The sequence below is a fragment of the Kitasatospora sp. NPDC058046 genome (assembly GCF_042885595.1).
Lineage (GTDB): Bacteria > Actinomycetota > Actinomycetes > Streptomycetales > Streptomycetaceae > Kitasatospora.
In genome coordinates, this window is sequence record NZ_JBHVRS010000002.1 from 529,813 (window position 1) to 581,315 (window position 51,503).

General features: G+C 72.2%; 78 protein-coding genes (2 of these 78 only partly in view). 59 read left to right on the forward strand and 19 right to left on the reverse strand.

Annotated features, from left to right (window positions below; all coding sequences use genetic code 11):
• The 3 genes from ACFVU7_RS06580 to ACFVU7_RS06590 all read right to left on the reverse strand — a co-directional run.
• Positions 1 to 128, reverse strand: partial view of a tyrosine-type recombinase/integrase gene (locus ACFVU7_RS06580; protein ID WP_388044515.1) — the 5' end (the start) only. 1,141 nt of this gene lie to the left of the window's left edge; only the first 128 of its 1,269 coding nucleotides appear in the window; its start codon is at positions 126 to 128; the stop codon falls past the left edge of the window.
• 84 nt (positions 129 to 212) lie between these two features.
• Positions 213 to 398, reverse strand: coding sequence for a hypothetical protein (locus tag ACFVU7_RS06585; protein ID WP_388044516.1), 186 nt, complete (start codon positions 396 to 398; stop codon positions 213 to 215).
• 128 nt (positions 399 to 526) lie between these two features.
• The gene (locus ACFVU7_RS06590) at positions 527 to 1,087 is read right to left on the reverse strand and encodes a helix-turn-helix domain-containing protein (protein WP_388044517.1); all 561 of its coding nucleotides are present in this window, start codon (positions 1,085 to 1,087) and stop codon (positions 527 to 529) included.
• Positions 1,088 to 1,264: 177 nt separating this feature from the next.
• Here ACFVU7_RS06590 and ACFVU7_RS06595 point away from each other — a divergent pair, with 177 nt between their 5' ends.
• The 44 genes from ACFVU7_RS06595 to ACFVU7_RS06810 all read left to right on the forward strand — a co-directional run bounded on the left by ACFVU7_RS06595 (position 1,265) and on the right by ACFVU7_RS06810 (position 28,684).
• On the forward strand, positions 1,265 to 1,510 hold the full coding sequence (locus tag ACFVU7_RS06595) for a helix-turn-helix domain-containing protein (protein WP_388044635.1): 246 nt from the start codon (positions 1,265 to 1,267) through the stop codon (positions 1,508 to 1,510).
• Positions 1,507 to 1,869, forward strand: coding sequence for a hypothetical protein (locus ACFVU7_RS06600; protein WP_388044518.1), 363 nt, complete (start codon positions 1,507 to 1,509; stop codon positions 1,867 to 1,869). Before ACFVU7_RS06595 ends, ACFVU7_RS06600 begins: the two co-directional genes overlap by 4 nt.
• Positions 1,870 to 1,980: 111 nt before the next feature.
• A complete protein-coding gene (locus tag ACFVU7_RS06605) occupies positions 1,981 to 2,298 on the forward strand; it encodes a hypothetical protein (protein WP_388044519.1) in 318 nt (105 codons plus the stop codon).
• Complete coding sequence (locus tag ACFVU7_RS06610) at positions 2,295 to 2,759, forward strand: hypothetical protein (protein WP_388044520.1); 465 nt, start codon at positions 2,295 to 2,297, stop codon at positions 2,757 to 2,759. The genes ACFVU7_RS06605 and ACFVU7_RS06610 overlap by 4 nt, the downstream gene beginning before the upstream one ends.
• Positions 2,756 to 3,127 (forward strand): hypothetical protein, encoded by a 372-nt coding sequence (locus ACFVU7_RS06615; protein ID WP_388044521.1) that lies wholly within the window; start codon positions 2,756 to 2,758, stop codon positions 3,125 to 3,127. Before ACFVU7_RS06610 ends, ACFVU7_RS06615 begins: the two co-directional genes overlap by 4 nt.
• A gap of 12 nt (positions 3,128 to 3,139) precedes the next feature.
• A complete protein-coding gene (locus ACFVU7_RS06620) occupies positions 3,140 to 3,343 on the forward strand; it encodes a hypothetical protein (RefSeq protein WP_388044522.1) in 204 nt (67 codons plus the stop codon).
• Entirely contained in the window at positions 3,340 to 3,582 is a 243-nt protein-coding gene (locus ACFVU7_RS06625) for a hypothetical protein (RefSeq protein WP_388044523.1), read from the forward strand. Before ACFVU7_RS06620 ends, ACFVU7_RS06625 begins: the two co-directional genes overlap by 4 nt.
• A complete protein-coding gene (locus tag ACFVU7_RS06630; protein WP_388044524.1) occupies positions 3,579 to 4,184 on the forward strand; it encodes a hypothetical protein in 606 nt (201 codons plus the stop codon). The genes ACFVU7_RS06625 and ACFVU7_RS06630 overlap by 4 nt, the downstream gene beginning before the upstream one ends.
• An 88-nt stretch (positions 4,185 to 4,272) precedes the next feature.
• The gene (locus ACFVU7_RS06635; RefSeq protein ID WP_388044525.1) at positions 4,273 to 5,223 is read left to right on the forward strand and encodes a mucin-2; all 951 of its coding nucleotides are present in this window, start codon (positions 4,273 to 4,275) and stop codon (positions 5,221 to 5,223) included.
• Entirely contained in the window at positions 5,220 to 5,771 is a 552-nt protein-coding gene (locus tag ACFVU7_RS06640; RefSeq protein WP_388044526.1) for a hypothetical protein, read from the forward strand. Before ACFVU7_RS06635 ends, ACFVU7_RS06640 begins: the two co-directional genes overlap by 4 nt.
• Complete coding sequence (locus tag ACFVU7_RS06645) at positions 5,771 to 6,295, forward strand: hypothetical protein (protein WP_388044527.1); 525 nt, start codon at positions 5,771 to 5,773, stop codon at positions 6,293 to 6,295. The genes ACFVU7_RS06640 and ACFVU7_RS06645 overlap by 1 nt, the downstream gene beginning before the upstream one ends.
• Before the next feature lie 17 nt (positions 6,296 to 6,312).
• Positions 6,313 to 6,507, forward strand: coding sequence for a hypothetical protein (locus ACFVU7_RS06650; protein WP_388044528.1), 195 nt, complete (start codon positions 6,313 to 6,315; stop codon positions 6,505 to 6,507).
• Complete coding sequence (locus ACFVU7_RS06655) at positions 6,504 to 6,722, forward strand: hypothetical protein (protein WP_388044529.1); 219 nt, start codon at positions 6,504 to 6,506, stop codon at positions 6,720 to 6,722. The genes ACFVU7_RS06650 and ACFVU7_RS06655 overlap by 4 nt, the downstream gene beginning before the upstream one ends.
• The gene (locus ACFVU7_RS06660) at positions 6,662 to 6,931 is read left to right on the forward strand and encodes a helix-turn-helix transcriptional regulator (RefSeq protein ID WP_388044530.1); all 270 of its coding nucleotides are present in this window, start codon (positions 6,662 to 6,664) and stop codon (positions 6,929 to 6,931) included. The genes ACFVU7_RS06655 and ACFVU7_RS06660 overlap by 61 nt, the downstream gene beginning before the upstream one ends.
• Positions 6,928 to 7,431 (forward strand): hypothetical protein, encoded by a 504-nt coding sequence (locus tag ACFVU7_RS06665; protein ID WP_388044531.1) that lies wholly within the window; start codon positions 6,928 to 6,930, stop codon positions 7,429 to 7,431. The genes ACFVU7_RS06660 and ACFVU7_RS06665 overlap by 4 nt, the downstream gene beginning before the upstream one ends.
• Before the next feature lie 19 nt (positions 7,432 to 7,450).
• On the forward strand, positions 7,451 to 8,104 hold the full coding sequence (locus tag ACFVU7_RS06670) for a hypothetical protein (RefSeq protein WP_388044532.1): 654 nt from the start codon (positions 7,451 to 7,453) through the stop codon (positions 8,102 to 8,104).
• Between the two features lie 13 nt (positions 8,105 to 8,117).
• Entirely contained in the window at positions 8,118 to 8,579 is a 462-nt protein-coding gene (locus tag ACFVU7_RS06675; protein WP_388044533.1) for a hypothetical protein, read from the forward strand.
• Entirely contained in the window at positions 8,576 to 8,884 is a 309-nt protein-coding gene (locus tag ACFVU7_RS06680) for a hypothetical protein (RefSeq protein WP_388044534.1), read from the forward strand. Before ACFVU7_RS06675 ends, ACFVU7_RS06680 begins: the two co-directional genes overlap by 4 nt.
• Positions 8,885 to 8,945: 61 nt before the next feature.
• A complete protein-coding gene (locus ACFVU7_RS06685; protein WP_388044535.1) occupies positions 8,946 to 9,278 on the forward strand; it encodes a hypothetical protein in 333 nt (110 codons plus the stop codon).
• A 59-nt stretch (positions 9,279 to 9,337) separates the two neighbouring features.
• Positions 9,338 to 9,946, forward strand: a complete 609-nt coding sequence (locus ACFVU7_RS06690) for a hypothetical protein (protein WP_388044536.1) — start codon at positions 9,338 to 9,340, stop codon at positions 9,944 to 9,946.
• Positions 9,947 to 10,057: 111 nt separating this feature from the next.
• Positions 10,058 to 10,675 carry a hypothetical protein gene (locus tag ACFVU7_RS06695; protein ID WP_388044537.1) on the forward strand — a complete coding sequence of 206 codons (618 nt, stop codon included), beginning with the start codon at positions 10,058 to 10,060 and terminating at the stop codon, positions 10,673 to 10,675.
• A 90-nt stretch (positions 10,676 to 10,765) separates the two neighbouring features.
• Positions 10,766 to 10,975 carry a hypothetical protein gene (locus ACFVU7_RS06700; RefSeq protein WP_388044538.1) on the forward strand — a complete coding sequence of 70 codons (210 nt, stop codon included), beginning with the start codon at positions 10,766 to 10,768 and terminating at the stop codon, positions 10,973 to 10,975.
• A 131-nt stretch (positions 10,976 to 11,106) separates the two neighbouring features.
• Entirely contained in the window at positions 11,107 to 11,292 is a 186-nt protein-coding gene (locus ACFVU7_RS06705) for a hypothetical protein (RefSeq protein ID WP_388044539.1), read from the forward strand.
• Entirely contained in the window at positions 11,289 to 11,489 is a 201-nt protein-coding gene (locus ACFVU7_RS06710; RefSeq protein ID WP_388044540.1) for a hypothetical protein, read from the forward strand. The genes ACFVU7_RS06705 and ACFVU7_RS06710 overlap by 4 nt, the downstream gene beginning before the upstream one ends.
• A 4-nt stretch (positions 11,490 to 11,493) precedes the next feature.
• Positions 11,494 to 11,880, forward strand: a complete 387-nt coding sequence (locus tag ACFVU7_RS06715) for an HNH endonuclease (RefSeq protein ID WP_388044541.1) — start codon at positions 11,494 to 11,496, stop codon at positions 11,878 to 11,880.
• 129 nt (positions 11,881 to 12,009) lie between these two features.
• On the forward strand, positions 12,010 to 12,465 hold the full coding sequence (locus tag ACFVU7_RS06720) for a phage terminase small subunit P27 family (protein WP_388044542.1): 456 nt from the start codon (positions 12,010 to 12,012) through the stop codon (positions 12,463 to 12,465).
• On the forward strand, positions 12,434 to 14,185 hold the full coding sequence (locus tag ACFVU7_RS06725) for a terminase large subunit (protein WP_388044543.1): 1,752 nt from the start codon (positions 12,434 to 12,436) through the stop codon (positions 14,183 to 14,185). The genes ACFVU7_RS06720 and ACFVU7_RS06725 overlap by 32 nt, the downstream gene beginning before the upstream one ends.
• A gap of 23 nt (positions 14,186 to 14,208) precedes the next feature.
• Positions 14,209 to 16,248 carry a phage portal protein gene (locus ACFVU7_RS06730; RefSeq protein WP_388044544.1) on the forward strand — a complete coding sequence of 680 codons (2,040 nt, stop codon included), beginning with the start codon at positions 14,209 to 14,211 and terminating at the stop codon, positions 16,246 to 16,248.
• 4 nt (positions 16,249 to 16,252) lie between these two features.
• Positions 16,253 to 17,041: an HK97 family phage prohead protease gene (locus tag ACFVU7_RS06735; RefSeq protein ID WP_388044545.1), complete on the forward strand. Its 789-nt coding sequence runs from the start codon at positions 16,253 to 16,255 to the stop codon at positions 17,039 to 17,041.
• The gene (locus ACFVU7_RS06740; RefSeq protein ID WP_388044546.1) at positions 17,038 to 18,300 is read left to right on the forward strand and encodes a phage major capsid protein; all 1,263 of its coding nucleotides are present in this window, start codon (positions 17,038 to 17,040) and stop codon (positions 18,298 to 18,300) included. Before ACFVU7_RS06735 ends, ACFVU7_RS06740 begins: the two co-directional genes overlap by 4 nt.
• Before the next feature lie 9 nt (positions 18,301 to 18,309).
• Positions 18,310 to 18,570, forward strand: a complete 261-nt coding sequence (locus tag ACFVU7_RS06745) for a hypothetical protein (RefSeq protein ID WP_388044547.1) — start codon at positions 18,310 to 18,312, stop codon at positions 18,568 to 18,570.
• A complete protein-coding gene (locus tag ACFVU7_RS06750; protein WP_388044548.1) occupies positions 18,554 to 19,102 on the forward strand; it encodes a mobile element protein in 549 nt (182 codons plus the stop codon). Before ACFVU7_RS06745 ends, ACFVU7_RS06750 begins: the two co-directional genes overlap by 17 nt.
• A 20-nt stretch (positions 19,103 to 19,122) precedes the next feature.
• Positions 19,123 to 19,317 (forward strand): hypothetical protein, encoded by a 195-nt coding sequence (locus ACFVU7_RS06755; protein WP_388044549.1) that lies wholly within the window; start codon positions 19,123 to 19,125, stop codon positions 19,315 to 19,317.
• 2 nt (positions 19,318 to 19,319) lie between these two features.
• On the forward strand, positions 19,320 to 19,676 hold the full coding sequence (locus ACFVU7_RS06760) for a hypothetical protein (RefSeq protein WP_388044550.1): 357 nt from the start codon (positions 19,320 to 19,322) through the stop codon (positions 19,674 to 19,676).
• A gap of 15 nt (positions 19,677 to 19,691) precedes the next feature.
• On the forward strand, positions 19,692 to 19,982 hold the full coding sequence (locus tag ACFVU7_RS06765) for a hypothetical protein (RefSeq protein ID WP_388044551.1): 291 nt from the start codon (positions 19,692 to 19,694) through the stop codon (positions 19,980 to 19,982).
• Positions 19,979 to 20,401 carry a hypothetical protein gene (locus ACFVU7_RS06770; protein WP_388044552.1) on the forward strand — a complete coding sequence of 141 codons (423 nt, stop codon included), beginning with the start codon at positions 19,979 to 19,981 and terminating at the stop codon, positions 20,399 to 20,401. Before ACFVU7_RS06765 ends, ACFVU7_RS06770 begins: the two co-directional genes overlap by 4 nt.
• Before the next feature lie 21 nt (positions 20,402 to 20,422).
• Positions 20,423 to 21,202: an Ig-like domain-containing protein gene (locus ACFVU7_RS06775; RefSeq protein ID WP_388044553.1), complete on the forward strand. Its 780-nt coding sequence runs from the start codon at positions 20,423 to 20,425 to the stop codon at positions 21,200 to 21,202.
• Between the two features lie 90 nt (positions 21,203 to 21,292).
• Positions 21,293 to 21,652 carry a hypothetical protein gene (locus tag ACFVU7_RS06780; protein WP_388044554.1) on the forward strand — a complete coding sequence of 120 codons (360 nt, stop codon included), beginning with the start codon at positions 21,293 to 21,295 and terminating at the stop codon, positions 21,650 to 21,652.
• A gap of 47 nt (positions 21,653 to 21,699) precedes the next feature.
• Positions 21,700 to 22,041, forward strand: coding sequence for a hypothetical protein (locus tag ACFVU7_RS06785; RefSeq protein ID WP_388044555.1), 342 nt, complete (start codon positions 21,700 to 21,702; stop codon positions 22,039 to 22,041).
• A 29-nt stretch (positions 22,042 to 22,070) separates the two neighbouring features.
• Positions 22,071 to 24,770, forward strand: coding sequence for a phage tail tape measure protein (locus ACFVU7_RS06790; RefSeq protein WP_388044556.1), 2,700 nt, complete (start codon positions 22,071 to 22,073; stop codon positions 24,768 to 24,770).
• Positions 24,771 to 24,774: 4 nt separating this feature from the next.
• On the forward strand, positions 24,775 to 25,674 hold the full coding sequence (locus tag ACFVU7_RS06795; RefSeq protein ID WP_388044557.1) for a hypothetical protein: 900 nt from the start codon (positions 24,775 to 24,777) through the stop codon (positions 25,672 to 25,674).
• A 14-nt stretch (positions 25,675 to 25,688) separates the two neighbouring features.
• Positions 25,689 to 26,852, forward strand: coding sequence for a hypothetical protein (locus ACFVU7_RS06800; protein WP_388044558.1), 1,164 nt, complete (start codon positions 25,689 to 25,691; stop codon positions 26,850 to 26,852).
• A complete protein-coding gene (locus tag ACFVU7_RS06805; protein ID WP_388044559.1) occupies positions 26,852 to 27,946 on the forward strand; it encodes a hypothetical protein in 1,095 nt (364 codons plus the stop codon). The genes ACFVU7_RS06800 and ACFVU7_RS06805 overlap by 1 nt, the downstream gene beginning before the upstream one ends.
• Positions 27,947 to 28,684, forward strand: a complete 738-nt coding sequence (locus ACFVU7_RS06810; protein ID WP_388044560.1) for a hypothetical protein — start codon at positions 27,947 to 27,949, stop codon at positions 28,682 to 28,684.
• On the opposite strand, the gene ACFVU7_RS06815 is transcribed toward ACFVU7_RS06810, so the two are convergent.
• The gene (locus ACFVU7_RS06815; protein ID WP_388044561.1) at positions 28,681 to 29,145 is read right to left on the reverse strand and encodes a hypothetical protein; all 465 of its coding nucleotides are present in this window, start codon (positions 29,143 to 29,145) and stop codon (positions 28,681 to 28,683) included. The two genes, ACFVU7_RS06810 and ACFVU7_RS06815, sit on opposite strands and share 4 nt — an antisense overlap.
• A 178-nt stretch (positions 29,146 to 29,323) precedes the next feature.
• Here ACFVU7_RS06815 and ACFVU7_RS06820 point away from each other — a divergent pair, with 178 nt between their 5' ends.
• From ACFVU7_RS06820 to ACFVU7_RS06830, 3 genes are read left to right on the forward strand one after another with little or no spacing between them, the layout of a single operon-like run.
• On the forward strand, positions 29,324 to 30,391 hold the full coding sequence (locus tag ACFVU7_RS06820; protein ID WP_388044562.1) for a peptidoglycan-binding protein: 1,068 nt from the start codon (positions 29,324 to 29,326) through the stop codon (positions 30,389 to 30,391).
• Between the two features lie 24 nt (positions 30,392 to 30,415).
• A complete protein-coding gene (locus ACFVU7_RS06825; protein ID WP_388044563.1) occupies positions 30,416 to 30,655 on the forward strand; it encodes a hypothetical protein in 240 nt (79 codons plus the stop codon).
• Entirely contained in the window at positions 30,652 to 30,954 is a 303-nt protein-coding gene (locus ACFVU7_RS06830; RefSeq protein WP_388044564.1) for a hypothetical protein, read from the forward strand. Before ACFVU7_RS06825 ends, ACFVU7_RS06830 begins: the two co-directional genes overlap by 4 nt.
• Positions 30,955 to 31,385: 431 nt before the next feature.
• Here the strand turns inward: ACFVU7_RS06830 and ACFVU7_RS06835 are convergent, their stop codons facing one another.
• Complete coding sequence (locus tag ACFVU7_RS06835; protein WP_388044565.1) at positions 31,386 to 31,604, reverse strand: hypothetical protein; 219 nt, start codon at positions 31,602 to 31,604, stop codon at positions 31,386 to 31,388.
• Positions 31,601 to 31,903, reverse strand: a complete 303-nt coding sequence (locus ACFVU7_RS06840) for a hypothetical protein (protein WP_388044566.1) — start codon at positions 31,901 to 31,903, stop codon at positions 31,601 to 31,603. Before ACFVU7_RS06840 ends, ACFVU7_RS06835 begins: the two co-directional genes overlap by 4 nt.
• A gap of 322 nt (positions 31,904 to 32,225) precedes the next feature.
• Between ACFVU7_RS06840 and ACFVU7_RS06845 the strand changes: the two genes are divergently transcribed.
• Both ACFVU7_RS06845 and ACFVU7_RS06850 read left to right on the forward strand, forming a co-directional pair.
• A complete protein-coding gene (locus ACFVU7_RS06845; protein WP_388044567.1) occupies positions 32,226 to 33,110 on the forward strand; it encodes a PP2C family protein-serine/threonine phosphatase in 885 nt (294 codons plus the stop codon).
• Positions 33,111 to 33,142: 32 nt separating this feature from the next.
• Positions 33,143 to 33,397, forward strand: a complete 255-nt coding sequence (locus ACFVU7_RS06850; RefSeq protein WP_388044568.1) for a hypothetical protein — start codon at positions 33,143 to 33,145, stop codon at positions 33,395 to 33,397.
• Here the strand turns inward: ACFVU7_RS06850 and ACFVU7_RS06855 are convergent.
• Positions 33,394 to 34,425, reverse strand: a complete 1,032-nt coding sequence (locus tag ACFVU7_RS06855) for a helix-turn-helix domain-containing protein (RefSeq protein WP_388044569.1) — start codon at positions 34,423 to 34,425, stop codon at positions 33,394 to 33,396. The two genes, ACFVU7_RS06850 and ACFVU7_RS06855, sit on opposite strands and share 4 nt — an antisense overlap.
• A 71-nt stretch (positions 34,426 to 34,496) precedes the next feature.
• On the opposite strand from ACFVU7_RS06855, the gene ACFVU7_RS06860 reads away from it, so the two are divergent.
• From ACFVU7_RS06860 to ACFVU7_RS06880, 5 genes are read left to right on the forward strand one after another with little or no spacing between them, the layout of a single operon-like run.
• Positions 34,497 to 34,742 (forward strand): hypothetical protein, encoded by a 246-nt coding sequence (locus tag ACFVU7_RS06860; RefSeq protein ID WP_388044570.1) that lies wholly within the window; start codon positions 34,497 to 34,499, stop codon positions 34,740 to 34,742.
• Positions 34,739 to 34,882, forward strand: a complete 144-nt coding sequence (locus tag ACFVU7_RS06865; protein WP_388044571.1) for a hypothetical protein — start codon at positions 34,739 to 34,741, stop codon at positions 34,880 to 34,882. Before ACFVU7_RS06860 ends, ACFVU7_RS06865 begins: the two co-directional genes overlap by 4 nt.
• The gene (locus ACFVU7_RS06870) at positions 34,879 to 35,322 is read left to right on the forward strand and encodes a hypothetical protein (protein WP_388044572.1); all 444 of its coding nucleotides are present in this window, start codon (positions 34,879 to 34,881) and stop codon (positions 35,320 to 35,322) included. Before ACFVU7_RS06865 ends, ACFVU7_RS06870 begins: the two co-directional genes overlap by 4 nt.
• Positions 35,322 to 35,555 (forward strand): hypothetical protein, encoded by a 234-nt coding sequence (locus ACFVU7_RS06875; protein WP_388044573.1) that lies wholly within the window; start codon positions 35,322 to 35,324, stop codon positions 35,553 to 35,555. Before ACFVU7_RS06870 ends, ACFVU7_RS06875 begins: the two co-directional genes overlap by 1 nt.
• Positions 35,552 to 35,839: a hypothetical protein gene (locus ACFVU7_RS06880; RefSeq protein WP_388044574.1), complete on the forward strand. Its 288-nt coding sequence runs from the start codon at positions 35,552 to 35,554 to the stop codon at positions 35,837 to 35,839. Before ACFVU7_RS06875 ends, ACFVU7_RS06880 begins: the two co-directional genes overlap by 4 nt.
• Positions 35,840 to 35,875: 36 nt before the next feature.
• Here the strand turns inward: ACFVU7_RS06880 and ACFVU7_RS06885 are convergent, their stop codons facing one another.
• The gene (locus tag ACFVU7_RS06885) at positions 35,876 to 36,118 is read right to left on the reverse strand and encodes a helix-turn-helix domain-containing protein (RefSeq protein ID WP_388044575.1); all 243 of its coding nucleotides are present in this window, start codon (positions 36,116 to 36,118) and stop codon (positions 35,876 to 35,878) included.
• A 120-nt stretch (positions 36,119 to 36,238) separates the two neighbouring features.
• Here ACFVU7_RS06885 and ACFVU7_RS06890 point away from each other — a divergent pair, with 120 nt between their 5' ends.
• Positions 36,239 to 36,439, forward strand: a complete 201-nt coding sequence (locus tag ACFVU7_RS06890; protein WP_388044576.1) for a hypothetical protein — start codon at positions 36,239 to 36,241, stop codon at positions 36,437 to 36,439.
• Here the strand turns inward: ACFVU7_RS06890 and ACFVU7_RS06895 are convergent.
• Entirely contained in the window at positions 36,407 to 37,345 is a 939-nt protein-coding gene (locus tag ACFVU7_RS06895; protein WP_388044577.1) for a hypothetical protein, read from the reverse strand. The two genes, ACFVU7_RS06890 and ACFVU7_RS06895, sit on opposite strands and share 33 nt — an antisense overlap.
• A gap of 266 nt (positions 37,346 to 37,611) precedes the next feature.
• Here ACFVU7_RS06895 and ACFVU7_RS06900 point away from each other — a divergent pair, with 266 nt between their 5' ends.
• Positions 37,612 to 37,803 (forward strand): hypothetical protein, encoded by a 192-nt coding sequence (locus tag ACFVU7_RS06900; protein WP_388044578.1) that lies wholly within the window; start codon positions 37,612 to 37,614, stop codon positions 37,801 to 37,803.
• 256 nt (positions 37,804 to 38,059) lie between these two features.
• On the opposite strand, the gene sodN is transcribed toward ACFVU7_RS06900, so the two are convergent.
• Entirely contained in the window at positions 38,060 to 38,455 is a 396-nt protein-coding gene (gene sodN, locus ACFVU7_RS06905; RefSeq protein ID WP_049649434.1) for a superoxide dismutase, Ni, read from the reverse strand.
• A 276-nt stretch (positions 38,456 to 38,731) separates the two neighbouring features.
• Here sodN and sodX point away from each other — a divergent pair, with 276 nt between their 5' ends.
• Positions 38,732 to 39,094, forward strand: a complete 363-nt coding sequence (gene sodX / locus ACFVU7_RS06910; protein ID WP_079271923.1) for a nickel-type superoxide dismutase maturation protease — start codon at positions 38,732 to 38,734, stop codon at positions 39,092 to 39,094.
• A 7-nt stretch (positions 39,095 to 39,101) separates the two neighbouring features.
• On the opposite strand, the gene ACFVU7_RS06915 is transcribed toward sodX, so the two are convergent.
• From ACFVU7_RS06915 to ACFVU7_RS06935, 5 genes are all read right to left on the reverse strand, one after another.
• Entirely contained in the window at positions 39,102 to 39,683 is a 582-nt protein-coding gene (locus ACFVU7_RS06915) for a CGNR zinc finger domain-containing protein (RefSeq protein ID WP_049649436.1), read from the reverse strand.
• Between the two features lie 113 nt (positions 39,684 to 39,796).
• Positions 39,797 to 40,597: an amino acid ABC transporter ATP-binding protein gene (locus tag ACFVU7_RS06920; protein WP_388044579.1), complete on the reverse strand. Its 801-nt coding sequence runs from the start codon at positions 40,595 to 40,597 to the stop codon at positions 39,797 to 39,799.
• Positions 40,594 to 41,568, reverse strand: a complete 975-nt coding sequence (locus ACFVU7_RS06925) for an amino acid ABC transporter permease (protein ID WP_049649438.1) — start codon at positions 41,566 to 41,568, stop codon at positions 40,594 to 40,596. Before ACFVU7_RS06925 ends, ACFVU7_RS06920 begins: the two co-directional genes overlap by 4 nt.
• Before the next feature lie 37 nt (positions 41,569 to 41,605).
• The gene (locus tag ACFVU7_RS06930) at positions 41,606 to 42,532 is read right to left on the reverse strand and encodes an ABC transporter substrate-binding protein (RefSeq protein ID WP_388044580.1); all 927 of its coding nucleotides are present in this window, start codon (positions 42,530 to 42,532) and stop codon (positions 41,606 to 41,608) included.
• 419 nt (positions 42,533 to 42,951) lie between these two features.
• Positions 42,952 to 43,875, reverse strand: a complete 924-nt coding sequence (locus ACFVU7_RS06935; RefSeq protein ID WP_380744766.1) for an ABC transporter substrate-binding protein — start codon at positions 43,873 to 43,875, stop codon at positions 42,952 to 42,954.
• A gap of 583 nt (positions 43,876 to 44,458) precedes the next feature.
• Here ACFVU7_RS06935 and ACFVU7_RS06940 point away from each other — a divergent pair.
• A complete protein-coding gene (locus ACFVU7_RS06940; protein WP_049649441.1) occupies positions 44,459 to 45,655 on the forward strand; it encodes an NADP-dependent malic enzyme in 1,197 nt (398 codons plus the stop codon).
• Positions 45,656 to 45,804: 149 nt separating this feature from the next.
• Entirely contained in the window at positions 45,805 to 46,767 is a 963-nt protein-coding gene (locus tag ACFVU7_RS06945) for a zinc-binding dehydrogenase (RefSeq protein ID WP_074001424.1), read from the forward strand.
• 109 nt (positions 46,768 to 46,876) lie between these two features.
• On the opposite strand, the gene ACFVU7_RS06950 is transcribed toward ACFVU7_RS06945, so the two are convergent.
• The 4 genes from ACFVU7_RS06950 to ACFVU7_RS06965 form a co-directional block, all read right to left on the reverse strand.
• The gene (locus tag ACFVU7_RS06950; RefSeq protein WP_049649443.1) at positions 46,877 to 47,911 is read right to left on the reverse strand and encodes a PadR family transcriptional regulator; all 1,035 of its coding nucleotides are present in this window, start codon (positions 47,909 to 47,911) and stop codon (positions 46,877 to 46,879) included.
• Position 47,912: 1 nt separating this feature from the next.
• Positions 47,913 to 48,821, reverse strand: coding sequence for a DUF4097 family beta strand repeat-containing protein (locus tag ACFVU7_RS06955; RefSeq protein WP_074001425.1), 909 nt, complete (start codon positions 48,819 to 48,821; stop codon positions 47,913 to 47,915).
• Positions 48,822 to 49,084: 263 nt separating this feature from the next.
• Entirely contained in the window at positions 49,085 to 49,264 is a 180-nt protein-coding gene (locus tag ACFVU7_RS06960; RefSeq protein ID WP_049649445.1) for a DUF6104 family protein, read from the reverse strand.
• Between the two features lie 152 nt (positions 49,265 to 49,416).
• On the reverse strand, positions 49,417 to 51,503 hold the 3' portion of the coding sequence (locus ACFVU7_RS06965) for a multifunctional oxoglutarate decarboxylase/oxoglutarate dehydrogenase thiamine pyrophosphate-binding subunit/dihydrolipoyllysine-residue succinyltransferase subunit (protein WP_074001426.1). The gene runs 1,687 nt beyond the window's last position; only the last 2,087 of its 3,774 coding nucleotides appear in the window; the start codon falls outside the window, past its right edge; it ends in the stop codon at positions 49,417 to 49,419.

Sequence of the window (51,503 nt, forward strand, 5' to 3'; positions counted from 1 at the left end):
TACTGCTCGGCCAGGCGCTCGGTCGCAAATCGGTTCCCGAAGTCGTCGCGGCTGGCTGAGCCGTAGGTGCCGTCCGGCCGCTTGTAGCGGACGCGCCAGTACTTCCCGCGCTTCTCGGCATGGGCCATGGCTGGTCACCCCCAGGGTGAATGGGCTGGAAGAGGGAAGGGGCGAGCCCGGCGGCGCTCAGCCGCACGGGATCATCCCGAGGATCAGCGCTGCCCGTCGGGCGGCTGCGGCGGACCACCGAGGGCCTCGTCCACTGCGCGCTGCATTTCGATCTCCAGGGCGCGTGCGTCATCCGCGCTCACCTGGGACTCCAGGACCCAGACCATGATCGGCTCGGTCTCGTCCCGGACGTTGGAGCTGTCGAGGAGCATGCGGCCCCCGTGGGGCATGGCCGCGACCCTCACTACCTGAACACGCGGCATGCGCGCGTCCCCCCTCACCTGCTGAGCTGAGCGGTGCCACCCTCCTCGCACACAGGTGAGACTGAGTGTAGTTGAGCCTTCGACAATCCGTACAGCTATTCGGAGGAGTCGGCTCCGCTGTCCTGCTGGTCCTGTACGGATCGGCGGAGGCCACGCTGGACGGTGCTCCACCGGCGCAGGTCGTCTCGCACCTGGTCGGCCGGCGGAAGTTCTCCGCCGCGCTCCACGACCAGGGTCATCAGGGCAACGGAGCCATCCGGCCTGAGGTCGAGCACGTCGGTGTCGACGATGTGTCCGTCGGCCAGCTCCTGGAGGACGCGCTGGGGGAGCCGGGCCAGCAGCACATCGGCGATCGCCCGGGCCGCCCGGTCGGAGGCGGCCTCAGCTGAGTCCTTCGGGCGGTCCGTCGGCGTGTTGGTGTCGACGCGGTCGGGATCTCCGCCGGCCAAGACCTGCTCCACCGAGCCGTCCGCCCAGCCGACGGCGCGCGCGTAGCTGCGGATCGTGCTCGTGACGCGTTTGGCGTTGCCGGCCTCGATGGAGCCGAGAGCGTTACGGGTTACCCCGAGCTCCGCCCCCATCTCATCCTGCGTGCGCCCCCCTGCCTGGCGGTCCGCCCTCAGCAGGGCGCCCAGCCGGGCCCAGTTTCTGCTCATGGCACCCATCATGCCGTACGCCCATGCAACGAGACAGCACAGATCCGGCCTCTTGACCTGCCCTTAAGGCAAGGTTTCCGCACATCCGTGTTGCATCAAATCGGGCTGATCGGGCACGGCGGACCGCGTTCGAACTGGCATCCGAGGATCATCCAATGCCAAGTTTCTTGGCATTGGATGTTGTGCGATGCACTGCGCTGCGCTACGTTTCATCACGTGACACCGAACGGCACGGCAATCCGAGCCCTCCGAGAGGCACGGAAACTGAGCATCCGCGAACTGGCGCGGCTTGCAGCGCGGGACCCATCCCATCTCTCTCGAATCGAGCGGGGGTTGGCCGGCGCGAGCCAGTCCGCACTGCGCCAGATCGCCGTAGCTCTTGAGGTGCCGGTCGCAGCCATCAACAGAGAGGAAGCGCCATGACCGCCACGGCCACCCGCACCAGGCCCAGGCGCATCGCCCTTCAGCAGGCCCCCGGGCCGACGGCCCCGGCCGTCGGCGAGCGGCCCCGCTCCACCCACGACATCGCCGAGGCGCTCGGCATTCCCCGGCAGCAGCTGCTCGACCTGGTCGCGGCCGAGGCCGAGCTCCGGCACTACTCCATCCAGGAGACCGCCGACCTGCTAGGCGTCTCCAAGCGGTGGCTGGCCGGGCTCGTCGCCGCCCGCCAGGTCGGCTGCACCTTCATCGCCAACCAGGCGAAGTTCACCGCAGCGCACATCCGGCAGCTGTCGACGGCCAACGAGGTCGACCCGGCCGCCATCGGCCGCCGCACCGCCTGACCAACCCCTGACATGGGTCGGGCCTCCGCCCGGCAGCCCGGATTCCGCCCGGATGCCGCCCGCGAAGGCCCAGCGGCCCACCGATCAACCACCGAAGGAAGGAGGTAGGCCGTGACCGAGCCTACCCTCAGCTTGGCGGCGCAGGCCGCCGCAATGCAGGCCGTGATGCACCTGACCCGGCTTGTTGCCGCGGCTGGTGCGTCCGCCGCCCCGAACTGGACGGTCGACAAGGCCGGTGCCGTCACCGGGGAGTTCACCGGACCCCGGGCGCTGATCGACCTGGATGCGTGGCGTCGCCTGGTCGGACCGCACAGCACGTGGTCGGACCGGACCCACGTCGGCCAGCGCTGGACGATCGGCGTGCTGGTGCAGGACGTGATGGTCCGCCTGGTGGCCATCGCGCCGACCCGGACGGCGGTGCCGGCGTGACCGCCCCGATCGACCCGATCGACCCGACGCGCCTCAACGAGATCCGGTCGCTCAACCTGGCCGTCCTGCTGCCGAACTCGGACACCTGGACCGCCACCACCCGCACCGCCGCCCAGGCGCTGATCCCTCAGCTGGGCCCCATCCTGCACGAGTTGCTGGACGAGATCGACGAGCTCGGCCTGGACGTCGAGGACGCCGAGCGCGAAGTCAACCAGCTGAGCACCCAGCTCAAGGTGGCCGAGGAGACGATCGCCAGCCTGCGCAGGCGCCTCCGGCCCGAGACGTCCGGCACGATCAGCGCGATCAACCGGGAGCGCATCGGGCGAGACAGCAACGGACGGGACCGCTGGCGCGTCCGCTGGCGCGAGGGCGGCCGCCGCCGCTCCCGGGTCTGCTACTCGCGGCGCGCGGCCGACGGCCTGATGGGGGATCTGCTGGAGCGCCAGCGAGGTAGCTGGTGACCGCCCCGATCAGGGTCGTCCGGGTGGACGAACCGCGGCCCGCACTGGAGCTCGTCCGCCGCGACGGTTGCGGCTGGTTCCTCGTCCCGCTGCCGCCCCGAGCCCGGCTCCGTGTGCGGTACCGCACCTGGCCCCGGCCGCACCTGCGCCTGCAGGACACCCCGCGTCCCTCGTGCCCGGAGTGCTTCGGCCGCGGCGTGATCGAGTCCGGCGGCGACGAGGACGGCCCGTACGAGCCGGACCCGTGTGCCTGCTGGGTGCCCGAGCCGTGGCGCGGACCGGTCCTGACCGCCCCGGTGCCGCGGTGGTTCGCCCGCCGCTGGCTCGGCTGGCAGCCGCCCAACTACTCCGCCGCTCCGCCCTTCTGACCTGGAGGAACAGTGCCCGCTCCGCAGCCCGAGCCCGACAGCAGCGTCCTACGCCGCACGGTGGTGGACCACATCGCGAACGGGCTGTCGAGCGGGCTCCCCGAGGTCATCACGGCCGCGCTCAGCCTCCTCACCGAGCTGGACCTCGCCGGGGTTCCGGTCGGCAAGGAGGTCGACCAGGCGCTCGTGGCTCTGCCGCCGGCCTGGCGCCGATGAACTGCAACCAGTGGCTGCCCGCCCAGGGCAGCCACTGCGGGCAGCCCGGTCGACCGTACGCCGTCGGCCCGCGCTGCCCCGAGCACACCCCCGCGGCCCAGGCCGGACGGCCCGAGCCGCTGCCCGGCCCCGGCTACACCCCGCAGCGACTACTGACCCCGCAGTACCGCCTTGCCCAGGCCGCCACCGCGGGCACGGCGCGCACCCGCACCACCAGCCCCAGGAGGACCACCTCATGACGGTATCCCTGCTGCCGCCCGTCAGCAGCATCGGCCTGCACGGACCCGACGCCATCCCGCTGACCGAGGGCCCGCGCTACGTCCGCACCGCCCGGATGACCCGGTGGCACCGGGTGCGCTCCGGCGTCGAGTACGTCTCCGGCCGACGGGTCTACGCCCTGTGGTGCACCGGCAGCGTCTTCGACAGCAACTTCCTGTCCCGCGAGAGCCTGCCGGAGAGCGACCTGGTGTGCGGGACGTGCGACGGCCGCGCCGTCGGCGCTGGCCAGGAACCCGCCGGACCGGCCGACCGGGCTCTCGTCTTCCGCCCGCGCGACCTTCAGCCGCCCGCCGTCTGCCCCGGCTCCAGGGTCTCGCGCCTCACCCAGGCCATCCCGCCCGGCACCGTCGGCCGCTGCCTCGCCTGCCTCGACCTCCACCCCGTCCGCGCCATGGGCGGCCCCTACGACCCGCGCGCCGCAATCGTCCAGCACCGGCCCGGCGATGGCCTGCCCGCCCCGTGCCCCTTCCACCGGTGGAAGCACCTGCTGCCGACCGACGACGGCGGCCTGCGCTGTGCCTGCGACCGGCCGCTCCGCGAACCGCGCCCGGCCGCAGCCTGACCCACCCAGAACGGCCCGGGGCGGGCCGGACCCGGCTCCGCCCGCCCCGGGCGACCAATCACCACTGAACTGCCATGAAAGGCGCCACATGCCGTGGTTCAAGATCGACGACAAAGCTCACAGCCACCCCAAGTGGCTGAAGGCTGGCAACGCCGCCCTTGGACTGTTCGTGCGCGCCGGCTCCTACTCTGCCCAGCACCTGACCGAGGGCATTGTCCCGCGTGCCATCGCCCAGCTGTACGGCACCGCCCCGCAGGCCGCCAAGCTCGTCAAAGTCGGGCTGTGGCACGAGGCCTCGCACGACTGCCCCCGCTGCCCCCAGCCGGACGCCGGCGACTACATCATCCACGACTTCTTCGAGGGCAACCGGAACACCACCAAGGCCCAGGACGAGGCGAACAAGAGGGCCGCTGCGGAGAGGGCCGCGAAGAGTCGCGCCGCACGAAACCCGAACCGAATCGCTGACGAAACCTCGTCGAATCGTCCTCGATTCGACGACGAAAACGAAACGAATCGAGGACGGAAAGAACCCCAGTTTCCGAACTCCGGCGCAGGTCAGGACCGATCGTCACAGCGCACGCCCGCAGACGGTGCTGCGGATGCCCATGCCGCTGCCATGCCACACCCCGTTCCTTCCTTCGGAAGGAACGGTGCTGCTGCCGAGCGGCCGACTGCCCACCCCGACCGCCTCGGCGAACTGAAGGCGGCGATCGCTACCGCCGGGATCGCCGGAATCGGGTGGGCACTTCGTGAGTCGCAGTGGGAGCACACCCGACAGGCCGTCGACCGCGTCGGCATCCCCGCGATGGTCGCGTACGCGGTCAACTCCGCGCGGCTGAAGGGCGTCCCGGCCACTGCGGCCGCGTGGGTTGACGGTTGGCAGTCCCTTGAGGCCCCCGCCCAGCACGACGGCGTGACCTACCTGCCTGCCGCCATCGGCGCCCTCCCGGCGGTGCCCAAGAGCCGCAACCAGCAACAGACCGACGACATGTTCACCCGGGCCATGGCCCGTGCCAAGAACCTCATGGAGTCCTCATGACCCGCGACGAGGCCGTCGCACTGGCCCGCTACATACACGCCCTGTGCCCCCAGCAGCGCTTCGACGAGTACACCCCGGACGTGTGGGGAGACGTGCTCGTGGACGTCAAGTTCGAGGACGGCAAGCGGGCGGCTGTCGAGATCGCCCGACGCCAGCCCTGGATCGCCCCCGCCGAGATCATCGCCGAGGTCAAGCAGGCCCGGAACGGCAGGCTCGACTACTTCCAGTACGAGCCCGCACCCGGCGAGATCGGCACCCAGTTCACCCGCAACCTGCGCGCCCAGATCGCCGCCGTGGTCGACGGCCGCCGACCACCCGCAGTGCCGTACGTCGGCTCACCGCGCCCGGTGCTTGAGCTGACCGCAGGCATCGGTTACGAGGTCCAGCCCAGGGACCAGCCGCAGACCCGAATCCGGAGTGCCCGCGACGTCGGCTGTCCGAACCCGGCGTGCCAGGCGCCCGCCAACCGACCGTGCAAGACCCCCTCCGGACGGCGAATGTCCGGATTCCACGGCTCCCGCACGGACGCGCTGAAGGGCGTTGCGTGATGGGCATCCCGCCCGCCGCCGTCCAGACCATCCGGTCCGCCGTCCTCGACGCCCACGAGCTCCACCCCGACGCCCCCGACGTCATCGCCCGCCACATCATCCGGGCGATCACCGACGCCGGCTGGCAGATCACCCCGATCCCGCCCACCGACGACGAAACCCAGGAGACCAGCCCCATGCCGAGGAAGACCGACCCGGCCGCCGTCGCCCGCACCGCCCGCAACGCCGTCGAGAAGCTCAACCACGCCACGCTGGCGGCCGGCATACCGGCGCCGGTCGTCAGCTCCGCCACCCAGGCCGTCCTCGGCCTGGTGCAGCACCTCCCGCAGACCCTGGACCAGCTCGGCGGCGCGATCCAGGCCCGCCACCGTGAGGGCCGGATCCACATGGACGACGGCACCGACCCGGCCGCCGCCGCCCTGGAGATCACCGCCGCGCTCGGCGATGCCGTCCGCGCCCTGGAGCAGGCCGCCACCGCCATTCAGCGCGCCAGCGGGCCGATGTTCCACATGGCCGCCAAGTGACCACCTCGGAGCCCGACATGACCCTCGCGCACGCCGTCGCCAGCCACACCCTCATCCCCGCCCAGAACCCCTGCGACGGCGACCTCTGCCTCGGCTGCTGGACCGCCGACGGCGAGTCCGTTCTCTGGCCCTGCGGCCCGCTGCTGGACGTCGCCGCGGTCGAACCGATCGGCGGCGGCTGGCGGCTCACCGCCCGCACCGCCGGCGCGTGAACCCGCTGCTCGTCCTCGCCGTCACCGCCCCCGCCGCCGCCCTCGGCCTGGCCGCCCTCGGCCTGGCCGTCCTCGGCCGGGCCCCGGCCGGCGGGGGCCTCCCCGACACCCGCACCGCGGCCGCCGCCAGCGGCCTGATCCCCGGGAGCACCACATGCCCACCCCCCTCCCCGTCGCCCTCGGCGACCCGCTCAGCCGGCGCGAGCTCCAGGTGATGCGCCGCGTCATCAACGGCCAGTCGAACAGTGCGATCGCCACCGAACTCGACATCTCGCCGTACACGGTGAAGACCCACCTGACGCGGATCTTCCGCAAGCTCGGCGCCCGCGACCGCGCGCACGCCTGCGGCCTCGCGATCATCACCCACCAGCTCCGCCCGGCCGAGGTCCGGCCGGTCACACTCCCCACGGCGGCGACCCGGTGAGCACCGGCCGACCCGACGCCAGCAGCATCACCGATGACCAGCTCGACGCGCTGTACGCCGAGCGCGACCGCTACCGCGAGGAGAACGGCGCCTTCGCCGACCGGGTCGACGCCCTGACCGCCGTCGCCCGGTCCAACCGAAGTGCGCACCGCGTCCTGCTCGCCGAGCTCACCGCCCAGTGCGCCGAGCTCCGCCGCGCAAACGAGCGGGCCGCCCGCCTCGGCGCCGCCTGGACGTCCGCCCGCCGTCGGTCGGTGTCCTGGCAGACGCTCTACCGATCCCTCGCCGCCGAGCGCGCCCAACGCCTCGGGAACGGCCCCTGGGTGCCGCTCGCCGGGCACCAGGCCTCCCTCCGCCGCGTGCACGCCCGCCGCAACGCCGTCGAGACCGCCGTCCGCACCGCCCTCGCCGAGATCCGCTCCACCCGGGGCCTGCTCGGCCAGGTCGTCGCCGACCAGATCGAGGCCGCCCTCAACGCGGCCAGCATCCCGAACGCCTGACCCACCCCGGAGGACCACCATGGACTGGCCGCGCTGCTGCATCTGCCGCCGCGAGCTCCGCGCAGACGAGCAGGCCCGGCAGGCCTGCCGCCGGTGTGAGGCCGGCCTCGGCCGCCAGCTCGCCGCCTTGCCGTCGCTGTACGCCGACCTCGGCGACCACCTCACCCCGGCACCCGGACCGCGCGAGTACACCACCGGCGGCCCCGTCGAGGCGCCCGCACCGGTGCGCCTGGAGGCCCTCAGCCTCCAGGCCGCCGGCGGCATCGCCACCGTCCTCGCCACCTGGGTCGCCGACTGGTGCGACCACCTCGGCTGGACCGTGCCCGACCTGCCCGTCCGGCCGTGGCCGCTCCTGCGCGAGGCCATCAACTTCCTGCGCAGGAACCTTCCCTGGGCCGTCGAACAGCACCCCGCGGTCGCCGAGTTCGCCGCCGAGGTGTACCAGCTGCACGGCGCCGCCTCGGCGATCACCACCCCCGTTGAGCCCCCGCACGTCGTCGGGCGGCACCCCGCCGCCGACGGCCAGGCCGAGGCCTGCGGCGGCCGCCTGGAGATGCGTCCCGGCGGCAACACCATCCGGTGCGCCCGCTGCGACTCCAGCTGGGGCCCCCTCCAGTGGCTTGCCCTCGCCACCACCCTCCACATCGCCACCCCGACCGCCACCGCCGCCTGAGGAGACAGTCTCCATGCCCATCCCGCCTCTCGACCTCGACGCCATCCAGGCCCGCGCCGACGCCGCCACCCCTGGACCGTGGCGGGCCACGGACGACGACGACACCTGGCGCATGCATGGCACCCACCCCCGGATCCCTGGCATGAAGTGGCAGATCCTCAAGGCGCCGAAGGCCAACACCCCGTACGCCGAGTACTGGCCGAGCCCGGCCGACGCCGAGTTCATCGTTCAGGCCCGGCAGGATGTGCCTGCCCTGCTCGCCCGGGTCCAGGAGCTGGAGACCGAACTTCACCGCGAGCGCGCCGCCCACAGCAGCACCATCGACGAACGCGACCGCGCCGCCCACTACGCCGACCGTCTGGCCGCCGCCCTCGCGCCCATCGACGTCCGCGGCGAGCACTCCATCGGCAACTGCCCCTGGATGGCGGCCCTCAACTACGCGGACGAGTCCACCCCCGACGGCGGCCCCCAGTGACCGATACCCCGAAGCGGTGGGCCCGGTACTCCAGCGTCGAAGCGAAGCTGGCCGCCCTCGTGCGCCCCGTTGGCGAAGAGCACCTGGAGTGGGCCGGCCCGATCAGCGACGGCTACCCGCGGCTGAAGTACGGCGGCCGCACCTGGCCCGTGAGCACCATCGCGTTCCGGCTGCACTACGGCCGCGACCCCCGAGGCACCGTCCGGTCCGGATGCGGCCACCCGCACTGCCTCGCCGGCGCCCACCTGGACGACACCCCCGCCCGCATCGCCCACCGTGCGGCCTACGCCGCCCTCGGACTCTGACCCGCCCGCCCTCCTGGGCCGCCCGCAGACGCGGGCGGCCCCAACCCTGAGGAACACCACCATGGCCATCTGGAACAGCGCCGTCCTGCTCTACGGCATCCCCCTCCCCGACGACCACGACGCCGCCGGCTGGCAGGGCGAGGAACTCCGCGACAGCATCCTCAACCACCACGACGGCATCGGACACGCCACCGCCGGACCGTACGACCGCCACACCACCTACCTCTGCACCGACTACACCGACGCCGAGATGGGCCAGACCGCCAAGGCCGTCGCCGCCTTCAACGCGGCCGGGCAGACCGAGCGCGACGCGCGCCTGCACCACGCCTGCCTGGAACTCGACTACGCCGACCACCCCGAGCCGACGTGGCACCTGATCGCCAGCCAGAGCTGACCCACCCGCCAGGCCTGCCGTCGGGTGACGGCAGGCCCCAACCTCCCGAGGAGCACACCGTGCCCAGCCACATCCCCGCCGAGTTGCTCGCTGGTGCTGCCCAGCGCATCCGCCAGGGCGACCACCGCATCGACATCGCCCTCCGCGGCCCCCTAGCCGCCTGGCTCGACGACGCCGAGCACCGGGTCCGCTCCGCCGTCCAGGCCGCGGCCGAGGTCTGGCCCGACGACCCGGACCACCAGTCCGCGTTCACCGCCCGCCAGCAGCCCGAAGCCGCCCTGGACTTCGCCCGCGCGGTGCTCGGCCAGGACAACGCCCCGGCGGCGACCGACCAGCATCTGTGGGAGCTCGACCACCCGTACTACGGGGCGGAGGGCTACCTCAACGAGTGCGAGTCGTGGGCCGAGTTCGCCGAGCACATCGCCCCGCACCTCTACTCCGACCTCAACCACCTCTACCGCTGGGACTGGCACAAGCCCGGCCACCACGAGTGGGAGGGCGAGGAGGAGTTGGGGCTGTTCTTCATCATGCCGCGCAAGAGCAGCTGCATGTCCTACACCATCCCGGTCACCGAAGCCGATGAGCCAGCCGTCCGCGCGTACCTCGCCGACATGACCAAGCACGTCGCCGCGCTCTGGGAGCCGATCACCATCGGCCCCACCACGTGACCGTGCCTTCGTGGCTGGCCCTGGCCGGCGTCCTCGCAGGCGTCGGCCTCGCCAGCATCCTCCTCGCACTCCACCCCGTACGGGAGCGCGTTACCACGCCCGGAGACCACCATGACCAGCCTTACCATCGGCGGTGTCTACACCGCCCGCATCCACGGCATCGCCGGCCCCTGGACCATCCACGGCACTGCCACGATCTGGGCCGTCCAGCACCACGACGGCGAGCTGACCACCGTCACTGCCCGGATCACCGATCGCCCCAGCCCGCATGAGCTCGGCCACGCCACCTACGTTACCGGCGCCGTTACCGTGCTCCCCGACAGCAGCCGGGCCCTGGTCAGCCTGATCACCCCGGAGCCCGGCCCCACCCGGATAGGCCTCGGCTACCGCCTCCTCGCGCAGCGCGACCCCGCCGACGCCGCACTTCACCTCGCCGCCGCCGACCACCTGCTCGCCGAGTGGGAGCCCGTTCCCAACGGCGACAGCCCGCTCTGCAGCAGCGCGCTACCGGCCCTCGCCCGCGCCGCGAAGCGCGTTACCGGCCACGCCGCCGGCCGCCGCGACGCCGCGCTGGAGCGGGACCAGCTCGTCCGCCGCCTCGCGGACGGCGGAGTCCCGCGCGACGTCCTCGCCCAGACCATCGGCCGCAACCCGTCCCGGATCGGCCAGCTCTGCCGGACCGCGCCCGCCGGCCCCGTCGTCCACGCCAAGGCCGGCAGCAACGCCTGACCCCTCGGAGTCCCGGACCGCACACCACGGCCCGGGACTCCATCGTGCCCGCCGTGCGGGGCCGTCAGCGGCGGGGCGCACGATGGAGCCATGCACCAGCGCCACCGCGTCCCACCAGCCGACCAGCTCACCGCCGCCGACCTCGCACGCCTCGGCATCCCCGCTGCCACCGTGCGCGACTGGCGCCGCCGAGGCCGCCTCCAGGCCGTCGGCGGGACCGAGCGCTACCCCCGATACCGTGCAACCGACGTCCTCCCTCTCGTCCAGGCCTGGCAGACGCGCCGTGGCCGAGCCGCTTGACCCCAGGTCAGCGCTATGCCACGATCACTGCACCACCCGTGTGTCCAAAACCGGGTGACGACGACCAACGAAGGGCCCGCAGCTGAGCAGCAGCCGCGGGCCCTTCGGCATGCCCGGACCCAGGAGCCACCGTGCAGCCCAAGACCATGGCCATCCCCGTGCACCTGCGCGTTGGCGACGGCCCCGAGGAGCACATCGGCACCATCGAGGCCGAGCTGGGCGAAGGCGGCACCGACGTGCGGGAGCTGCTCGCCGAGTTCCTGGTTAGCGCGGCCGCAGTCATCCGCGGCACGACACGAGACGGAGGTCCACGGTGAAGCCCGGATCGCTACACGACCGGATCGAACGAGCCCTGGGGATCCTGTACGGCACCACCGTGAACACCCTCGGCGTACGACACATCGCCTCTCTCGGCTGGACCATGGACTCCAAGGACCGCCGCACCGGCCTGAGCCTCGCCGTAGGCCGGCGCCTGCTCTACGTCGCCCGCTGGCGAGAGACCCCCCGGGGGTAGGCCGGTGCCGACCCGCCCCCCATCCCGGTGCACCGACCCCCAGTGCCACGACCTCGCCACCACGCGCGGCCGATGCGACACACACCAGCCCGTACCCTGGGCCGGCCGCCCCGACAAGGCCGAGCGGTACGGCATCAGCTCCGGCCGGTGGCGCGCGCTCAAGGCCCGCGTCCGCCGACGCGACCACGGCTGCTGCTACCGGTGCGGCGACGACGACCAGGGCGAACACGTCCTCGACCACATCGTGCCGATCTCCGAAGGCGGCTCGCCCGACGACCTGGAGAACTTGGGTCTGCTCTGCCCGCCCTGTGACGCCGCCAAGTCCGCGGCCGAGGCGCTTCGGGGCAACGAGCGGCGCCGGGCCAGCGCCCGCTCGGCGAGGCGAACCTGACTGACCGCCCGACCCGGCCAGGGGAGTCCCTGGGGGTAGGGGTGTCGGGATCACGCCGGTCCGGTCCCGGGGCCCCGCCGCGGTTAACTCCGCACACGTCTGCACAGAATCGGCGAAGGGGGGTCCCCGATGGGCAGGACCGCCCAGCCCGCCGCCCTCCGGCTCCTCAAGGGCCGTGGCGACGGCAAGGACAGCGCGGGCCGCCCGGTCAACGAGGGGCCGGCCTTCGTCCGCACCCCTCCGAACGCGCCGACCTGGCTGACCCGCGAGGCCGCCGCCGAGTGGAAGCGCGTCGTCCCCGGCCTGGCCCGGCTCGGCCTGCTCAAGCCGGAGGACAGGGCGGCGCTCGGCGCCTACTGCGAGGCGTGGTCGCAGTTCGTGGAGGCCACCGGAGTGATCAAGGCAGAGGGGCTTACCATCGAGGCACGCCAGGGCCTGCTGCCTCACCCGGCGGTCGGGATTCAGCGCGCCGCCGGCCGTGAACTGCGAGCGTGGGCCGCGCATTTCGGATTGACGCCGAGCACGGAGCAGGCCCTGGCGAGGGGGGCCGACGATGGCAAGGACGAGGACAACCCCTTCGCCTGAGCCGGACCCGGTGCTGCCGGACGCGGCGGAGCTGGAGCGCCTCAAGCTCAGCCCGGAGGTCGCCTGGTACCTCGTCAGCCGCGGGATCCCGCTGCCGGACTGCCCGCCCCTGATCCAGACCCCGTCACCGGGCAAGGCCGACGGGGCGGTGTTCGATCCGGACCGGGTGGACCGGGTCATGGCCTCGTTCAAGGCCCTGCGGCACACGAAGGGCCAGTGGGCCGGGCAGCCCCTGGTGCCGGATCCGTGGCAGGTCGCCTACATCCTGGCGCCGCTGTTCGGCTGGGTGTACTGGGACGACGACGCGGACATGTACGTGCGCGTCGTGAGAGAGCTGTACGTCGATGTGCCGCGCAAGAACGGCAAGAGCACCTTGTGCGGCGGCATCGCGATCTACCTGACGTGCGCGGACGACGAGCCGGGCGCCGAGGTGGTGGCCGCTGCCACGACGAAGGACCAGGCCCGGTTCGTGTTCGACCCGGTCAAGAAACTCGCGGAGTCCAGCCCGCTGCTGAAGCGGCACGTGCAGGCTCTGCGGGACCGGATCATCCACGAGCGGACCGGCTCCTACTTCCAGGCGATCAGCAACGTCGCGGACGCCCAGCACGGTGCGAACCTGCACGGGAGCATCCTGGACGAGCTGCACGTCCACAAGTCGCCGGACATGGTCGAGACGCTGGAGTCGGGCACCGGGTCCCGGCGCCAGCCGATCAACGCGACGATCACGACCGCCGACAGCGGCCGTCGCAACACCCCCTACGACATCAAGCGGCGGCGGATCGAGCAGATCGCGCGCGGAGTGCTGGTCGATCCGACCGTGCACGGCGTGATCTGGGCGGCCGAGGCGTGCGACGACCCGTTCAGCGAGGAGACGTGGCGCCGGGCGAACCCCGGGTTCGGCATCTCGCCCACGAGGGCCTACCTGGCGAAGGCGGCGCGCAAGGCCCAGCAGTCGCCGGCCGAGCTCGCGTCGTTCCTACGGCTGCACCTGGGCATCCGGACGAAGCAGGAGACGAAGTTCCTGACGCTGGCGGCCTGGGACGCGAACGCGGCGGTCGTGGACGAGGAGTCGCTGCGCGGGCGGGAGGCGTACGGCGGCCTCGACCTGGCGAGTACCAGCGACCTGTGCGCGCTGTGCTGGCTGTTCCCCGACGACACCGACGACTCCCTGACCGCGATCTGGCGGCTGTGGACGCCGGAGGACAACCTGGCGGCGCTCGACAAGAGGACCGCCGGCGCCGCCACGCGGTGGGTGCGCGAGGGCCTGCTGACCGCGACGCCGGGCAACGTCGCGGACTACGACTGGATCAAGGACCAGATCCTGCGGGACATGGCCGCCTTCCAGGTGAAGCGGCTCGGCTACGACCCGTGGAACGCCACGTCGTTGACCAACGACCTGGCGAACGAGCGGGCCCCGTTGACGCAGGTGCGGCAGGGCTTCGTCACCATGTCGCCCGCCCTCAAGGCGTTGCAGCGGCTCCTCCTCAAGGGGACCCCGGACCGGCCGATGTTCCGGCACGGCGGCTCGCCGGCGGTGCGCTGGCAGGTCGACAACTTGGCCGTGGCGATGGACCCCGCGGGCAACGTCAAGCCGGACAAGGCCAGTTCGGCCGAGAAGATCGACGCGATGTCGGCGGCCGTCACCGCCATGTCCGAAGTGCTCGCCCGCCCGCCCAAGCGCCGTTCCGCTTACGAGGACGGCGATTTCGACGTCATTTGACCGATCTGAGAGGGGGTGGCGTCGTGGCGTTGTGGCGCCGCAGGACGAAGGCCCCCGAGGGCGGCCTGGTGGTCACGCCGGACGGGCTGCCGGTGGCGGCGAAGGCCTCGCCGGTCACCGACGGGACGACGCTCGCGACGTTCCCGTCGCTGGCCCAGCCCTGGGCCTACGACGGCCGGGTGATCGTCCCGGACCCGGGCATCCCGCTGATGGACTACGCCGCCGATCCGATGAGCATCTGGGCCGGCCAGCCCTCGGTGCGCAAGGTCGTGGACTACATCGCCCGGAACTTGGCGGGGATCCCGTGGCGGGTCTACCGCAGGGTATCGGACACCGACCGGCGCCGCGTCACGGACCACCCGGTCGCGCAGCTGCTCGCGTCGCCGTCCCCGACGGTCACCGCCTACCGGCTGTGGCACTCGCTGGCCGTCGACCTGCTGCTGTACGACCGGTGGTGCGCGCGGGTACTGCCGAGCGCGGACACCGCCTCCGGGTGGGAGATCATCCGGGTCCCGGCTCCCAGGATGCGCCTCGTGTCGGACGGCTGGGGGCGGGTCGCCGAGGTCGTCGTGCAGGGCCCGGACGGGCAGCAGATCGGGGCGCCGCCGCGCGGCTACCTCTTCGACCACGGGTACGCCTCCCACGGCCAGGTCAACGGCACCAGCCCGATGGTGACGCTCGCGCAGATCCTCGCCGAGTCCGCCGAGGCGGTCGAGTACCGGCGCCAGGTGTGGCGCAACGGGGCCCGCGTCCCGGCCGTGATCGAGCGCCCGGCCGAAGCCCCGGACTGGTCCGACGGCGCGAAGAGCAGGTTCCAGGAGTCGTTCAACCGGTTCGTCGGCAAGGGCGGCGCCGCCGGCGGGACGCCGATCCTCGAAGACGGCATGAAGTTGGTCAAGTCGGACGCGTTCGCGCCGAAGGACACCCACGACCTGGAGGGCCGCCAGCTCACGGACGCCGAGGTCGCCTCGGCGTACCACATCCCGCCGGAGCTGGTCGGCGCCCGCGCCGGCACCTACAGCAACGTGGACGCGTTCCGGCAGATGCTCTACACGCACGCCCTGGGCCCGAACGTCTCGGCCGCCGAGCAGGTCCTGAACCTGCTGCTGCTGCCCACCGTGGCCCCGGGCGAGAGCGACCTGTACATCGAGGCCGGCGTTGAGGCGAAGTTGCGCGGTTCCTTCCTGGAGCAGGCGCAGGTGTTGCAGTCGGCGGTCGGGGCGCCGTACATGCTCCGCTCGGAGGCCCGGGCGGTGCAGAACCTTCCCTTCGTGGAGGGCACCGACGGGTTGGTGACCCCGCTGAACGTCCTGGTCGGCGGCCTCGCCAGCCCGCGCGACACGGCGCCCAAGTCGGCGCGCCCGCGCGCGAAGTCGGCCCGGCCGGACGGCCTCGGCACGTTCGACGCGGAGCGCGACGCGTTCTCGGCCGCGCTGACCGCGTGGGCCGAGCGCCAGGCCGAGGGCCTGCTGGAGCGCGCCGGCTCGGCGAAGGCCGACGCCCCGCCCGACTTCTACAGCTTGTGGGCGGAGTCCTCGCCGGCCCGGCAGGCCCAGCTCGCCGCGCTCATCCAGGCGCACGGGCTGCGGCTCGCCCAGATCGGCGCCTGGTCCGTCCTCGACCTCTACAACCCGGACGCGGACGGCTGGTCGGCGGACGTGATGGACGGCTGGCTCGCGGCCGCCGCCCGCAGCCACGCCGAGCAGTTCGAGCAGGCCGGGTACGCGGCTGCGCTGTCTTCGCTCGGCGCCGAGGACGGCTGGCAGACCGGCCTCAAGACCGCCATGACCGGGTGGGTCGGGCGGGCCGCCGTCCGGGCGGTCACCTCGGCCACCGAGGCCCGGTCCTTCGGCGGCCACGACGCGGCCGGCGCCTCCGGGCTGACCTACAAGGTATGGAACACCGGCTCGAAGGCCAGGTCGACGCACGCCCGCCTGGACGGCGACAAGGTGCTGCTGGACGACGTGTTCGGCAACGGCCTGCGCTGGCCGGGCGACGGCCGCGGCGAGGACGCCGAGACCGCGAACTGCAACTGCCGCTTGACCTACGAGCGAGGGGAGTGACCTCGTGCCCCGCACCAAGGAGTGCTCGGCCCGGATCAAGGCCGCCGGGCCCGCCGACGGCCTCCAGGACGGCCAGTTCGTCGCGATCGTCTCGGTGTTCGGCAACGTCGACTCCGTGGGCGACGTCGTACGGCCCGGCGCGTTCGCCCGCACCCTCGCCGAGTGGCGGGCCAAGGGCGACCCCATCCCGGTGATCTGGTCGCACGACTGGGACGACCCCTTCGCGCACGTCGGCGTCGTCCTCGACGCGCGGGAGACCCCCGACGGCCTGGAGGTCACCGGCCAGATCGAGGACGTCGACACCAACCCGACCGCCGCCCAGGTCTACCGCCTGTTGAAGGGTCGCAGGGTCACGCAGTTCAGCTTCGCGTACGACGTGGCCGAAGGCGCGTGGGTCGACACCGAGGACGACCAGGGCCGCTACGCCGGCTACTACGAGCTGCGCGACCTGACCCTGTACGAGGTCGGGCCGTGCCTGGTCGGCGCCAACCAGGCCACAGAGCTGCTCGCGGCGAAGGCGTCGCAACTCGCCCGCGGTTTGAAGGCGGGCAGGGTGTTGGCCCAGGCCCACATCGACCGCCTGGCCGAGGCCCACTCGGCGATCGGCGACGTACTCGCCGCCGCGACCGCGGCCGACGCCGCCAAGACCACCACCGCCCCCGAGTCCGGCCACCGGCCGGCCGTACCGCCCGCCGCCGCCGACCAGGCGCCCGCGAAGGCGTCCGGCCCGTCGCCCGCCCAGGTGCTCGCGATGGCACTCACCCGCAAGCACCTGATCGGAGAACCCGCATGAACCTGCGCCAGCAGCTGAAGGCCGCCCTCGACCGCCTCGCCGAACTGTCCGCCCTCGCCAGGGCCGAGGACCGCGACTTCACCGAGGACGAGGTCACCGAGGTCACCGAGCTGTCCGCGAAGGCCGACGACCTCGACGCGAAGATCAAATCCGCCGACGCCGCCCAGGCGTCCGTGGCCCGCCTCACCGCGAAGGCGGACCGGCCCGCCCCCGCCCTGGAAGGCGTGGTCGACCGCACCGACCAGGCGCTCGGGGCGATCGGCGGCCCGGGCGGCCTCGGCGAGCAGTTCGTCAAGTCGGCCGCCTACCAGACGTTCCGGGGCGCGCACCCGAGCGGCTTCGGGGAGGGAACCCCGATCCAGCTCGACCGCGTCAAGGTCGGCTCCCTGTCCGACCTGCGCGGCGGGTTCAAGGCCGACGCCCCGGTCCAGCAGGTCGGCCTCGGGCGCCTCCAGAACGTCCGGCTGCCCACCGTGGACCTCACCACGCCGATGCCGCTGACGATCCTCGACCTGATCGACCACGGCACCATCGGCGGCCCGTCCTTCGAGTACCTCCAGATCACGGCCGTCGCACGCAACGCCGGGATCGTGCCGGACGAGATCCTCCCGGCGGACGCCACCACCAAGCCCACGAGCGGCCTGTCCACCAACCTCGCCACCGCGAAGGTGTTCACCTACGCGGACGGGTACACGGTCACCAACCAGATGCTCGCCGACGCCCCCGCGCTGGCCAGCTACCTGAACGGCCAGCTGTCCTACAACATCAGCAACGTCATCGAGGACAAGATCCTCAACGGCAGCGGCACCGGCGGGAACCCGACCGGCATCCTCGCCACCACCGGCGTGCAGGCCCAGGCCTTCGACACCGACATGGTGACCACCATCCGCAAGGCGATCACGCGGCTGGAGAACATCGGCGCGCCGATCACCGCGGTCCTCGTCTCCCCGTCCGACAACGAGAAGTTCGACCTCCTCAAGGACGCCCAGGGCCGCTACTTCTCCCAGGGCCCGTGGGGATCGGGCCCGGGCACCATCTGGGGCCGTCCCCGCGTCGTCTCCCAGCGGCTGCCCGCCGGCACCGCGATCCTCGGCAACTGGAAGACCGTCAGCCTCATGGACCGCGAGGGTCTGTCGGTGCTGGCGTTCAACCAGCACAAGGACTACGCCGCCCGCAACTTGGTCTACGTGAGGGCCGAGCTCCGCGCCGCCCAGGCGATCTTCAAGCCCGCCGAACTGGTCATCGCGACCCTCGCCTAAGGAGCGCACGTGACCGACTTCGAGATGACCGTCATCGACGGGATCCGGTACCGGCCCGAGGACGCCCCCGCCCGCCCCGACGAGCCCGAGCCACCGGCCCCGGCGCTCCTGTTCGAGCCCGGAGAGCACACGGTGCCCGAGGTGCTCGCGCACCTGGCCGCCGCCGGCCACGCCGAGCGGACCCGGGTCCTGGACGCCGAGTTCGCGGACAAGGCCCGCAAGGGCATCCTCGACGCCGAGCCTGGGGGCGGCGGTGGCGCTTCCTCCTGACGGCCTGCTCACCGACCCGGCCACGCTCGCGCTGTGGCTCGGCGTCCCGCCGGACGACCCGCTGCTGCTGGCCGCCCTCGCGGCGGCCAGCGCCCGGTTCCGCGGCGACGTCCGCCACCCGGTCACCCGCGTCACCGGGGACACCATCCGGCTGTACGGCGACGGCACCGACCGGCTGCTGCTGCCCGTCGCCCCCGTCACCTCGGTCACCTCCGTGACCGTGGATGGCGCCCCGGTCACCGACTGGCGGCTGCGCGGGGACGCCGGGATCCTACGCCGCACCACCGGCTGCTGGCCCGACTGGGCCGAGGTCGTCGCGGTCTGCGACCACGGCTACGACCCCATCCCCGAGGACATCCAGCAGGCCGTCACCGACCAGGCCCGCACCGTCTACACCGTCCAGCCCGGCGTGCAGAGCGTTCAGGCCGGCGGCGAGTCCGTCACCTACGGCGCCGCCGCCGCCACGGGCGTCACCGCGCAGTGGACCGAGGCCGTCGCCAACTACCGCCTCCGCCGGGGCGACCGCACCTGACCCGAGAGGGGAACCACACCATGCCCATGTTCGCCAAGACCCGTTCCGGCCCGCCGGATGCCACCCAGCAGGTCGTGGACCTGGTCACGGTGCCCGGCTCGACCGCCACCATGACCGGCACCGCCCCCACCGTCGCCAACGCCGCCGCCGCGCCGACGCAGACCGAGTACAACGCCCTGCTGGCCGCGCTGCGGACGCGCGGCGTCATCGCCTGACCGTGGCGGTCATCTTCCACCAGCGCGTCGTACGGATCCGGGCGGGCGTCCGCACCGACCGCGCCGGCAACACCCTGCCGGACTGGTCGCCGGGCGCGGCCACCCGGCTGCCCGTCGGCCGCCTCTCCGTGCAACCGAGCACCCAGACCGAGACCGCCGAGGCCGACCGTACGAGCGTCGTCACCGGCTGGCACGTCCTGTCGGCGCCCGGCACCGCCCCGGACGTCCGATCCGGCGACCGGATCGAGTTCGACGGCCTGCTGTGCGAGGTCGTCGGCGAGGTCGCCCGCTGGCCCGACCCCATCACGCCCGGCCGCACCCACCACGTCGAGTGGACGATGACCCGCTCCACCGGCTGAGAAAGGGGTGAAGTCGTGCCCCAGCGCGTCGAGTTCGAGCTGGATGCCGTCGGTGTCCGGGAGGTGCTGGCCAGTCCCGAGGTCCGGGCCATGGTGGACGAGGCCGCCGGTCAGGTCGCCGAGCGCGTCCGGGCCGCAGTGAAGGCACCGGAGTCGGTCGAGGTGCATCCGTACACCACGGACCGGCAGGCCGCCCGCGTCACCGTTGCCGACCGCCGGGCGATGGCCTGGCAGGCGCGCGACGGCGTCCTCACCCGCGCGGCCGCCGGGATCGGCGCGGACGTCAAGGAGAGGGGCGGCCGGTGAAGGCCGCCGTCCTGTTCCCGGACGCGGCGGCGGAGGCCTGCCGGATCCTGCGCGCCGTGCTCGCTGGTCGGCCCGAGCCGTACGCGGCCGGTGCCACCGTCGGCACCCGGGTGCCGGACGCCCGCTCCCCGGAGGACCCGCGGCTGCCGCTCGTCCTGGTCGGCCTCGACGGCGCCACCCCCGCACCGTCCCGGCTCAACAGCTCGGTGCTGCTGCGGATCAGCGTCTGGCACGCCTCCGAGGACCAGGCCCACGACCTCGCCCAGCTCGCCGCCGCGCTGCTGCACACCGCCGGCGGCCCCATCATCCGTTCCACCCGCCCGGGCACCGGGCCCGTACCCGGCATCGACCCGGACTCCCGCGTCGCACTGGCCACCCTCACGATCACGGCCAACATCGCGCCCACCCCCCTGACCTGACCAACCCCCTGGAGGACCGGCATGTCCGGGAACACGAACAACGCGCACCTGTGGACGGACGCCGACGTCTGGGTCGCGGCCAGCCTCACCACCCCCAACCCCGCGGACGCGAACTCGCCGTTCGGCGCGGGCTGGACCATGGCCGGCCTGCTCGACGGCGACGACGGCATGCCCGAGTCCCGCGACGAGGACACCGCCGACTACTACGCCTGGGGCGGCATCCTCGTGAGGTCGAGCCGGAAAAACTTCAAGCTCACGAAAAAGTTCTCCGTACTGGAGGACAATCCGACGACCAGGTCGCTGATCTGGCCCGGGTCGACGGCCACCCAGGTCGTCGTACCCCGGCCCGGCCCCGTGAAGATCGCCTTCGAGAAGCGCGACGCCGCGACCGGCCTGTGGGTGCGCCGGATCACCCGCAACTACGCCATCGTCGCGCCCGACGGCGACATCGACGAGAACGAGTCCGACCTGTCCAAGGTCACCCTGGCCGCCGTGATCTACCCGGACACCAACCGGGTGCTGTTCGACCGGCAGGACAGCCAGGCCGTCACCGCTCTCGCGGTCACCCCGGCCACGAAGACTCTTGCCGTCGGCGCCGTCGCCCCGCTGGTCGCCACCGCGACGCTGGCCGACTCCACCACCCGGGACGTGTCCGCGGACCCGTACCTGACCTGGACCACCAGCGCTCCGGCGAAGGCCGGCGTCGCCTACGGCTACACCACCGCGGTGGCAGCCGGCGCGGCCACGATCACCGCCACCTACCAGGGCCTGACCGCGAGTTGCGCGGTCACCGTGTCCTGACCCCCCGAGCCCCGGGGCGGGCGAGCGCGCGGTCCGCCCGCCCCGGCCACCACCATCCGAGACCGCGCACCCCGGAGAGGACCACCGCGCATGTCCAATACCCGCCGCCCCCGCCGCCCCCACAGCGACGACGGGCGCCCCTTCGACTTCGACCTCGGCGCTGTGAAGGCGGGCGCCGAACTTCGGCCCTTCGTCGTCCGGGACGCCGACGGCACCCGCTGGACGTTCGCCCACATCGACAGCCTGAACATCTGGCCGTTGCTGGCCGCCGCCGAACGGGGAGACAACCTGGCGGTGCGCGCGGCGTTCCGTGAGGCCCTGGGGCCGCAGCAGTGGGCCGAGTTCGAGCAGCAGCCCATGCCCGGCTACCAGTTGATGCCGCTGTTCAAGGCCTACCAGAAGCACTGCGGGATCAAGCAGGGGGAATCGCAGGCCTCTACCGACTCCTGAGCGAGCACGGGGAGGCCATCACGGCTGACCTGCGCGCCGAGTACGGCGTGCGCCTGGCCGACCTCGGCACCGGCCGCCTCACCTGGATGGAGCTGGTCGCGCTCGTGCGCGGCCTGCCCCCCACCTCCCGGCTGCACGCCGCGCTGAGCGACCGGCCCGGCACCCCGTGGACGCAGGCCGAGTACCTGCTCGCGGACATCTGGGACGTCCTCGCGAACGCGAACTGGCAACGCGGCGCCGACAAGCACGCGACCCGCCCGAAGCCCTACCCCCGCCCCGGCGCCGCGAGCACCCGCCGCGACCCGGCCGAGCGCGCCGCCGCCCTGGACGCCGCCCGCCGGCGCGCCGCCGCGCACCGCGCCGCCGTCGAGGCCGGCCACCTGACCTGACCCAGCAGCGCCGGAGAGGGGGTGGTCCGGTGCCCACCGTTGGCTATGCCAGTCTTCAGATCGTTCCGAGCGTCCGGGGCATCGGCAGCGCGATCCGCGAGCAGATCACCGGCCCTGTCGAGCAGGCCGGAGACGACGCCGGCAGCGGCTTCGGCAAGCGGATGCTCAAGGGGTCCGCGGTCGTCGTCGCGGCCGGCGCGGCCGCCGTTGGCGCCCTGCTCGTCAAGGGCGTCGGCGACGCGATGGAGCAGCAGCAGATCGGCGGGCGCCTCGGTGCCCAGCTTGGCGCGACCGGCCCCGAGGCCCAGCGCTACGGCCACATCGCCGGGCAGATGTGGGCCGGCGCCATCACCGACGACGTCCAGGGCGCCGCCGACGCCGTGCGCGCCACCATGGCGTCCGGCCTCATGCCGACCGGTGCGACCGACCAGCAAATCCAATCGATCGCCACCAAAGCGTCCGACCTTGCGAATACATTCGAGGTCGATTTGGGTCAGTCCGCTAATGCGGCTGGGCAAATGATTAAAACGGGATTGGCGAAGAATGCCGACGAGGCATTCGATGTCATGACCCGTGGATTTCAGACAATGGGTCCGAGAGCTGACGATCTCGGCGACACCTTCAATGAATACTCGGTCATTTTCCAGCGGCTCGGACTGAGTGCAACGTCGGCAACTGGCCTGCTCAGTCAGGGCATGCAGGCCGGTGCGCGCGATACTGACGTTGTGGCTGACGCCCTCAAGGAATTCGTTATCGAGGGTGTCGCGGGCGGGCAGAAGATTGCCCAGGGATTCAAAGACATCGGTCTCAATGCCGACCAGATGATCAAGCAGCTCGGGCAGGGCGGACCGCAGGCCACGCAGGTTCTCCAGCTCACGCTCGACAAGCTCCGGGAAATGGAAGACCCGGTCAAACGTGATGCCGCCGCCACTGAGCTTTTCGGCACCAAAGCCGAGGACATGCAGAAATCGCTGCTGGCCCTCAACCCGGCCACCGCCGTCGCGGCCCTGGGCGACGTCGCGGGCGCCGCCGACCGCATGGGCGACTCCCTGCGCGACAACGCGGCCACCAAGCTGGAGAAGTTCACCAGGGGCCTGGAGCAGGGCCTGACCGAGGTCGTCGGGGGCCGGGTTCTGCCCGTCCTGGAGCGCGTGGGCAGCATGCTCGCGTCCCGGTTCGGGCCCGCCTTCGGGGCGGCCGCCGACTGGATCACTGGCACCGCGATGCCCGCGGCCGCCGCGTTCGGCCGCACCGCCGTCGACACCGTCCTGCCCGCCCTCGGGAAGGTCCGCTCCGAACTCGCCGACCGCTTCGGCCCGGTTGTCTCCAAGGCGGGCCAGGTGCTGCGCGACGACCTTGCCCCTGCGGCGACCAAGGTCGGACGGTTCCTCAAGGACGACGTCCTGCCGCCCGTCCTCGACGCCGCGAAGTGGATCGGCCAGCACCTCGTGCCGGCGGTCGCCACGGCCGCCGGGGTCCTCGCCGGGACCCTCGTGCCCGCCCTGGCCGACACCGCCCGGTGGCTCGACGCCCACCGGACCGCGGTCGCCGTGGTGGCGGGCGTCATCACCGCTGTGCTGCTGCCGGTCCTCATCACGACCGCCGTCGGGTACGCGCAGGCTGGCATCGCCGCTACCGTCTCGGCCGCCCAGCAGGTCGCCGCCTGGGTTGCCTCGGGCGGCGCCGCCGTCACCGGGGCGGCAGCAAGCGTCGTCGCCAGCTACCAGACCGTCGGCGGCTGGGTAGCGGCCGGCGCCTCCGCCGTGGCGTCCGGCGCCCAGCAGGTGTGGGCGTGGGTCACCTCGGGCGCCGCAGCGATCGTCAGCGGCGCCCAGCAGGCTGCCGCGTGGATCACGATCGGGGCCCGGATCGTCTGGGGCATGGCCCTCCAGGCCGCCGCGGTCGTCGAGATCGTCGCCGGCTGGGTCCTGATGGGCGCCGAGTCCCTGCTCAACGCGGCGCGCATGGCTGCCGCCTGGGTGTTGGCCATGGGCCCGCTCGGCTGGGTGATCGCCGCCGTCGTCGCCTTGGTCGCCCTCGTGATCGCCAACTGGGACACGGTCAAGAACGCCACCGTCAGCGCCTGGAACTGGCTGTCGAACCTCGTCCTCGGCGTGGCCCGCAGCATCAGCAGCTTCTTCAGCGGCTGGGACATCGCGGGCGTCTTGTCCCGGATCTGGAGCACGGTCCACGACGGCGCGGTGTCCGGCTGGAACAACACCATCAACTGGATCAAGGGCGTCCCCGGCTGGATCTCCAGCGCCGTCGGCAACCTCGGCGGCCTGCTGGTCAGCGCCGGGGCAGACGTGATCCGCGGCCTGTGGAACGGCATCTCGGGCATGGGCAGCTGGCTCAAGGGGCAGCTGATCAGCTTCGTCTCGAACACGATCCCGGGGCCGATCAAGGACGTCCTCGGCATCAAGTCGCCGTCAAGGGTGATGCGCGACGAGGTCGGGCGCTGGATCCCCGCCGGTATCGAGGCCGGTATCGAGGACGGCCGCCCCGCCCTGGAGCGCACCATGACGGACCTCGTCCAGCCGCCGAACGTGTCCGTCCCGGCCTGGACCTACCAGGCCCAGGCGCCCATGGGTCCGGCTGGTGGCGGGAGTTGGGCCGAGCAGGCCGCCGCCGCCCCGGTGCTCAACATCGAGCAGTACTACGAGTCCGACAGCGGCGGCGCCCAGCAGACCGCGATGCAGCTCGCGCTGCTGGCCAAGGCGAGGGGGTGAGCGCGTGGCAGGCGAGCTGATCACCGGGGACCAGCAGATCCAGTGGGCCGGCCTGCTGCTGGGCGACGGCACACCGTACACCGTCACCCGGGTCACCGGCTGGTCGTCCCGGCCGCCCGTGTCCTCCGGGACCAGCCAGCGAGCCCAGCAGCACGGTGCCCGCCCCGGCCGCCTCCTCTCCCAGGCCCGCACGATCGGCATCGACCTGCGGCTCACCGGCCCCAACACAAACTTCCCAGCCGTCCTCCAGGCGCTGGAGGACGCGACCGCGATCCGGCAGGACGAGGAGCCCCTGGTCGTCCAGGTCGCCGGGCGCCAGCTGCTCGTCACCGCCCGGGTCACGGACCGGGTGATCCCCAACGACCTGGACTTCACGGCCTGCGTGCCGGTGGTCGCGCTGCTGCTGGAGGCCACCGACCCGCGCCGGTACGCCGTCGCCGAGCAGACCGCGTCCAGCGCGCTTCCCGCGCCCGAGAGCGGCCTGTCCTGGGGCACCCCGACCGAGACGGGCCTGTCCTGGGGCACCCCCGTGGAGAGCGGCCTGTCCTGGGGCACCCCGGGTAGCACCGGCGACATCACGGTGACCAACCCGGGCAACGCCGAGATCAGCCCAGTCATCGAGTTCCGAGGCCCGGTCACCACACCAGCCCTGTCGTTCGGCAACCTGCGGCTGGAGTACGACATCACCCTCGCCGCGTCGGACGTCCTAGTGGTGGACACCTGGGCCGGCACCGTCACGCTCGCGGGCCAGGACCGCCTCGGCACGGCGACTCTCCGCTCGGCACCGGAGGGCGCGTTCCTGCTGCCACCCGGCGCCACGACAACGCTCAACTTCCGGGCGTCACCCGGCAGCACCAACCCCGCTGCGTCTGCCACCGTCCGTTGGCGCTCCGCCTACTGGTAGCCGAGGAGGCCTCCATGACCGTGCGCTCCGCATGGCTGCTCAACCCCGGCCAGACCCGCGAGGACACCAGGCTGGCCCCGATCGGGACCTGGACACCGACCGGGCCCACGACCACCCGCGCCGGCGTCGTCCCCGGCGGCAACCCGCTCGCCCTGAGCATCACGGGCATGACCGGAACGATCGACATTGGCCGCGGCGTGGCCCAGGGCACCACCGGACAGGGCGCCTACGACCTCGTCGTCACCGTGCCGGAGACGTTCGCCATCGACCCCGGGCACGCCTCCCAGACCCGCTACGACACGGTGTGGCTGGTCGCCTACGACCGGCAGTACGACAGCAGCGGCCAGCTGAAGCCGGCCGTCGTCTACCAGCCCGGCACCCCGGGCAACGGGGCCCCGCCGACCGCTCCGGTCGGCGTCACCGCCTACCTGCGCCTGTGGGACATCCAGGTCCCCGCCGGCGCGAGCGCGGGTGCCCCGCCGAACTGGGCCGCCTTGCTGACCGACCGCCGCGTCTTCACCGTCGCCGCCGGAGCAATCCATCCGGGTGCCGACACCGGGCCCGGCTCGTACCCCGGCCAGTGGCGGGACAACGCGGTCACCGGCGCGTTCGAGCGGTGGGACGGTGGCGCGTGGGTGCCGTGGTCGGCCGCCCTTCGCGGCATCGCCCCCGGCAGCCTCAGCAGCGGCAGCTATACCGGGCAGTGGCGCGACGGCGCGATCGGGCTTCAGCGCTGGTCCGGCTCCGCGTGGGGGCCAGGCCTTGGCGAGTGGCAGACGTACGTCCCGACGTGGACCGCGTCCTCCGTCAACCCGATCCTGGGCAACGGCACTCTGACCAGCCGCTGGACGCGCATCGGCCGGACCATCATGTGGATGGGCAGCCTCACACTCGGGAGCACGTCGTCCGGCGGCGGCGGACTGTGGAGCATGACCCTGCCCGTACAGGCCGCCGCGAACGGGATCGCCGTCCAACTCGGCTCCTGCGAGTACCTCAACTCCGGGGACACCGAGTACATCGGCGCCGTCCAGATCGGTGCCGGCGGCACCAGCGCCGGATTCCTCGTCAAGACCGCGACGTCCGGCGCATCCACAGCCACCGTCTCGAACACGGTGCCCGTCGGCGCGTCCGGCAACAGCCGGCTGTACTGGAACGTGACCTACGAGGCCGCCGCCTGATGGCCGTCTACGACCTGCTCGTCTGCGATCTGCGGTCGGACCGGCTGCTCGACCGGCTGCCGGTCCGGGACGTCTCCTACGACCTGTACATCGGCAAGACCGGCAGCCTCAGCGCGACGATCGACATCCCGGACAGCACGATGGCCCGGCGCGTACGCACCTCGGTCTTGCCCGGCCGCACCATGCTCTACCTTGCCTCCGGCCAGGAGATTGTGTGGGGCGGCATCCTGTGGACCCGCGTTCCGACGCGGGACGCCTTCGGGCGGTGGACGTGCGGCCTCCAGGCGGCCGGCCTGGAGTCGGTTCTGCGCGCGCACCGCCTGCTGACCGACACCCTGACCGCGAGCGCCATCGACCAACTCGACATCGCGCGCCAGCTCGTGGCCTACGCCCAGGCCGCGCCCGGCGGCGATCTCGGCCTGGAGATCGACTACGGGCAGACCAGCGGCGTGCTGCGAGACAGGGTCTACAGTAGGTACGACCTGCCGTGGCTCGGCACCCTGCTCGACCAACTCGCGGCTGTCACGGACGGCTTCGAGTGGCTGGTGCAGTGCTTTCGTGACGACACCGGCGCCCGGCACCGGGCCCTGCGGCTCGGCTACCCGCGCCTGAGCGTCGGGGGCGGCGACCTGGTGCTGTCCAGCCCGGGCCCGATCACCACCTACAGCTTGCCTGAGGACGCCACCCGGATGGCGAACGCCTGGCAGAGCCGCGGGGCCACGGTGAACAACAACTTGGCGGCCGAGTCGACGCCGCTGATGTCCGCCCTGCTCACCAGCCCGGCCGACATCGCGGCCGGCTGGCCCCTCCTGGACGGCACGAGCGACTACAGCACGGTGATCACCCAGGACGTGCTCAACCAGCACGCCCAGGCCGACCTCGCCGCCTCCCGCCGCCCGTCCCTGATCCCGTCCGTTGCCTACGCCTCCGCCGACGTGGGCCCGCCCCAGCTCGGCAGTTACGTGCGGATCCGAATTTTTGACACCTGGTACTACGACGGACACAGCGCGAGGTACCGGGTCGTCGGCCTCAAGGTGACCCCCGAGCAGCGGGGCCGGGCCGAGTCCACCGAGCTCTACCTGGAGGCATCCTGAATGGCTGACGTACCGCTCGACATCCTCGACCGGCTCCGACAGCTGGAGGACCAGGTCCGCCAGCTGTCTGGCCGGGCCCAGATGCGGCCCGCGATGGACCAGATCCTCGCCGGTGACGTCGTCGTGGGCGAGGGCGGCACATTCAAGGTCAACACCCTGACCGGCGGCCTACAGTTCTACGTCGGCAAAATGGGGCAGGCCAACCCGGACGGCAGCGAGCAACGAGGCCTGCTTGCGTACCGGCAGGACGGTACGCAGGCCATCGCGGTGGGCCGCACCACCACCGTTCAGGCCCACCCGCAGGCCATCGTGATGAGCGATGCCCGAGGCGGCACGATCTTCGCTGAGGACGTCTTCGGCGGCGGCCTGGCTGCTCCGGTGTTCGGAGCGGATGGCTGGTACGGGTACACGGAGGTCCCGCAGTGGACGACGACATCGTCCAGCTGGGCCACCTGCATGACGTTGCCGTGGCGTAAGCAGCACCCCCAGGTGCAGGGCCACTACTTGGCCCGCTGCTCGGACGCCGCGACGGCTGGCGAGATCCGGCTGCTTGACGGTGTGGGATCCGTCATCGCCAGCGTCACGCTGAACGCTGGCGACTACATCGTCGGCAGCGTCACCGGCCCGATCTCCGGGGCCCATCTGAGCAGTCAGAACCTGGTGTGGCAGGCCAGGGTCTCGGCGGGCTCGGGGACGGTCGGCGTACGCGGACTGTCCACGTTCGGCGTCGGCAGCTAGTGCTGCTGGGGGTACGGGTTGCCGGTCGGCGCGTTGGTGTCGGCTGGGCCCGGCTTCGGCGGCGCGCCGTTGTCGACGGTGCCGCCTCCGCCCGGGTTCTGGCCAACGCCGCCGGTCGTGGGCTGCTGGGTGGTCTGCGCGGGCGGCTGGGTGCCGTCGGCCGGCGCGGGCGCGACCTGCTTCGGCTGCTGCACGGTGTTCTCCTTCGTCTTGCCGCTGGGCTTCGTTGCCCCGGCGGCCGGGCTCGGTGCGTGCTGCACCGGGGCGAGCGCCGACGGCGACACCGAGCTCGGGCCGGCTGCCGGGGTGGTGGCGGTCGGCGAGACCTCGGCCGGGGCGGTCGGGCTGCTGCTGTCCACCGGCGTCGGGCTGACCTCGGCGCCGGCCGGCGCCGAGGCCGGCTTGTCGTCCCCGCTGGTGAGCGCCGCGACGGTCACGCTGCCAGCCGCGATTATCGCCACGCTCCCGATGATCGCCAACGTCTGCCTACTCAACATCCCTACCCCCTGGCCTGTTTGCGGTCCCTTGACCGTACCGGGTCGTACGGACACGCGGCCATCACAGCGCCGTCACAAGACACCTGAACCACAACCGCCCCGAGCCGTCCGGCCGGGGCGTCTTCATGCCCAGGAGGCATCCATGCGTGACGAGTTCGTAGCCCTTCTCACCAGCCAGGAGGGCTACCACGAGGGCCGCGACAGCGACGGCACGTGGAACAACATGCAGAAGTTCTCGCCCGCCGTCCCCAGCCTGGAGTGGTCCCAGGGCGAAGCCTGGTGCGCCACCTTCACCGCCTGGGGCGCCGTCGGGACCGGGATGACCGACCGGTGGCCGATCACCGCCTCCTGCTGGACCGCCGTCCAGTGGTGGAAGGAGCACGGACGGTGGACCGACTACCCGGTGCTCGGCGGCCCGTTCTACCTCGGCCGCGGAGGCGCGGACCACGTCGGCGTGGTCACCGGCTACGACGCGGACACGATATGGACCATCGAGGGGAACACCAACGCGGGCGGGTCGCCGCAGGGCGACGGGGTGTACGCCCGACAGCGCCCGCGTCGTGGCCCCGGCAGCCCGTACGGGTACGGCATACCCGACTACCCCGAGGGCACGATCAGCGCGGACCCGGCGCTCGGCGGCGTCCCGGCCGCCCGCGTCGGCACCCCGTCGGCCCCGGTCCCGGACCCGGCCCCCGCGCCGGACCCGGGCCCGGCCCGCTACCAGACCACCATCAACGGCTTCCCGTACGGCTACGGCGCCCAGGGCGACCAGGTGACGGAGGTCGGCCGCGCGCTGGTCGACCGCGGCTTCGGCGGCCACTACCTGGAGGGCCCCGGCCCGAACTGGACGGACGCCGACACCGAGAACTACGCCGAGTACCAGCGGAGCCTCGGCTACGGCGGCGGCGACGCGGACGGCGTCCCGGGCGAGGACTCGCTGCGGCAGCTGCTCGGCTACCTGCCCGGCCCGGTGCCCGCCTTCCCCGGCGCGCAGTACTTCGGCCCCGGCCAGGACAACGACCACGTCCGGCAGCTCGGCGAGCAGCTGGTCCGCAAGGGCTTCGGCGGCTCGTACCGGGTCGGTCCGGGACCGCGCTGGACGGAGAGCGACCGCCGGGCCGTCGCCGCGTTCCAGCGCAGCCGGCCCGAGCTCGCGGGTGATGCCGATGGCCTCCCGGGCCCGCGCACCTGGCAGCTCCTCTTCTCCTGATCCCCCACCAGAACGGACCCCACCATGCGCATGCCCAAGCTCGCGTTGGACCTCGCCGAGCGCACCGCCGCCACGTACCTGGAGGCCGCCATCGGTCTGCTGCTGGTCGGCGGCATCACCGGCCTGTCCAGCATCCAGAGTGCGGCCGTGGCCGCCGTCCCGGCAGGCCTCACCGTCATCAAGGGGGCCCTGGGCGCGTTCCTCGGCCGCGCGGACACCGCGGCGCTGCTGCCCGCCCGCGTCGACCCGGCGAGCCGCCAGTGACCCTCGCCGACCCGACCGGCGTCGTCCAGGTCGACGTCCTCGCCGCCTGGGCTGCCGCCCTCGGGGCTGTCTTCACCGCGCTCGGTCTGATCTGGCGTACGGTCCGCCGCCTGCACCGCGCGCTGGACGCGTGGTCCGAGGACTGGCAGGGCACTCCGGCCCGGCCGGGCGTCCCGGCCCGGCCCGGGGTGATGGAGCGCCTCGCCAGCATCGAGCATGAGATGCGACCGAACAGCGGCCTGTCCCTCAGGGACGCCGTGAACCGCATCGAGCAGACCCTCCAGCAGCAGCCTCGCTGAACTCGGCTGCCCCGGTCCGCCCGACCCGGGCCGGGTGTTGTCCAGGCCTCGACGCAGGTTGACAACAGACAACACCTGGCCAACCGCCTCCGCCCGCAGGATAGTTGTGCCGACGACTCCATGCCGAAGTTGAGGAGAGCTGGTGGCACTGCAGCCTGTGGACGTGCGCCTGATCGGGGCCCCGGCGGCCGTACGGGCGGCAGCGGCGGCGATTGAGGCCGCTGGCGGCGCCGGGCCTGCGTCGTACCGGCCCAGCCGGTATGGGGATGGGCTCCGCGCATACTTGACGGCCCTGGTGGACGTCCCCGACGATGCGCCAGCCGAGCCCGCACCGGCACCCCGGGCTGTCGCGGCGCGCCCGCGGCGTCGGCTGCCCCGTTGAACCCCGTCGCCCCCGTTCGGCTTCGGCCGGGCGGGGGCGGTTCGTGCGTTCAGCGGAGGTCGGTGCGGCTGCCTTGGCCGGGGCGCGCGGCCGCGGCGTCGCGCACCTCATCGGCCACGTAGCGGGCCTGAGGGCGCCTGCTGACCGGGTGCGGGACGTACCCCACGGCAGCTACTCCCCAGCGGGAGAGCGTCCGGGAGGCCGACTTGGCGGAGGTCGCGCCGAGGTAGGCGGCGACCTGGTCGATGGTCCAGAGTTCGACGGTCACGGCGCCTCGCAGTCGACGGCGGCGGCAGCGCGGATGAAGTCGGCGGCGTCGTCGGTGATGGTGGTCCAGCTGTTGGTGTCGAGGTCGTGGGGGTTGTTGGCGAGGAGTCCGGGGCGGTCGGGGCGCTGGGTGACGACGACGCTCTCCTCGCCGTCCTCGGCGATGAGCTGGTCGAGGGTGGCGTGGATGTAGTCGTGGGCCTTGGCCTGGTCGAGGCCGGTGATGGCCCGCACTTCGACGAGGAGGGGGTAGGTGGCGATGGTGCGGCCGCCGGTGTGGCTGTAGATGTCGGTGGTCATGGCGTCCTCCGTAGGTGGTGGCTGCGGTGGCACTGACTTTGCCGTACGTACGGCAAAGTTGCAAGAAGGGGCTTCCCGGCGCCCACATCCGCTATAGTCGCGACATCGGCCCTGCGTTCGCAGGGGTGGCCCAACGGTCATGCAGCTCAGCGCAGATGAGTTGCGGTAGGCCCTGCGTTCGCGGGGATGACCCATGGCTGTGTCTTACCAAGGCGTTGGTCCCGCGCTCGCGGGCGATGAGTGCCCCTGCTCGGCTTCGGCCGGGCAGGGGCACTCTGCCGTTTCCGCCCGGGTGGTCGCCGGGCCACGCCATGATGACGGCATGACCACCATCACCATCGGGACCGCTCAGCGCGAGGGCACCGCCGGCCTGATTGCCGACGCTGCGGCCACCTACACCTCCGACGCTACTGGCCGTACCGCCGTCGCCCTGGTCGACGGGATGGGCCACGACCCGGGCATCGTCCGGCTCGCACCGATGCTGGCGGAGACCGCCGCGCGGGTCGGTGCCGGCCGTGGAGCCCTGGCCGGGCTCCTGTCCGCCGGGCTGCTGGCGGCCGACCCGGGCCCGGACGGCGTCGGCGTCCTGGCGGTGCTGCGGGAGGACGGCTCCGCCGAGCTGGTGTGGGCCGGTGACTGCCGTGCGTACCGCTGGCACGACGGGCAGTTGGTGCAGCTGACGACCGACCACAACCTCGCCGCGTACCTCACGGAGGCGGCGCGCGGCGCCGGGACGGTGCCAGTTTCTGCGCTCGCGGACTACGTCGGGGTGACGCTCGGCCTGGCCACCGTCGCCACGGCGCCGTTCGTCTCGGTGCCCGCCGGCGGGGCGTTGATTCTCACTTCGGACGGCGTGCACGACCAGGTGACGGTCGAGGTGATCGAGGGCCTCGTCCGCGAGCACCAGGGTGACCTCCAGGCCCTGGCGGACGCGCTCGTGGCCGCCGCCGTGACGACCGCCGAGGGGTACCGCGACGACGCCACCGCGGTGGTGCTGCCGCTGGCCCCGGCGGCCGACGGGCCTGGGCTGTCTCCGGCCGTCGCGATGCACCTCGGCCGCATGGCGGTCACCGCGCAGGGCCTGCCCACCTCGGTGCGGGCCCGGGTCGAAGACGCGATTGACGGCGCGATCCGGGGCGGCGGCGAGCCTGCGGTTCTGGCCCTGATGGACCTGCTGTTGGCGACCGCAGTCGACGCAGGCAGCTGACTTCCCGTCACGTTGAACCTAGACTCGGCGGCATGGACGCCGCCGAGTTCGTCTACGACATCGACTTCGTGATCGCTGAGCCGGATGACCAGCCGGCCCCTGAACGGAAGACCCTGCGGGTCCGGGTGGTTGACTCGCACCCGCAGCCCCGATCCGGGCCGGCTATCGCCATCATCCACCGCGCGCTCCGGGACGCACTCCGGGAGGCGGACCCCGAGGCCTACGCACGCATCGGGGCCCCGGACGACCTGGTCATCCTGAAGTTGCGAGACGCCGCCAGCGCCTAGGACCGGCGCCTCGCGTCCTCCATCTTGGTCCGGTAGAACGCCGCGTCCCGCGGGTAGCCCTCCAGCTCGGCGAGCCCCTCGCCGAGGGCGTCAGCCGCGCGGCGCCAGTCCCGTGCGGCGTACGCCGCCTCGCCTTGCAGCAGCCGCGCCCGGGTCGGGGACAGCCAGTACAGCCAGCCTGGCCTGGCCGCCTCTTCGGGTGCCCGCAGCGCTGCCTCGTACGACTCGTCCGCCAACCGGTGCGCGCGGTCGCGCTCACCGACGGCGGCCGCCGCCATCGCAGCGGTGTGGGCAGCCACTGCTGCAGCACTCGGAGACAGGCCTGGGCCTATGGCGGCCTCGGCTGTGCGAAGGGCGCGCACAGGGTCGCCAGCGCCGAGTTGGTAGTAGGCGCGCACGCGGGTGATCCAGCTGGCCATGTCGGCACTGCCGGCGTCCAGTGCCCAGCCGTGGGCAATCCCGAGCCAGGCGAGAGCGGCACCGTACTCGCCCTGTCCGTGTGCCACCCAGCTGAGCCAGTGCGCATGCTCGGCGCTCAGCAGGATCAGCCTGTCCGCCGTCGGGCCGGAGGCCCCAGGGATCAGCTGGGTGACGGTGTTGAGCTGGCTGCGGATGATCTGCCAGAGCTCGGCGCCGGCCCCGTCGTCCTCGGCTCGGCGGTGCTCGGCGAGGACCCGGGCGATCCAGTCGGCGCTGCGGGTGTCAGTGTGGCCGGTGGTGTGCGCCCGTGCGATGCGCTCGGTCAGCTCCGGATCGGGGGACCAGGACGACTGCATGGTGGTGATGCCGAGCAGCTCGGGGGGAACGGACAGTCCCCTGGTGATGCGGTCCATGACGGCGGACTCCTTGATCGTGCGACGGCCGCGCTCGATCAACGAGACGTCCGCCTGGCTGAGGCCCACGAGTCCAGCCAGGGCGGTCTGGGAGATGCCGGCGGCGCGCCGGTATTCCCGCAGGATGGCAGCCCAGTCTCCCTGCGCCCAGGCAGTACGTAGGCGCGGGTCCACCCATGGTGTCGGTGCACTCATAGTCTTGACGATATGTCAGGCATATGGCGCTGCATATGGAATGACGCGACCCGGGTGACGACGATGCTGGCATGACGACTTCACCTCAGGGCGCGGCCGAACCCACCCCCCTGGTCGCCGGTGTACGGGTGGCCGCCCCGTGCTCCGGCGCCCGACTCACCCCGGCCCAGCGATCCGGCACTGCCTGCATCGGCTGCGGCAGCAGCAGCGGGCCCCTGACCGACGCCGGTCACGTCTCGGACGACGGGCTCGTCTACGCCGTGGGCGTGTGCGCGGCGTGCCCGCCGTACGCCGCCAGCCTGGAGGCCCACCAGTGACGCACTTCAACCCGAACAGCGAGGAATGGCACGCGGCCGTCGCCGGCGTCCGGGAGATGTACAACCGCAGGGACGCGCGGCTCAAGGAGAAGGGCGACGAGCCCGCCCCGGCGCCTCCGGCCGATGAGGACGCCGAGTGAGCGCCGACGCCACCGCAGGGATCACCGCGATGCTCGACCAGGCACACGCGGCCCGGGCGCACTGGCTGCGACACCTCGACGCGGCGACGGTGCCGATCGACCCGTCGCAGTCATCATGGGCGAACCACGTCTGCGACGCGATGCTCGCCGCAAGCCACAACGGCCAGCTGGAGTGCTGTGTGCACATCAGCACCATCCAGCCGTACGCGGTCCTGGCCGAGGAGCCCACGGTCCTGCTGTGCACGACGTGCTACGAGAAGAGCGGCGCGGACCGCTCCTGCCACCTCTGCGGCACCCCCACCGGGACCGCGTCTCTGTACGGGGGTCTGGAGTACCGGGCCGTGGGCGTCGGCGCCCTGTACTCCCGGCAGCTCTGCCCGTCCTGTGCCACCCGGGCCGACCGGGTCCGGCCCGGCGGGACGTTCGGGGCACCCGTCTGATGCCGCCGGAGCTCACGCCGGATCAGCGCGAGGAGATCATCCGCCGGTACCAGGACGACGGCGTCTCCGTGTACCGGCTCGCCCGGGAGTACGGCCGCCGCGACATGTGGCTGCGCGCCCGGCTGGCCACGTGGGGCGTGACGCTGCGGAGCTACGCCGAGGCCCGCGCAGCCCGCGCTTGGGCTCCGACGCGGCACGATGGTGACCCCCCGACCACGAGGAGGACGCCATGACCGACAGGATCCCGCCGGACGCCCAGGGCCGGTGGCGCGGCCAGCGAGGCCGCGGCACGCGAGGCCCAAACCGGGTGCCCCGGCACCCCGCTACGCCGCTGCCGGGCGAGGCGCCGGCGGCTCTGGAGAACACCGAGACCGAGGAGGACCCCATGACGCCCCAGAAGGAACCGTCCGGCAGCGGGAACAACGGGATCGGCGGGCCGCCCCCGCCGCCGCCCGCGCCGAGGAACCCCCCGCCGCCGGGCGGCAACCCCAACCCCCCGCAGGACCCGCCGAAGTAGCGCGCCGCCCCGGCCGACCTCAGGGCTGGCCGGGGCCTACTCGTCCCGGAACAGGCGCCAGAGAGGTACGCCGACTGCGCGCGCGATCGTGCTCAACTGATCGATGGTGGCCGGGACGAGGCCGTTCTCGATCCGGCCGACGGTCCGCCTGTCCAGCCCCGCATGCTCGCCGAGCCGTTCCTGGGTGAGGCCGACCCGCCGCCTGAACGTGTGAACCCGGGCCCCTACGTCCCGCCGGTCACGGATCTGCTGGTCATCGGGGCGATAGGGAGCTGGCACCCCTTGACGCTGACCGGCCCATGATCAAAAGTCTGTACTGGTATGCCGCCATTTATCGCTTAGGTGTTCGATATCATCGACCCACCGCAAGCCCGGGGGGACCTGAACCGGGAGCGCAACATGAGCAAGACGCCGGGCTGGAGCCTGGACCAGCCCTTCGACCTGGAGACCGCAGCTGCCGACCTCCAGGCTGCCGCCGCCGAAGTAGCCCGGCTGTCGCGCACCGACGACGGAACCGCAGGGCATGCGAATGCCATAAGGGAGGCGAAGGGGATCATCCGGATGATCTCAGCTCGAATCCAGCGCGATCTTCGCGGCTGATGGCGCTCCTTGCGCCCCAGCTTGGCGGCCCAGCTCGTACATGAGCTGGGCCGTCGAGTTGTATCCGAGTACGGCCCGCATCGTTGCCAGCTGGGCAGAGACGCCCCTTGGACTGATTCCGACGGCCTTTGCGACGGCTACCTGGTCGGCGCCGGTGGCAAGGTGTCGGACGACTGCACGCTGGAGCTCGGTGAGCTCTGCACTGGCTGAGGCTTCCTCGCCGTGCCAGGCTGTGGCTCGGGCCCAGTCTCGGTCGAACATGGCTGCGGCGTAGTAGACGAGGCCCTCATCGTGCACGACCAGGGCCCTGATGGGTTCCGGTCCCGGGCCGGTCCACGGCGTGTGGTCGGTGAGGATGGCGGCTCTGCGGTCGATGATCACCATCCGCATGAACTCCTCGTCCAGCGTCTTCACATGCCCGCCGGCGGTGGTGATCCCCGCTACCCACTGTGCGGTCGGTCCGTCGGACCGGGCGGTGGTTCGGTAGAGCGTTCGCATGGCGACGCCTCGCCGTAGCGCACCGACGTCCCGCGCGAGGGACATCTGGAGGATGTCGGCGGGCCGGGGACCGTTTGGTTGGGATGTCAGCAGCTCGTGGGTAGCGGTGGAGATGATCTCGGAGATTCGGCCGTTGATTCGGTCTATCCCGGTCAGGTGTTCAACGGCGCCTTCGACCAGGTTGGGCGCCGAGTACTGGTAGGCGATCGCCAGATCGCGCACGCTCTCGGGGATCGCCGCAGCCTCCGCCATGGCCCAGCCGATCTGCTGGTACAGGCGCTGCTGGCGCTGGGCGGCGACCTCCCGGGGGTCGAGCGCGATGTACCTGGAGGTATCCGCCCGCTCGTAGTGAACGACGAGCCCGTAGTCGAGCAGCTCGCGTAGAACGGGGTCCTCGTGGTCCTTCACCGAGACACCGTGCCGGATCGCGATGTAGAGGCCGCGTGCCTCCTCGCTCAGTGATGCTGGCTCAAATCGATGGTCTGGCAGCGGGTGCGACATCTGGGCGACTGCCTCTCGGGCGGGAAAATTCGCAATGCGAATTCTCGCACGCTCGGGGCCTTGATCGCGTCCGGGGGTGCCAGCACACTTGTTCGTGCAGCCCAGTACCGCGCGCACGCTGGGCTGCGAGTCCATCCTGCCCGCGTGGCGGGTCCTTGAACCCGAGGACGATCATGAAGATTCGCACCGCTGCGGCGGCTGCTCTGCTTGCGCTGGCCGGCGCCGTCGCCGTTGGTGCTGGCTCAGTTTCGGCCAACACCGTCGCCGACTCCGGCTGGAACGCTCCGCCGCCCGTCGGCCCGACAGCTGACCCCACGCCCTTCCCGACCGTCGAGGCCACCGTCGCCGACTCCGGCTGGAACTGACCGGACGCCGCCTCGCGGCCGGTCGCTCTGAGCGTGTCGGGAGGCGGTGTCCAGGTGCCACCCTCCTCGCGTCCCGACATGGAGAAGCCCCTCACCCCGTCCGGGGTGAGGGGCTTCTCGCGCTCATGATCGTTTGGGTGATAAGTGGGTGATGATCTTGAGTTTCACCCTGCATCACAGTGCATCACCGTGCACTCAAACGACATCAGCTATCGGCGCTCCCAGCTGGGATGATGCCGGAAAACCGCGCCAGGACTCAGGCCTGCTTGGTCTCCCAGAAGATCTTGTCGACCTGGGCGATCAGGTCGAGCAGGGCCTGGCCGGTGGCCGGGTCCGTGGACGCCTTGGCGGCCGAGGCGGCCTTCAGGGTGTCGTTGATCAGCTGGTGCAGCTGCGGGTACTTCTCGAAGTGCGGGGCCTTGAAGTAGTCGCTCCACAGCACCGAGATGTGGTGCTTGACGGCCTCGGCGCGCTGCTCCTTGATGATGACGGCGCGGGCGCGGAAGTGCGGGTCCTCGTTGGCCTGGTACTTCTCCTGGGTGGCCTTGACCGACTCGGCCTCCAGCTTGGCCTGCGCGGGGTCGTAGACGCCGCAGGGCAGGTCGCAGTGGGCGTGGACGGTGGCGCGCGGTGCAAACAGACGAGAGAACATGGGAGTCCTTCCTTAGATCGTCTTCCCGCGCCCGAGATTACCCTTCCGCCCTCCCGGTTTCGCGATCGGGCGGTGGGCCTAGGGCGAAAGACGGACCGGGAACCGGCGCAATCCGGACATCGGACGGACGGCGGTCCGTACGGCAGACTGGGGGCGCGAGCGGGGGCGGGAGGAGGAGTCGTGGCGCGGAGCACGCGAGCGGAGGGCGCCGGGGCGGGGGAGCGCGGCCCGGGCGGCGCGCTGCCGCTCGGGCTGGTCGACGTGGCGGGGCCGTCGATGGTCCCGACCCTGCGCGAGGGCGACCGGCTGCTGGTCCGCTACGGCGCGCCGATCCGGCCCGGCGCGGTGGTGGTCTTCCGGCACCCCTTCCAGCAGGACCTGCTGGTGGTGAAGCGGGCCGCCGAGCGCCGGGCCACGGGCTGGTGGCTGCTCTCCGACAACCGCCCGGTGGACAGCGACAGCCGCAGCTACGGCGCCGTCCCGGACGAGCTGGTGCTCGGCCGGGTGCTGCTGCGGCTGCGCCCGAGCCCGGTCTGGCTGGCGCCGGGGCGCCGGCTGGAGCGGCTGCTGCTCACCCCGCGGCTGGCCCGGGTGCCGGGCCTGGCCCGCCGGCTCGGCGCCTGGGTCGAGGACGTCTAGCGGGCTGCTACGCCCGGGCCGCCGCCTCCGCCTCCAGGCGTTTGCGGGCCCGGTAGGCGGCCACGTTGGCGCGGGTCGCGCAGCGGTCCGAGCAGTAGCGGCGGGAGCGGTTGGTCGAGGTGTCCAGGTAGGCGTTGCGGCAGGGCGCGGCCTGGCAGATGCCGAGCCGGTCGGCGCCCAGCTCGGTGAGGTGGACGGCCAGGCCCATGCAGGCGACCGCGCTGAAGTGGGCGGTGGCGGTGGGGGAGTTGTCGGCCAGGTGCAGGTGCCAGCGCGGCCGCCCGGCGTCGTCCAGGTAGTCGTGCCCGGAGATCAGCGGGCTGACCGGGTACTCCATCAGCAGGCTGTTCAGCAGGTCGACGCCGCGGATCTCGTCCCCGCCGGCGGCGGCCTCGAAGACCCCGCGCAGCCGGGTCCGCACCGCCCGCAGCCGGGGCACGTCGGACTCGTCGGCGAGCGAGCGGGCCCGCGAGGAGTCGGAGAAGAGACCGCGCACCGCCTCCACGGAGGTCAGCGAGTCGGTGCCGCGCTCGGGCTCCTCGGTGTTCACCAGCCGGACGGCGAGATCGGCGTAGGCGGCGAGCTCCACAGGGGTCCTTCCAGGGGGGTCGGTAACGGGCTGACTGCCTCCAGCCTATTACCCGGGCGGGGAAAACGACGGCGCCCGGCAGGAGTGACCTGCCGGGCGCCGGGCGTACGGGCTCAGAGCACCTTGGAGAGGAAGGCCCTGGTGCGCTCGTGCTGCGGGTCGGTGAGCACCTCGCGGGGGTTGCCGGACTCGACCACCACCCCGCCGTCCATGAACACCAGCGCGTCGCCGACCTCGCGGGCGAAGCCCATCTCGTGGGTGACGACCACCATGGTCATGCCCTCCTCGGCGAGGCCGCGCATGACGTCGAGGACGTCGCCGACCAGCTCCGGGTCGAGCGCGGAGGTCGGCTCGTCGAAGAGCATCAGCTTGGGCTTCATGGCCAGCGCGCGGGCGATCGCCACGCGCTGCTGCTGGCCGCCGGAGAGCTGCGAGGGGTAGTTCTTCGCCTTGTCGGCGAGGCCGACCCGCTCCAGCAGGGCCATCCCGCGCTCGCGGGCGTCGGCCCGGCTCTCGCCCTTGACCTGGACCGGCGCCTCCATGACGTTCTCGACGGCGGTCATGTGCGGGAACAGGTTGAAGCGCTGGAAGACCATGCCGATGTCGCGCCGCTTGAGGGCGACCTCGCGGTCCCTGAGCTCGTGCAGCCGGTCGCCCTTCTGCCGGTAGCCGACCAGCTCGCCGTCCACCCAGAGGCGGCCGCCGTTGATCTTCTCCAGGTGGTTGATGCACCGCAGGAAGGTCGACTTGCCGGAGCCGGACGGGCCGATCAGGCAGAACACCTCGCCCTGCCTGACCTCCAGGTCGATGCCCTTGAGCACCTCGACCAGGCCGTACGACTTGTGCACGTTCTCGGCGCGGACCATCGGCTCGCCGGACGCGGCGCCGGCGGGGGACTTGGTCGGATCGGTCATACGTGACCACCTCCCTCGAGCCCCGGGACGACGTCGGCGGTCGTCCTGGGGGCGGGCTTCCCGGCGAACAGCCTCCGCAGCCGCTGCAGCGGGGTGGGCGGGAGGGTGCGGTTGGAACCTCGGGCGTAGTGGCGCTCGATGTAGTACTGGCCGATGGTCAGCACCGAGGTGAAGAACAGGTACCAGAGGCTGACCACGATCAGCAGCGGGATGTTCTGGTAGTTCCGGGAGTAGATGACCTGGCCGGCCCGGAAGATCTCCTCCAGGGAGATCACGGAGACCAGCGAGGTGGTCTTCAGCATCGAGATGGTCTCGTTGCCGGTCGGCGGGATGATCACCCGCATGGCCTGCGGCAGGACGATCCGGCGCATGGTCTGGAACCGGCTCATGCCGAGCGCGTGCGCGGCCTCGGTCTGGCCCTCGTCCACCGACTGGATGCCGCCGCGGACGATCTCCGCCATGTAGGCGGCCTCGTTGAGGCCGAGGCCCAGCAGCGCGGCGACGAAGGTCGGGATCAGCACGTTGGTCTGCTCGGACCAGAACTCCGGCCCCCACGGGACGCCGATCGACAGCTTGGCCCAGATCAGGCCGAGGAAGTTCCAGAACACCAGCTGCACCAGCACCGGGGTGCCGCGGAAGATCCAGATGTAGACCCACGCGACGCCGGCCAGCAGCGGGTTCGGGGACAGGCGCATCACCGCGAGGACGATGCCGCCGACCACACCCATGAGCATGGCGAGCACGGTCAGTTCCAGCGTCACCAGCAGGCCGTGCATGATGCTGTCGTGGAACAGGTACTGACCGACGATGTCCCACTTGAAAGCGGGGTTGGTGAAGAGGGCGCTCACCAGCATCGCCGCGAGTACGGCGATGACGACGGCGCCGGCCCAGCGTCCGGGGTGGCGGACGGGGACGGCCTTGATGGTCTCGGGCCGGCCCTGCTCCGCCGTCCCCTTGTCCAAAGAGTTCACGGTGTGGCCTCGGGGGAGAAGATGGAGCGGACGAGGGTCAGCTGACGGCGCCGTTGACGGTCGAGGTGGTGATGGCGCCGGACTCGACCCCCCACTTGGCGAGGATCTGCTTGTAGGTGCCGTCGTCGATCAGCGACTGGACGGCCCCCTGGACGGCCGGGGTGAGCTTGGAGCCCTTGGCCAGCGCGACGCCGTAGGGGGCCACGCCGTAGGTCTCGCCGACCTTCTCCAGCTGGCCGCCGGACTGCTTGATCGCGTAGTCGACGACCTGGGAGTCGGCCATCATCGCCTGGTCGCGCCCGGAGACCACGGCGTTGGTGACGTCCGTCTGGAGGTCGAACTTGTCGCCGCCGTTCTGGACGCCCGGCTTGCCGGCCTTGGCGCAGTCCGGGTCGCGGGTGTCCTTGATCTCGTCGGCCTGGGTGGTGCCGGTCTGGACGGCGACCTTCTTGCCGCAGAGGTCCTTCGGGTCGATCTTCTCCGGGTTGCCCTTCTTCACCGCGACGGCGCTGCCGGAGTTGAAGTAGGTGACCATGTCGACGATCTGCTCGCGCTCCTTGTTGTCCGTGAAGGACGACATGCCGAGCTGGAACTTGTTCGACTGGATGCCGGGGATGATCGCGGTGAAGCCGGAGTCCTGGACCTCGGCCTTCAGCCCGAGCTTGGCGGCGATGGCGTTGGCCAGGTCGACGTCCATGCCGATGACCTTGCCGCTGTCGTCCTTGAACTCGTCCGGCGCGTACGAGGCGTCGGCGCCGACCAGGAGCTTGCCGGCGGCCTTGACGTCGTCCGGGACGAGCCCGGCCAGCTTGGGGTCAGCCTTGACCTCGTTGACGGTCGCGGAGGCGTTGGGGGCGCCGCTGCTCTCGCTCTTGCTGCTGCTGCAACCGGTCAGCACCAGGGAGACCGAGGCGGCGACCACACCGGCTGCGAGGAGCCGGCTGCGCTGGGTACGGGTGGTCATGAGGGGGATCTCCATCCTGGGGGAGAGAGGTCGGGCGGAGCGCGCCGCGGGAGCGGCGCACCGGAACGGCGAGCCGCGCGGCTCGGTACGGGTGCGTGTCGCCGTACGTCGTCGTACGTGCAGGCCGGGTCGTGCAGTTGCCCGGGCGCGGGGGAGCCGTCCGGGGTTGTACGAGGTACTGCTTCCGCCACCCTCCGCCGAGGTGGACGTTGACCGGACGGCCTCGACCAGTGGCCGGCTCGATCCGAGATGGGGGGAATCCTGCCATCTGATGACAGTCAGGTGGCCCTCATCCAGATCAAAATCGGATAACGAGGGGTCGCGCTGTCCGCTATTCGGACTTATTCCGCGCCCCTGTCACTCTGCGCATAAGTATGCAGATCGGTCCGTGCCGTCCCCGGAGGCCCGCCGCCCCCGCCTCAGATGCCCCCGTTGACCACCGCGTTCTGCGCCGCGCCGGCGCCGACGTTCCACTTGGCCAGGATCTTGTCGTACTCGCCGCTGCGGATCAGCTGGTCGATCGCCCCGGCCAGCACGTCCCGCAGCGGCCCGTCGTCCTTGCGCACCGCGATCCCGTACGGGTTGGAGGTGGACTGCCCGCCGGTCACCTCGAAGCGGGCGCCGCCGTCGGTGGTCTTCGCCGCGTAGGCGGCCACCGGGTAGTCGTTCAGGCCGGCCGCGGCGGCGCCGGAGGCGACCTCGGCCAGCGCCTTGGTGTCGCTGTCCAGCTTGTGCGGGGTCAGCGGGCGGCCGGCCCGGGTGCAGACGCCGACCTGGCGGGTGACGATCTCGTCCTGGGTGGTGCCCTGCTGGAACGCGACGGTCTTGCCGCACAGGTCGTCCAGGCCCCTGATCCCCTTGGGGTTGCCCTTCGGGACGACGATCGAGGTGCCCGCGATGAAGTAGTCCACGAAGTCCACGCCCGGGCCGGTCGGCTTGCCGGTCTCGTCCACCGCGTCCCGGCGCCGGCGGGTGTCGCTGAGCGCGGACATCGCCACGTCGTACTGCTTGGCCTGGAGGTTCGGCACCAGCTTGTCGAAGGGGGTGTCGACGAACTCGACCCGCACGTCGAGGATCCGGCCCAGGGCGGCGGCGAGGTCCGGGTCGAGGCCGGTCGGCTTGCCGTCCGGGCCGCGGAACTCCACCGGGGCGTAGTTGACGTCCATGCCGACCCGCAGCGCGCCGGCCGACCGCTGGGCCTTCGGCAGCTTGCCGCGGAGGTCCTTGACCGGGTCGCCCGGGGCGGCCTGCCCGCCGCCGCAGCCGGTCAGCAGGAGGGCTCCGGCGGCGGCCAGGGCGGCGCCGGCCGGGACCGGACGGAGGGCGTGGCGGACGTGCGGCATGAGGGCGGCTCCTGAGGGAGGGAGGTGGGGCCGCCACGGTGTCGCACGGGTGTACGCGAAATGGCGGACAAGCGATCCTGCCATCCCGCCCTGCCGGGCCCGGCGGCGGGTGTGTCAGAATTCGGTACCGGGTGACCCCCGAACGCTCGAACCAGGCCGACGAGCCCCGACAGGCTCGGGGTGCCCGGGAACGGAAGTCCTCACGCGGCTCCGTATCCGGGGCACCGGATCCCCTTCGGCCTGTGTTCACTCCTGCGGGTGCGCGTGCGCTCATGCCGTTGCCGCCGCCGGAGCCCGGCGCTTCCGACGCCGGGCCCCTGTGACGCGACAGCGCGGCGATGAACCGTACGTGACGAGGACGAAAAGGCATAGGTGCGATGCCTTCCTCCGACCTACGCTCGGCCCGGAAGCACAACGCGGACAACACAGACCCCATACAACCCTCATCCGAGGGCGCCGCCCGACGGCAGCGCCCCGACCCCGACCCCGGGTCCGCTTCGGCGTACCCGGTTTCCGGTTTCCGGACGGGTCGCCCTGCCCGTCGGCCGCGCGTCCTCGCCAGATCAATGACGAAGAGGTCATCGTGGCAGCGGAGATCATTCACAGCAGCACCCAGGACACCGAGGATCCGGTCGACGCGGTCTTCGCGCTCCACCGCGGCGGGAAGATGGAGATCCGGGCGACCGTCCCGGTGCGCGACGCGGACGACCTGTCCCTCGCCTACACCCCCGGTGTCGCCCGGGTCTGCACGGCCATCGCCGAGCAGCCGGAGCTGGTCAACGACTACACCTGGAAGTCCAACACCGTCGCGGTGGTCACCGACGGCACCGCGGTGCTGGGCCTCGGCGACATCGGCCCGCAGGCCTCGCTGCCCGTGATGGAGGGCAAGGCCATCCTGTTCAAGCAGTTCGGCGGCGTGGACGCGGTGCCGATCGCGCTCGACTGCACCGGGGTCGACGAGATCGTCGAGACCGTGGTCCGGCTGGCGCCCTCCTTCGGCGGCGTCAACCTGGAGGACATCTCCGCGCCCCGCTGCTTCGAGATCGAGCGCCGGCTCCAGGAGGCCCTGGACATCCCGGTCTTCCACGACGACCAGCACGGCACCGCGATCGTCACCACCGCGGCCCTGTGGAACGCCGCCAAGGTGACGGGCCGTGAGATCGGCTCGCTGCGGGCCGTCATCTCCGGCGCCGGCGCGGCCGGCATCGCCATCGCCAAGATGCTGGTCGCGGCCGGCATCGGCGACGTGGCCGTCTGCGACCGCAAGGGCGTGGTGTACGAGGGCCGCGGCGACCTCACCGACGTCAAGGCCGAGATCGCCGGGCGGACCAACCGCACCGGCCTCAAGGGCTCGCTGGCCGACGCGATGGCCGGCGCCGACGTGTTCATCGGCGTCTCCGGCGGCACCGTGCCGGAGGAGGTCGTGGCGACCATGGCCGAGGGCGCGTTCGTCTTCGCGATGGCCAACCCCAACCCGGAGATCCACCCGGAGGTCGCCCACAAGTACGCCGCCGTGGTCGCCACCGGCCGCAGCGACTTCCCGAACCAGATCAACAACGTGCTGGCCTTCCCGGGCATCTTCGCGGGCGCCCTCCAGGTCCGCGCCTCCCGGATCACCGAGGGCATGAAGCTGGCCGCCGCCAAGGCGCTGGCGGGCGTCGTGGCCGACGAGCTGACGCCGCAGAAGGTCATCCCCTCGCCGTTCGACGAGCGGGTCGCGCCGGCGGTCACCAAGGCCGTCGCCGAGGCCGCCCGGGCGGAGGGCGTCGCCCGGATCTGACGAGGTGATCGGGGGAGCGCGCCCGCCACGGCGGCCGCTCCCCCGCGTCCCCCCGAGCGCCCGGAGGCGAGCGGGGGAGCAGCAGCCGGGACACGCGTCACACCTCCGCGTGGTTCCCGGCCCCGGCCGTCGCGGCTATCGTCCGGGGCATGTTCGCTGCCTACGCCGCACGTACCGACGCCGCCGACCCGCTGAGCGGGCTGGAGCTGGGCGACCTCCCCGAGCCGCAGGCCCGCCCCGGGTGGAGCGTGGTCACCGTCCGGGCCGCCAGCCTCAACCACCACGACCTGTGGTCGCTGCGCGGGGTCGGCCTGCCCGCCGAGCGGCTGCCGATGATCCTCGGCTGCGACGCCGCCGGCGTCGACGAGCACGGCAACGAGGTGGTCCTGCACTCGGTGATCGGCCAGAGCGGCCACGGGGTCGGCCCGGACGAGCCGCGGTCCATCCTGACCGAGCGTTACCAGGGCACCTTCGCCCAGCGGGTCGCGGTGCCCACCTGGAACCTGCTGCCCAAGCCCGCCGGGCTGAGCTTCGAGCAGGCCGCCTGCCTGCCCACCGCCTGGCTGACGGCCTACCGGATGCTGTTCACCAACGCCGGGGTCAGGCCCGGGGACACCGTCCTGGTGCAGGGGGCGGGCGGCGGCGTGGCGACCGCGCTGATCGTCCTCGGCAAGGCGGCCGGCCTGCGGGTCTGGGTCACCGGTCGGGACGAGGCCAAGCGGGCCCGGGCGGTGGAGCTCGGCGCCGACGCGGCCTTCGAGAGCGGCGCCCGGCTGCCCGAGCGGGTGGACGCGGTGCTGGAGACGGTCGGCGCCGCGACCTGGTCGCACTCGGTGAAGTCGCTGCGCCCGGGCGGCACCATCGTCATCTCGGGGGCCACCTCCGGCACCAACCCGAGCTCCGTCGAGCTGAACCGGATCTTCTTCCTGGAGCTCAGGGTGGTCGGCTCGACCATGGGCACCAAGGAGGAGCTGGCCGGGCTGCTCGCGTTCTGCGCCAACACCGGCGTCCGGCCGGTGATCGACTCGGTGCTGCCGCTGGCCGAGGCCCGGGACGGCTTCGCCCGGCTCGCCGAGGGCGACGTCTTCGGGAAGATCGTCCTCACTCCCTGACGGCACCCCGCTCCTGACGGAGCCCCACCCCCTGACGCCTGCCCGCGGGCGTGCGGCGGCCCGGTGCCTCCCGTGACGGGGGCACCGGGCCGCAGGAGCCGTTCCGGGCTCAGCCGAGCAGCCGCTTCAGCCGCTCGCCCGCGGCGCCCAGCACCGTACGGGCCTCGGCCAGCGTGTCCGCGTTCACCCCGCCGTCCCGGGCCGCGTCGCGGACCTGGTCGCGGAAGCGGTCGAGCAGCCGCTCCAGCTCGCGGGCCGGGTCCCCGGCCGGGTCGGTGGCGGCCCACGGCGGCAGGTCGGCCGGGGTGTCGGAGCCGTCCTTGTCCAGGTCGATCCTGGTCACGGTGACCCGCTCGGCGGGCTCGGCCGGAGGCTCCTCCGCGCCGTGGCCCCAGCGGGCCGCGTCGGCCAGGCCGGCCAGGCCCTTGGTCAGCTCGGACAGGCCCTCGGCCAGCCCGGTCGGCCAGTCGCCCTTCGCGGCGTGCTCGCGCACCTGCTGCTCGACCCGGCGCTTGATCCGCAGCGCCTCCTGCTGGGCCGCGGTGCGCGAGGCCTTGGCCTGCTCGCGCAGCCGTCGGGCCTCCGCCTCGGCGGCCTTCGCCTTGGCCTTGGCGGCCTTCTCCTGCTCCCGGGCGCGCTTGGCCTGCTCCTTGGCCTGCTGCTTGAACTGGGCGAACTCCTCCTTGGCGCGCTGCCAGGACTCGTTGTCGCCCCAGGGCCCGGCCCACGGGTCGCCGGGCTCGGTGCGCTCCGGCCCGGGCGCCTGCCGGGCGGCGTTCCACAGCTCCTCGCGCAGGTCCTTGGCGCTGTCCCGGACGTCCTCGCGGATCGCCCCGGCGAGCTGCGCCACGGAGTCCCGGATCTCCACCTCCAGCTCGTCCAACTCGACCTGCCGGGCTTCGAGTTCGGCGCGCCCGGCGTCGGTCAGCCGGTACACCTTGCGGCCGCCCTCGGTGCTGTGGGCGACCAGGCCCTCCTGCTCCAGCTTGGCCAGCCGCGGGTAGACCGTCCCGGCCGAGGGGGCGTACAGGCCCTGGAACCGCTCCTCCAGGAGCCGGATCACCTCGTAGCCGTGGCGCGGGGCCTCGTCCAGCAGCTTCAGCAGGTAGAGGCGGAGCCGGCCGTGGCCGAACACAGGGGTCATCTCAGGCCTCCTTGGTGAGGTTCGGGGTGCCCGGGCCGGCCGGGAGCTCCTTGACCACGACCGGGCCGTCCTCCTCCGCCTCGGGGCGGCGCAGCACGGTGACCGCGCCGGAGACGGTGGTGACGTGGAGGCTGCCGCGGCCCTCGCCGAGGCGGCCGGAGATCTTCTTGGCGCCCCAGGTGCTGCTCATCTGGAGCTCCTCGAAGGTGCTGGAGACGTCGCCGCTGGTGGAGCCGGCCTCGACGGTGGCGTCGGCCAGCGAGGGGATCCGGATCACGACGGCGCCGCTGACGGTGTTGACCTTGACGTCGGTCTCGCCGGCCACGTCGAGGTCCAGGGTGACGGCGCCGGTGACGGTGTTGGCCTGGACCCGGTCGGCGGTGCCGGCGATCACGGTGAGCTGCCCGGAGACGGTGTTGACCTTGAGCCGGCCGCCGACCGCGTGGGCGTCCACGTCACCGGTGACGGTGCCGGCCTCGATCTGGCCGGTCACCCCGGCGAGGGTGGTGTCGCCGTTGGCGCTCTGCACCGAGACGTGCCCGCTGACGCCGCTGACGGTGGTGTCGGCCGACACGGTGCCGACCTTGACCTCGACCTCGGTCGGGACGGTCACCGTCACGGCGGCGATCCGCTTGCGCTTGAAGGAGCCGAAGAGGTCCTTCACCGAGCCGACCGACTTGAGCCGGTCGCCGAACTCGCCCCAGCTGTGGATGTCCTTGTAGGTGACCGTCAGGACGCCGTCCACCAGGGTCACGTGCAGGGGCTCGCCGGCCAGCTCGGTGACCTCCAGGCGGGTCGGGCCGTCGGCCGCCACCACGTTCACCGTGCCCTCGATGGTCCGCACGTGCAGCGCGCGCACCGGCTCGTCGAAGGTGATCCTCTCGGTGCCCTCGACCGTCCACTGGCTCATGTCCGTCGCCTCCCGTTGTCGATCGCGATGTATCGCGTTCTCTTCTAAAGACGATATATCGCGTGCTGGCAGAGTCAAGCGCCCCGACCCCCGAACCCGACCCCGATCCGTCCCCGACCCGTCCCCGAGTCCTCCCCTACGAGGCCCCCGGGGTTCCGCATCCCTCCGCACCCTTCAGCGCCCTTCCGCACCCTTCCGCGCCCGGACACGCGGGAGGCCCGGGAGGCGGTTGCCTCCCGGGCCTCGCGGCGGCCGTCACCGGGTCACTCGTCGTCCTCGTCGTCGAGCCGCGCCAGCCAGGTGGCCAGCCGCTCGACCGGGACCTCGAAGTCCGGGTTGAGGTCGACGAAGGTGCGCAGCTGCTCGGCCAGCCACCCCAGGGTGACCTCCTCCTCGCCGCGCCGGTTCTCCAGCTCCTCGATGCCTCGGTCGGTGAAGTACACGGTTCGCTCCGGTCCGGTGGGGATTGACCTGGTCAGGATAGTCCGGGCCGGTCGGCCGTCGTACCGGTGGTGGCCCGGCGAACGCCCGCGGCCCCGCCCTCCCGGTGGGGAGGACGGGGCCGCGGGTGTGGAGAGCGTCGGGCTTCGGCTCGTCAGAGCGCGAAGACCTCCTCGACCAGCGCCTGCTGCTCGGCGGCGTGCCGCTTGGCCGAGCCGACCGCCGGGGACGAGGCGGCGGTACGGGCGACGCGGCGCAGACGGGCGTCGCCGCCGGTGCGGCCGATGACGACCTGGAGGTGGTCGACCAGGTTCATCGCGATGAACGGCCAGGCACCCTGGTTGGCCGGCTCCTCCTGCGCCCAGACGAACTGGACGTTGTCGCCGTAGCGGGCCAGCTCCTCCTGGAGCTCGGCCACCGGCAGCGGGTAGAGCCGCTCGACCCGGACGATCGCGGTGTCGGTGACGCCGCGCTCGGCGCGGGCCGCCGCCAGGTCGTAGTAGAACTTGCCGGCGGTGATGACCACCTTGCGGACCTGCGCCGGGTCGACGGTGGAGTCGCCGATGACCGGGCGGAACGAGCCGGACAGGAACTCCTCCGCCGCACTCGCCGCGGCCTTCAGACGCAGCATCGACTTCGGGGTGAAGACGACCAGCGGCTTGTGGTGCGGGTTGTGCGCCTGCCAGCGCAGCAGGTGGAAGTAGTTCGACGGCAGGGTCGGCATCGCGACCGTCATGTTGTCCTGCGCGCACATCTGCAGGAAACGCTCCGGACGGGCGGACGAGTGGTCCGGTCCCTGGCCCTCGTAGCCGTGCGGCAGCAGCAGGGTGACGCCGGAGTGCTGGCCCCACTTCTGCTCGGCGGAGGCGATGTACTCGTCCACCATGGTCTGCGCGCCGTTGACGAAGTCGCCGAACTGCGCCTCCCACATGACCAGCGCGTTCGGCCGGGTCAGCGAGTAGCCGTACTCGAAGCCCATGGCCGCGTACTCCGACAGCAGGCTGTCGTAGACGGTGTAGCGGGCCTGGTCCTCGGTGAGGTACTGCAGCGGGGTGTAGTCCTCGCCGGTCTTGCGGTCGATCAGGACGGCGTGCCGCTGGCCGAAGGTGCCGCGGCGGCTGTCCTGGCCGGCCAGGCGGACCGGGTGGCCCTCCATCAGCAGCGAGCCGATGGCGAGGGTCTCGCCCATCGCCCAGTCGATGGTGTTGTCCTCGACCGAGGCGGCGCGGCGCTGCAGCTGCGGCAGCAGGCGCGGGTGGACGGTCAGCCAGTCCGGGTGGTTGACCTGCGAGGCGGCGATCCGCTTGACCATCTCCTGGGAGATGCCGGTCTGGATGGAGACCGGGAAGTCGGCCTGCGGCTTGCCGGCGGTGGCGTCGGCCGGCGCCTGGGCCGCGTCGCGGACCTCGGCGAAGACCTTCTCCAGCTGGCCCTGGAAGTCCTGGAGCGCCTGCTCCGCCTCTTCCATGGTGATGTCGCCGCGACCGATCAGGCCCTCGGTGTACAGCTTGCGCACCGAGCGCTTCTTGTCGATCAGGTCGTACATCAGCGGCTGGGTGAACGACGGGTTGTCGGCCTCGTTGTGACCGCGGCGGCGGTAGCAGATGAGGTCGATCACCACGTCCTTGTGGAACGCCTGGCGGAACTCGAAGGCGAGCCGCGCGACGCGGACCACGGCCTCCGGGTCGTCGCCGTTCACGTGGAAGATCGGGGCCTCGATCATGCGGGCCACGTCGGTGCAGTACATCGAGGAGCGCGAGGACGCCGGGGCGGCGGTGAAGCCGACCTGGTTGTTCACCACGACGTGCACGGTGCCGCCGGTGCGGTAGCCGCGCAGCTGCGACATGTTCAGGGTCTCCGCGACGACGCCCTGGCCGGCGAAGGCCGCGTCGCCGTGGACCTGGATCGGCAGCACCGGGAAGGTGGTGCCGCCCTGGTCCAGGATGTCCTGCTTGGCGCGGGCGATGCCCTCGACGACCGGGTCGACCGTCTCCAGGTGGGAGGGGTTCGCGGCGAGCGAGACCTTGATGGTCTCGCCGTCCAGGCCGGTGAAGGTGCCCTCGGAGCCCAGGTGGTACTTGACGTCGCCGGAGCCGTGCATCGACTTCGGGTCGAGGTTGCCCTCGAACTCGCCGAAGATCTTGCCGTACGGCTTGCCGACGATGTTGGCCAGCACGTTCAGGCGGCCGCGGTGGGCCATGCCGATGACGGCCTCGTCGAGGCGGTGCTCGGCGGCGGAGT

What these genes read in the sequence shown, in the direction of transcription:
- ACFVU7_RS06585 (WP_388044516.1), bottom strand. Translation starts at nt 398, where the DNA reads ATGCCCCACGGGGGCCGCATGCTCCTCGACAGCTCCAACGTCCGGGAC.
- ACFVU7_RS06590 (WP_388044517.1), bottom strand. Translation starts at nt 1,087, where the DNA reads ATGAGCAGAAACTGGGCCCGGCTGGGCGCCCTGCTGAGGGCGGACCGC.
- ACFVU7_RS06595 (WP_388044635.1), top strand. Translation starts at nt 1,265, where the DNA reads ATGTTGTGCGATGCACTGCGCTGCGCTACGTTTCATCACGTGACACCG.
- ACFVU7_RS06600 (WP_388044518.1), top strand. Translation starts at nt 1,507, where the DNA reads ATGACCGCCACGGCCACCCGCACCAGGCCCAGGCGCATCGCCCTTCAG.
- ACFVU7_RS06625 (WP_388044523.1), top strand. Translation starts at nt 3,340, where the DNA reads ATGAACTGCAACCAGTGGCTGCCCGCCCAGGGCAGCCACTGCGGGCAG.
- ACFVU7_RS06630 (WP_388044524.1), top strand. Translation starts at nt 3,579, where the DNA reads ATGACGGTATCCCTGCTGCCGCCCGTCAGCAGCATCGGCCTGCACGGA.
- ACFVU7_RS06635 (WP_388044525.1), top strand. Translation starts at nt 4,273, where the DNA reads ATGCCGTGGTTCAAGATCGACGACAAAGCTCACAGCCACCCCAAGTGG.
- ACFVU7_RS06640 (WP_388044526.1), top strand. Translation starts at nt 5,220, where the DNA reads ATGACCCGCGACGAGGCCGTCGCACTGGCCCGCTACATACACGCCCTG.
- ACFVU7_RS06645 (WP_388044527.1), top strand. Translation starts at nt 5,771, where the DNA reads ATGGGCATCCCGCCCGCCGCCGTCCAGACCATCCGGTCCGCCGTCCTC.
- ACFVU7_RS06650 (WP_388044528.1), top strand. Translation starts at nt 6,313, where the DNA reads ATGACCCTCGCGCACGCCGTCGCCAGCCACACCCTCATCCCCGCCCAG.
- ACFVU7_RS06660 (WP_388044530.1), top strand. Translation starts at nt 6,662, where the DNA reads ATGCCCACCCCCCTCCCCGTCGCCCTCGGCGACCCGCTCAGCCGGCGC.
- ACFVU7_RS06670 (WP_388044532.1), top strand. Translation starts at nt 7,451, where the DNA reads ATGGACTGGCCGCGCTGCTGCATCTGCCGCCGCGAGCTCCGCGCAGAC.
- ACFVU7_RS06675 (WP_388044533.1), top strand. Translation starts at nt 8,118, where the DNA reads ATGCCCATCCCGCCTCTCGACCTCGACGCCATCCAGGCCCGCGCCGAC.
- ACFVU7_RS06685 (WP_388044535.1), top strand. Translation starts at nt 8,946, where the DNA reads ATGGCCATCTGGAACAGCGCCGTCCTGCTCTACGGCATCCCCCTCCCC.
- ACFVU7_RS06695 (WP_388044537.1), top strand. Translation starts at nt 10,058, where the DNA reads ATGACCAGCCTTACCATCGGCGGTGTCTACACCGCCCGCATCCACGGC.
- ACFVU7_RS06700 (WP_388044538.1), top strand. Translation starts at nt 10,766, where the DNA reads ATGCACCAGCGCCACCGCGTCCCACCAGCCGACCAGCTCACCGCCGCC.
- ACFVU7_RS06720 (WP_388044542.1), top strand. Translation starts at nt 12,010, where the DNA reads ATGGGCAGGACCGCCCAGCCCGCCGCCCTCCGGCTCCTCAAGGGCCGT.
- ACFVU7_RS06725 (WP_388044543.1), top strand. Translation starts at nt 12,434, where the DNA reads ATGGCAAGGACGAGGACAACCCCTTCGCCTGAGCCGGACCCGGTGCTG.
- ACFVU7_RS06740 (WP_388044546.1), top strand. Translation starts at nt 17,038, where the DNA reads ATGAACCTGCGCCAGCAGCTGAAGGCCGCCCTCGACCGCCTCGCCGAA.
- ACFVU7_RS06755 (WP_388044549.1), top strand. Translation starts at nt 19,123, where the DNA reads ATGCCCATGTTCGCCAAGACCCGTTCCGGCCCGCCGGATGCCACCCAG.
- ACFVU7_RS06775 (WP_388044553.1), top strand. Translation starts at nt 20,423, where the DNA reads ATGTCCGGGAACACGAACAACGCGCACCTGTGGACGGACGCCGACGTC.
- ACFVU7_RS06780 (WP_388044554.1), top strand. Translation starts at nt 21,293, where the DNA reads ATGTCCAATACCCGCCGCCCCCGCCGCCCCCACAGCGACGACGGGCGC.
- ACFVU7_RS06800 (WP_388044558.1), top strand. Translation starts at nt 25,689, where the DNA reads ATGACCGTGCGCTCCGCATGGCTGCTCAACCCCGGCCAGACCCGCGAG.
- ACFVU7_RS06805 (WP_388044559.1), top strand. Translation starts at nt 26,852, where the DNA reads ATGGCCGTCTACGACCTGCTCGTCTGCGATCTGCGGTCGGACCGGCTG.
- ACFVU7_RS06810 (WP_388044560.1), top strand. Translation starts at nt 27,947, where the DNA reads ATGGCTGACGTACCGCTCGACATCCTCGACCGGCTCCGACAGCTGGAG.
- ACFVU7_RS06820 (WP_388044562.1), top strand. Translation starts at nt 29,324, where the DNA reads ATGCGTGACGAGTTCGTAGCCCTTCTCACCAGCCAGGAGGGCTACCAC.
- ACFVU7_RS06825 (WP_388044563.1), top strand. Translation starts at nt 30,416, where the DNA reads ATGCGCATGCCCAAGCTCGCGTTGGACCTCGCCGAGCGCACCGCCGCC.
- ACFVU7_RS06840 (WP_388044566.1), bottom strand. Translation starts at nt 31,903, where the DNA reads ATGACCACCGACATCTACAGCCACACCGGCGGCCGCACCATCGCCACC.
- ACFVU7_RS06845 (WP_388044567.1), top strand. Translation starts at nt 32,226, where the DNA reads ATGACCACCATCACCATCGGGACCGCTCAGCGCGAGGGCACCGCCGGC.
- ACFVU7_RS06850 (WP_388044568.1), top strand. Translation starts at nt 33,143, where the DNA reads ATGGACGCCGCCGAGTTCGTCTACGACATCGACTTCGTGATCGCTGAG.
- ACFVU7_RS06855 (WP_388044569.1), bottom strand. Translation starts at nt 34,425, where the DNA reads ATGAGTGCACCGACACCATGGGTGGACCCGCGCCTACGTACTGCCTGG.
- ACFVU7_RS06860 (WP_388044570.1), top strand. Translation starts at nt 34,497, where the DNA reads ATGACGACTTCACCTCAGGGCGCGGCCGAACCCACCCCCCTGGTCGCC.
- ACFVU7_RS06875 (WP_388044573.1), top strand. Translation starts at nt 35,322, where the DNA reads ATGCCGCCGGAGCTCACGCCGGATCAGCGCGAGGAGATCATCCGCCGG.
- ACFVU7_RS06880 (WP_388044574.1), top strand. Translation starts at nt 35,552, where the DNA reads ATGACCGACAGGATCCCGCCGGACGCCCAGGGCCGGTGGCGCGGCCAG.
- ACFVU7_RS06890 (WP_388044576.1), top strand. Translation starts at nt 36,239, where the DNA reads ATGAGCAAGACGCCGGGCTGGAGCCTGGACCAGCCCTTCGACCTGGAG.
- ACFVU7_RS06900 (WP_388044578.1), top strand. Translation starts at nt 37,612, where the DNA reads ATGAAGATTCGCACCGCTGCGGCGGCTGCTCTGCTTGCGCTGGCCGGC.
- sodN (WP_049649434.1), bottom strand. Translation starts at nt 38,455, where the DNA reads ATGTTCTCTCGTCTGTTTGCACCGCGCGCCACCGTCCACGCCCACTGC.
- sodX (WP_079271923.1), top strand. Translation starts at nt 38,732, where the DNA reads ATGGTCCCGACCCTGCGCGAGGGCGACCGGCTGCTGGTCCGCTACGGC.
- ACFVU7_RS06920 (WP_388044579.1), bottom strand. Translation starts at nt 40,597, where the DNA reads ATGACCGATCCGACCAAGTCCCCCGCCGGCGCCGCGTCCGGCGAGCCG.
- ACFVU7_RS06930 (WP_388044580.1), bottom strand. Translation starts at nt 42,532, where the DNA reads ATGACCACCCGTACCCAGCGCAGCCGGCTCCTCGCAGCCGGTGTGGTC.
- ACFVU7_RS06935 (WP_380744766.1), bottom strand. Translation starts at nt 43,875, where the DNA reads ATGCCGCACGTCCGCCACGCCCTCCGTCCGGTCCCGGCCGGCGCCGCC.
- ACFVU7_RS06945 (WP_074001424.1), top strand. Translation starts at nt 45,805, where the DNA reads ATGTTCGCTGCCTACGCCGCACGTACCGACGCCGCCGACCCGCTGAGC.
- ACFVU7_RS06950 (WP_049649443.1), bottom strand. Translation starts at nt 47,911, where the DNA reads ATGACCCCTGTGTTCGGCCACGGCCGGCTCCGCCTCTACCTGCTGAAG.
- ACFVU7_RS06955 (WP_074001425.1), bottom strand. Translation starts at nt 48,821, where the DNA reads ATGAGCCAGTGGACGGTCGAGGGCACCGAGAGGATCACCTTCGACGAG.